Source organism: Nonomuraea sp. GTA35 (assembly GCF_041950525.1).
GTDB lineage: Bacteria > Actinomycetota > Actinomycetes > Streptosporangiales > Streptosporangiaceae > Nonomuraea.
On the sequence record NZ_JBGNUV010000003.1, the window covers coordinates 112395 to 168846 of the forward strand.

Below are 56452 nucleotides of genomic sequence, written 5' to 3' on the forward strand. Positions count from 1 at the left end.
GGCGAGCCGGACATGGACCGGCTGATCCGCGACGACATGGTGGCCGTCCACGGCGCCGCCACCGAGACCTCCGTCACCACGCTCACCTGGGTCTGGCCGGTGCTGGACGCGCATCCGGAGATCGCCGCCAACGTCTACGAGGAGATCGAACGGGTGGTCGGCCCCGGACCCGTCACCCTGGCCCACCTGCCCGAGCTCACTTACCTGCGGATGTTCCTGGACGAGCTGGTACGTCTCTATCCGCCCGGCTGGATCCTGCCCCGGACGGCGATCCACGCCGACACGATCGGCGGGGTGGAGATCCCCGCCGGGTCCACGGTGGTGCTGAGCCCGTTCCTGACGCAGCGGCTGCCCGAGTTCTGGGAACGGCCGCTGGAGTTCGACCCCGGGAGGTTCACGCCGGAGAACGGCCGCGGGCGGCACCGGTACGCCTACTTCCCCTTCTCGGCGGGGCCGCACTCGTGCCTGGGCCCGCGCCTGTTCACGATGGAGGCGCTGTTGCTGGTCGCCGGAATCCTGTGCAGGTACCGGCCGGTGCTGCACACCGACGGCCCGGTCCTCCCCCGGCTGGCCTCGACGTTACGGGCGGATGCCCGGCTTTCCATGACCCTCGTCCCCGTGGGGCGCGGATGAGCGGTCCGGCCATGGCGGCGGGCCTCGGCAGGGCCTGCGCGCTGGGCGTCGAGTGCGCCCGCGACCTGAGCCGCCACGCCGCCCGATATCCCGAGCTCTTCCCCGCCAGGCCCTTCGACCCCGGCTTCTTCCACTCGCTGGGCCTGGTCGGCGCGTTCGGCTCGCCCTGGGCCACCGCGGACGAGCTGCGGGCGGTCAACCGGGCGGCCCTGTGGGTGTTCGCCGCGGACCTGCTCATCGACCACGTCGCCACTTCGCGGGAGGAGGTGGCCGCGCTGGTCGGCGACTGCGTGGCCGTGGCCGCCGGCCGCAGGGAGCCGGACAGCCCGCTCACCCGCTTCCTCGCCGAGCTCCGCGACGATCTAGGCGGGGACTCTCGCTGGTGCGACCAGCTTGAGCGCATGCTCACCGCGATGCAGCGCGAGTGGAACTGGCGTGCGTCCGGGGCCGCCCTGGATCTGGACGAGTACCTCGCGAACGCGGACAGCTGCGGCTCCTCCTTCGTCAACCTCTCGCACTGGTTGTCCATCGGCGACCCCGGGAGCCCGTCCGGCCTCGACCGGGTTCGCGAAGCCGGTGACGAGGTGCAGCGTTACCTCCGGCTGCTGAACGATCTGACCACGTACGACAGGGAGAGCCGCTGGGGCGACGCCAACGCCCTGACACTGGGCGCCGAGCGTGACGAGGTGATCGAGCGCATGGCGCGGCACTCACGCATGGCGGCCGAGCTGATCGAGCCGCTGCGTGAGAGCTCGCCCAGGGCGGCGCTGTACCTGGAGCGGCAGCTGGGCTTCAACACCGGCTTCTACGGCATCACCGACTACTGGGGAGAGATGTGAACGTCACCCGCGAGGCCGGCGCGCTGGTGGCGACGCTGATGTCCACGCCGTGGGGGCAGGTGTCCGCGTCGGTCTACGAGACGGGGCGGCTGGTCACCCTGGCCCCGTGGCTGATCGGGCATCGTGAGCGGGTCCACTACCTGCTGCGCACGCAGCGTCCTGACGGCTCGTGGGGCGCACCCGACGGCTACGGCCTGGTGCCGACGCTCAGCGCCACGGAGGCCCTGCTCACCGTCGCGTCGGGGTCCGGCGAAGGGCTCTTTCCCGAGGACATGGAGCACGTGGCACTGGCGGCGCGCAGCGGCCTGGCCGCACTGCACGAGCGGCTGCCCCGGGTGGCCGGCGTGCCCGACATGCCAGCCGTCGATCTGATCGTCCCTGGGCTGGTCACGCTCATCAACGCCCACGGCGCGAGCGCGCCGCTCCCTCTGCCCCCCGGGCTCGACCACAGCCGGGTCGAGCAGGTCCGCCGGGTGGTGGAGTCCGGCGCGACCCTGCCGGAGAAACTGCTGCACGCCCTGGAGGCCACCGGCCTGTCGGGCGGCGCGCGCTCCGTCCGGCCCACGGTGATCGGCACGATCGGCGCATCGCCCGCCGCGACCGCCGCCTGGCTCTCCACCGGCGCCGAGCTCGAAGCCGACTTCGCACTGCGCCACCTGGAGGCCGTCGTCACCCGGTACGGAGGCCCGGTCCCCGTGGGGCTGCCGATCACGGTCTTCGAGCGCGGCTGGGTGCTCACCTGGCTCTCGCGGGCGGGTCTCAGCGTCCAGGTGCCGCCGGAGATGCTGGCCGACCTCAGGGCGTCGATCGGCCCGGCGGGCACCTCCGCGGGCCCCGGGCTTCCCGCGGACGCCGACACCACCTCGGTCGCGCTGCACGCCCTGGCGTTGCACGGCGTGGCCCTCGATCCCGGGAGCCTGCTGGCGTTCGACACGGGCACGCACTTCTGCACCTGGCAGGGCGAGGACGGCTTCTCCATCAGCGTCAACGCCCACGTGCTCGACGCGTTCGGCTCGTACGCCGCCACCGCCCCCGCGAGGGCGGGCGCGTACGCGGAGGTCAGGAGCCGGCTGGCCGACCTGCTGGCGGAGCGGCAGCACCCGGCGGGCAACTGGGAGGACCGCTGGCACGCGTCACCGCTGTACGCGACGCTGAGCTGCGTTCTCGCGCTCGGCGAGTACGGTGGCCGCGAGCACGCCGCGGCGGTGACCATGGCGCGGGAGTGGGTGCTCGACACCCAGCGTGCCGACGGGTCGTGGGGACGCTGGGAGGGCACGCTCGAGGAGACCGCGTACGCGATCCAGGCGTTGCTGCTCCCGGAGCGGGTGCGGGGCGGCGCCGTGGACGAGCGGTACGCTCATGCCGCCGCCCGAGGGCACGCATACTTGCAGCGTATGGGCGATATGTCGGACTATCCGTCACTTTGGCATGACAAGGACCTTTACACTCCCATCGCCATTGTCAGGGCGGCGATCCTGGCAGCCTTGCACCTGGGCGCTCCGGCATTAGAATCCCGGTAAATTCGGACTTTACGCCATGTACTAGGATTTTCCCTCCTTGAGTGGGCCTTGCGGCGTTGCTAGGGTGTCCCGGGTGCCGTTTGCAGAAATATCCACTAAAGTCTTGACATTCGGCTTGACGCCCCCCTCTGACCTGGACGGTTAATATGCGTTTGCGTAACTCAAGCGTGCGGGCCAAGGTGACAGCCTTGCTGGTGTCGCTCGTCGCGCTGTGGGGTTTCGCCGCCTGGGTCACCTTGCGTGAGGGCGTCAACCTGCTGGGTGCCACCACGGTCGACAGCGGCGCGGTGCAGCCTGCCGAGGTTCTCCTCGCGGAGCTCCAGCGCGAGCGCCGGATCACGATGGAGGCTCTGGGCAGCCCGAGACGGCTGCCCGACAAGTCGCTCCGCGATCAGCGAGCCAAGACCGACACGGCGCATCGCACGCTCGTCGAGTCCGCGACCAGTGCCAGCGTGCGGTTCGCCGCCGACGCCACCCTGACCCGCCGCATCGACGAGGCGCTCAAGATCACCGAGGGGATCAGCGCGACCCGGAAGACCATCGACAGCGGCCGGCTCGACCAGCCCCAGACCGCCGACGCCTACAACGACGTCATCGACTCCCTGTATCGCATGTTCGACGGCGTGGCCGCGCTGGACGACAAGGAGATCGCCAAGGACGCGCGGACCATGCTGACGATCAGCCAGTCCAGCGAGTACCTGGCCCGCGAGGACGCGCTCTTCGCCGGCGCGCTGGCCAGGGGCGGGTTCACCCAGGCGGAGCACACCGAGTTCGTGCGGCTGTCCGGCTTCTACCGGATCTCCCTGGACAAGGCCGCCGCCCAGCTCGGGCCCGCGGACGCGGCCGCGTACCAGATCTGGGCGAAGAGCCGTGCGGTGCAGCAGCTGCACATCCTGGAGCAGCGGATCGCCCAGTCCGACGCCGGGATCCCGCCTGCCGTGACCGCCCAGGAATGGCGCTCCGCCACCGAGCCCGCCCGCGCCGCGCTGGAGAAGTTCATCTCCGACGGGGGTGACCGGCTGGTCGAACGGGCCGTGCCCGGAGCCGTCGGCGTCATCGTCCGGCTCGTCCTCGCCGGTGGCCTCGGCCTGCTCGCCGTCGTCGCCTCCATCGTGCTGTCGATCACCACGACAAGACAGCTCCTCGCCCAGCTCAAGAAGCTGCGCGACGCCGCCCACGAGCTGTCCGACGAGCGCCTGCCCGGCATCGTCGAGCGCATCGGCCACGGCGAGGAGGTGGACGTCGCCAAGGAGGCCCCGGCGCTCGACTTCGGTGACGACGAGATCGGACAGGTGGGCCAGGCGTTCAACACCGTGCAGCGCACCGCCATCGCCGTCGCCGCCGAGCAGGCCGAGCTGCGCCGCAGCATCCGCGACATCCTGCTCAGCCTCGCGCGCAGGACGCAGGGCCTGGTGCACCGCCAGCTCACCGTGCTCGACGTGATGGAGCGCCGCGAGACCGACCCCGAGGAGCTGAAGGAGCTCTTCCGGCTCGACCACCTCGCCATCCGCATGCGGCGCAACGCGGAGAACCTCATCGTCCTGTCCGGCTCCTCCCCCGCGCGTACGTGGCGGCGCTCGGTGCCCATGGTCGACGTGGTCCGCGGCGCGCTGGCCGAGGTCGAGGACTACACGCGCGTCTCGCTCATGCCCATGGGCGAGGTGGTGCTCGTCGGCCGCGCCGTCGGTGACGTCATCCACCTGCTCGCCGAACTGATCGAGAACGCCGTGTCGTTCTCGCCCCCGTACACGAACGTGCAGGTCAGCGGCCAGCTCGTGGCCAACGGGTACGTGATCGAGATCGAGGACCGCGGCCTGGGCATGAAGCCCGAGGACCTGGAGGCGGCCAACGAACGCATCGCGGACCCGCCCGAGTTCCGCATCACCGGCACCGCCCGGCTGGGGCTCTACGTGGTCAGCCAGCTCGCCAAGCGCCACGACATCCAGGTGGTGCTCAAGGCGTCCCCGTACGGCGGCACGACGGTCGTGGTGCTGCTGCCGCAGGAGCTCGTCCAGCTCGACCCCACGCCCGAGCCGCCCGGCGGCGGCGAGCGGGAGCGGCTGCCGCGCAGGCAGCCGGCCGTGGCCACCGCCACCCGGCCCGCCACGGCGGAGAACGTGCGCACGCTCCCGTCGCGGCCCACCGCCGTCCCGGCCCCCGCACCCCCGCCCGCCCCTCGGCCCCGGCCGGAAGCCGTGCCGAGGCCCGAACCCGCGCCCGCCCCGGAACCACAAGCCGAAACGCCAGCCGAACCGGAGCAGCAGTCTGTGACCGAGTTCACACCAGGGGGGCTCCCCCTTCGGGTGCCCCAGGCCAACCTGGCGCCAGCGCTGCGTGACGACACGCCCACGCAGCCCGACTTTGAGGAGGACGATGACGAGCGCTCGCCGGAGGAGATCCGCGCGATGATGGGATCTCTGCAGTCAGGAACCCGTCGCGGCCGCTCGCAGGCGGCCAAGATGCTGGAGGAACAGCAAGGAGGTGACGCATGACCCCCACCGCGGGCACCGACCTCAACTGGCTGATGGACGACCTGGTCAACCGGGTCAAGGAGGCCGAGCACGCGATCGTGCTGTCGTCCGACGGGCTGCTGATGGCCTCCTCGGCCGCGCTGCAGCGGACCGACGGCGAGCACCTGTCCGCCGTCGCCTCCGGACTGCAGAGCCTGGCCAAGGGCGTCTCCGACCACATCTCCGCCGGTGCGGTACGGCAGACGGTCGTGGAGTGGAAGAACCAGTTCCTCATCGTCACCGCGGCCGGCGAGCGCGCCTGCCTGGCCGTCCTGTGCGCGCAGAACGCGGACATCGGGCTGGTGGCGTACGAGATGGCGATGATGGTCGCGCGGGTGGGCCAGTACCTCACCTCCGGCGCGCGCAACGCCCAGGCCATCGCCGGGAGCGACCGGTGAGAGGCGCGGACGAGCCCACGGACGAGCACTGGGTGGATCCGGAGATCATCCGGCCCTATGTCGTGACCCGTGGCCGTACCCAGCCTGCCCACGGCAGGTTCGACCTGATCTCCATGGCGCTGGCGATCGGTCCGCCGCCGGGGCCCGACGCCGGGCTGGACCCCGAGCACCTGCGCATACTCCAGCTCTGCCGTGAACCCAAGTCCGTAGCCGAGATAGCCGCATACCTGGACCTACCGGCCGGCACCATCCGCGTGCTGCTCGGCGACCTGTTCGACCGCGAACTCGTCTCTGCCCAGGAACCCCGATCCGAGGTGGACATGCACGACATGAAGATGTACAGGGCGGTGCTCGATGGTCTTCGCTCGCTCTGAGCGTCCGCGCCTGCCGACGGCGATCAAGATCCTGGTCGCCGGCGGGTTCGGCGCGGGCAAGACGACGATGGTGGGCGCGGTCTCCGAGACCCGGCCGCTGCGCACCGAAGAGGTGCTGACCGACCGCGGCATCGGCGTCGACGACCTGACCTCGGTGGAGGCCAAGCGCACCACCACCGTGGCGATGGACTTCGGCCGGATCACCCTCGGCAACGACTACGTCCTGTACCTGTTCGGCACGCCGGGGCAGGAGCGGTTCTGGTTCGTGTGGGACGAGCTGGCGGAAGGATCGCTGGGCGCGGTCATCCTCGCCGACACCCGGCGGCTGGCCGACTGCTTCCCCTCGGTCGACTACTTCGAGCGGCGCGGCACGCCGTTCGTGGTGGCGGTCAACTGCTTCGAGGGGGCGCCGACGTTCGAGCTCGACGAGGTGCGGCTGGCGCTGCAGCTCAACCCGTCGATCCCGATCATCATGTGCGACGCCCGCAAGCGGGACTCCAGCCGGGAGGTCCTGATCACGCTGGTCAAGCACTCGGCCCGGCTGCGCGCGGAGCCGGTAGGTAGCTGACCCCGGGCGAGAGGGCTCGCGAGCCCTCTCGCACTCTCCCCGCGCTGCCGGCAGGGGGCCGGCCATGAGGTGTCACGCCTGCCCGTCCAGGTACGCCTCCAGCGCCGCCGCGCCCCGCAACATCGCCCGCCCCCTGGCCGACAACCGTGCCTGCCAGTCGCGCAGCGCGCTTTCCAGGGGCGCGAGCCCGCCCGCCGTACGCACCTGCCGGATCAGTGGCGCGATCTGCTCCAGCAGGTAGCCGCCCCGCCGGAGCTGGTGCGCGAGCTGCGCGTCCCGGACGTCGGAGGCGCTGTAGACGCGGTAGCCGGTCGCCGGGTCGCGGCGCGGCACGACCAGCCCGGCCTGCTCCCACTTGCGCAACGTCGCGGGGCGGATCCCCAGCTTCCTGGCGAGCGGCCCGATGAAGGTGACACCGCCGGCGGGCTCCGGCTCGCGCGACGGCACCAGGGAGCGCAGCGCCTGCTCGACCGCCTGGAGGGTGCGCCGGTCCTCGAGGAGCTGGGCGTGGCTCTCGTCGATCAGCCGCAGCGCCTCCTCGGTGGCGCCCTCGTTCGCCGCCCGCATGATCGCCGTCGCGGTCGCGTGCCCGTGCGCGGGCACCAGGGCGAGGAACGCGCGCAGCGCCTGGGCGTGGCGGCCCGTGTAGGTACGGTAGCCGTGCTCGGTACGCGCGGCGGCCGGGAGGATCCCGGCCTCCTCGTAGTTGCGGACCGCCTGGGTGGACAGGCCGTGCTCGCGCGCCAGATCCACCGGCCGCAGCCGCCCTCGGGGCATGACGTACCTCACCGTGTTGAGGGTCCGGCAGCGGTGCCGCGGCGGAACCGGCGTCAAAGTCTCAACAGTCACTTCAACGATACCGTAGAAGGCACGTCCCCCGACAGAACAGGACCGTGTCATGAGTGCTGCCCCCTCGATCAGCGACGCCGCCCGGGACCTCGACGTCGAGGGCGTCGCGGCCGTCACCCGGCTCGTCCGCTCGCTGCCCGCCCGCCCCCGCCTGCTCGGGCTGGGCGAGGCCCTGCACGACGAGCGGCCGATCCACGAGCTGCGCAACGAGATCTTCCGCGAGCTGGTCGAGCAGGAGGGTTACCGCGCGATCGCCCTCGAGAGCGACTGCGTGGCGGGCCTGGTGGTGGACGAGTACGTCCGGACGGGCGCCGGCTCGCTGGACGACGTCATGCGGACCGGGTTCAGCCACGGCTTCTGGGACCGGGAGGCGACCCGCGACCTCCTGCGCTGGATGCGCGCGTACAACGAGGGCCGCCCCGCCGAGGACCGGCTGCGTTTCTTCGGCTTCGACGCGCCCCTGGAGATGATGAGCGCGGCCAGCCCTCGCCACGCGCTCGTCGCCCTCCACGACCACCTGGCGGCGGCCGGCGTCCCCCTCCCCTGCTCCCGCGACACCCTGGAGCGGCTGCTGGGCCCCGACGAGCGGTGGACGAACGAGGCCGCCGCCATGGACCCGTCCCAGTCGGTGGGCAACTCCCCCGACGTCGCCGAGCTGCGCCTGCTCGCCGACGACCTCGTGCCGCTGCTCACCGTGCACGCGCCGCACCTGATCCGCGCGACCTCGCGGGAGGAGCAGGAGCGGGCGCACCTGTACGCGCGCACCGCCACGGGGCTGCTCCGCTACCACGCGGCCATGGCCGAGCCGTCGCCGGCGCGCGTCGGGCGGATGCTGGGGCTGCGCGACGCGATGATGGCCGGCAACCTGGAGGCCATCGCCCAGCACGGCCCCGCGCTGGTCTTCGCCCACAACCGTCACCTCCAGCGGGAGAAGAGCCGGTGGCAGCTCGCGGACATGGCGCTGGAGTGGTGGAGCGCGGGCGCCATCGCCGGCGCACGCCTCGGCGCCGGGTACGCGTTCCTGGCCTCGGCCCTCGGCACCGTCCGCCATCAGGGGCTCGGCGTCCCTGATCCCGGCACGGTGGAGGGCGTGCTGGCCACGCTCCCCGGCGAACGGTACGTGGTCGACTCGCGCCTGCTGGTGGCGGCCATGGCGGGGACCGAGCCGGCCCAGCGCACGGACGTGGCGGACAACCACGGGTACTTCCCGCTCGACCCGGCCCACCTGGGCGAGACCGACGGGATCATCTTCGTCAAGGACGTGCGCGAGCGCTGACCCCCAGCAGGACACGGGCCGTGGCGAGCCACCCCTCGCGGGCGCTCGGATAGCGCGGGGCCCACCCTGTCGCCGCGCGGAAGCGGGCGTTGCCGACCCGGAGCGAGCGGGTGAGCGAGGTGAGCCGGTCGCCGAACACGTACGCCAGCCGCCCCGGCCCGCGCACCCACGCGGCCGCCCCGGCGGCGCGGGCGAGCGCGTCCGCGTACGCCCGCTTGGTCAGCGGCTCGTCGTCCACGACGTTGTACGTGCCCGCGGGCGCCTCCAGCGCGGCCACCACGGCGGAGGCGGCGTCGGCCAGGTGGATGGAGGAGACGTAGCCGCCCGGACGGCCGAGGATCATCCCGACGTGGCGGCGGGCCTGCGCGAACAGCTGCTCGCTGTGCTCGGCCCCCGGCCCCTGGAACCAGCCGAGCCGCAGCACCACCGCCACTCCCCCGCCGGACTCGGCGAAGCGGCGGGCGCTGGACTCGGCGGCGAAGTTTCCCCGGGTCAGCGGGTAGTGGTCGACCGGGGCGTCCTCGTCGAGCCAGCGGTCGCCCCCGTCGCGGTAGAGCATGCAGACCGACTCCTGCACGACGCGGCCGACCCCGGCGTCGAGCGCGGCGGCCACGACGGCGGCGGAGCCCTCCGCGCGTACGCGATGGCTGGCGCGCATGGCCGCGGCGCTCATGAAGCGGCTCATCGAGGGGATCGCGGTGGCCAGGTTGACCACCGCGTCGTGCCCCTCGAACGCCACCGCCAGCCCGGCCCGGTCGAACAGCGACACCCGCGCGGGCCTGGCCCCCTGCCGTTCGAGCGCGGCGGCCCTGTCAGGGGTGCGAGCCAGCGCGGTGACCTCGTGACCGGCCGCGACCAGCGCCGGGACGGCGTGGCCGCCGATCGCGCCGGTGCCGCCTGTGATGAAGACCCGCATAGTGAGAGAGTACTCTCTTACCATGGCGAGATCCACACCGGGCGTGACCCGGCAGCGCCTCATCGACGAGGCCGTCAGGTTGTTCTCCACCCGCGGCTACGCCGCCACCTCCGTGGCCGACATCCAGGCCGCCTGCGGGCTGACGACCGGCTCGGGCGCGCTCTACAAGCACTTCCCCTCCAAGCAGGCGCTCCTGGAGGCCGCGGTGCGGCGCAACCTGGATCGGATCGCCGAACGCGGCGGCGAGACGACCGGCGCGACCGGCGATCCGCGAGCTGATCTGGAGCGGATGGCCCGGGCCGTGTGGCAGGTGATCGAGGAGGACCGGGAGCTGATCCGGATCATGCTGCGGGAGTTCGACGGGTTCACCGAGCTGTTCGAGGGCATGTGGCAGGGCGTGCTGTCCGGCGTGTACGCCCAGGGCGCCAGCTGGATCGCGGCGCAGCGCGAGCTGGGCAACGTCGAGGCCGACGATCCGGAGGCCACCGCGGCCGTGCTGCTGGCCTCCCTCACGTACTACCCGCTGCTCCAGATCATGATCGGCCACACCCCCGGCGACCTCGATCCCGAGCGGTTCCTGGCGGCCTGGGTCCAGCACGCCGCCCTTACGCTCGGGCTGGCACCCCGCCCGGCCTGACCCCGTCCGGCCCGGCCCCGTCCGGCCCGGCCCCGTCCGGCACGACCCCGTCCGGCACGACCCCGTCCGGCACTGCCCCGTCCGGCCTCGCACCGCCGCGGGCGAGGACCTGCTCGCACGCCAGCAGCAGCACCCCCGCGCTCCAGGCGTGCGACAGCGTCAGGTACATGCCCTTGGGCTGGAAGCAGTCCGTCTGGTAGTAGCGCTCGGTGATCATGCCCCGGTACGCGTTGAGGTCGCCGTCGGCCGCTGGGAGGAGCTGGCGGAAGCAGTCCAGCGTCTCCTGCGCCCGTTCCGCGTAGTACGGGTCCCCGAGCGCCTCCGACAGCTCCATCAGCTCCGCCGTGCACACCAGCCCGTACGCGTGCAGGTGCTGGTTCGACGGCGAGGCCTGGTCGGCGCCGCGGGTGGCGAAGCCGTAGCGGCCGAGCGGGGTGCGCGGGCCGAAGCGCACGTTGTAGGTGTAGCGGAAGGTGAGCGTCCAGTCGGCGGCGCGGCGGGCCAGGTCGAGCCAGCGGGCGGCGCCGGTGCGGCGGTGCAGCGCCATGTACGCCATCACGGCCGCGTACCCGTCCTCCGAGGTCGGGGCCAGGTCCACGTCCTCGGGGGCGCCGTAGACGAACTCGTCCTCGACGAACGAGGCGTAGTACTCCCCGGCGCGCTCGGCCGCCCGCAGGTGATCGGGGTCGCCGGACTCGGCCAGCGCGGCCACCCAGGTCAGCCCGGAGGCGCCGGACCAGGACAGGACCTCCCCGGTGGCGGCGTGGTGCAGGGTGCCGAGGTTGCCGTCCTGGCGCTGGCGGGCGGCCATCACCCGCAGGTTGGAGCGGGCGGCCGCCTCCCAGGCCGGGCTGGGGCGCGAGCGCAGCGCGCGCAGCAGGAAGAGGGTCGCCTCCCCCAGGGTGCGCGCGTGCAGGGCGTCCTTGACGTGGCTCCAGCTCTGCGACCAGCCCGACTTCCGGTACCAGGTGCCCCAGAACGTGCCGGACGGCGACAGGTCGGCGCAGATGAAGTCGATGACCCGTTCGGCGGCGGCGACGTGCTCGGGCCGTCCCCTCCGCAGCCCGTGCTCCAGGAGCGCCGCCGCCCACGGGATCCCGCTCACCCAGCCGACGTGCATGGCCTGCCGGTCCACGCGCTCGCCGTTGGTGCCGCTCACCTCCCTGTCGAACCCGACCGTCTCCAGCAGCACGCCCGGGTCGGGGTCGTAGTGCCAGCGGTACAGGCCCTCGGCGGCGATGTCGGCGGCCTCCGCGACGTCCTCCCACGGCTCGACGGGGGCGGCGGGCAGGCGCAGGTCGCGGTCCTCGCGCAGCAGCGGCGCGTACGCGTGCCGGTCCGGGGACAGCGCGCCGGTCGCGAGCGTGAGGACGTGCGACTCGCCCGGCTGCCACACGTGCGTGGCGGCCCGGGGGGGCAGCGCCAGCGCGGAGCCGTAGTAGGTGACCGGGAACTCCCGGTACGGGAACAGCAGCGCGATCGTCGCCTGCCCTGCTTCGTGCTCGATGGCCAGGCCGGTCGGGCCGAGCGGCGACTCCTCGTCCGCGATCAGCGCGGTGCCGCCGGTGTCGCCCCAGACCAGGACGGCGGGGGTGGCGGCCCGGTCGGCGCGGAAGCCCCAGCGGGCCGAGACCATCTCCTCGGGGCGGTCGGCGCCCGCCTCGAAGCGGGGGAAGACGCGCTGGCAGTCCGCGGGCCGGTTCTCGCCGTAGAAGAGGCCGGGGATCAGCCACCACGGATCGCCGGCGGCCGTCACCGACCTGCTGACGCGGACGGTCGCGGCGGCGGGCGCGGCGCCGTCGTACCGGATGTTCAGGCTCAGCTCGCGGCGGCCCGTGGGGCGCCGCTCCCCCCACCGCCACTCCACGCCGAACGGCCCGGCCGCGTCCAGCAGCTCGACGAGCACCTCGCCGCCGTCGGGATCCGGGACGACCACGGGTGAGCCGGCCCTGGGCAGGTCCGCGACCGGGCCGCCCACCTCACCGACCTCACCGACACCGCCGATCACCAGGCCTCCACGGTGAACGCGCCCTTGCGGACGCCCAGCTCGACCAGGTCGGTCTCCATCGCGGAGAGCGGGTCGTCGAGCGGGATCCTGAACGTGCGGATCTCGCTCGGCCCGAAGTCGGCGATGAGCCTGATCCCGGCCATGGGGATGTTCAGCGTCGCCACCGCGGGCCGCCCGGTGCTCTCGACGGCGCGCACCACGAGGTCGCGCGGGGCGTCCTCGTGCAGCTTCACCGCCGTGACCATGACCTGCCCGTCCCCGTCGTCGAGGTAGCCGCGCGCGCTGGGCAGCGGGCCGTCGTGGAAGCTCTCCAGCATCGCCCGCACCGGGGAGCCGAGCAGCGCGGCCCGCCTGGTGAGCCCGGCGACCCGCCAGTCGCCCGCGTGCGGCACCAGCAGGTACGAGAACCGCTGCGTCCCCTGGTCCTGGAAGGAGTAGTAGCCGTCCGGGTCCAGCAGCCGGGGGTCGTGCCAGGAGTAGACCGGGCTGCGCACGGCGGTGATGCCGATGCTGTGGCTGCGCCCGGGGCTCGGCGGGGAGACGTCGTAGCCGTGCTTGGCGTTGTTCACCACGGCCAGGCCGGCCCGCGCGCCGTGCACGGCGCCCGACAGGTCCACCCACGACTGGGCCGGCTCCTCGGCTCCGTCGATGGGCCTGTTCAGGTGGGCGAAGGGGATCTCGTACGTGGCCACGGGGCTCTCCAGCCCGACGGGGAAGCGCAGCTTCATCAGGTGCGCCTGCTCCCGCCAGTCGAGCGTGACCCGCACCTCGACGGCGTCGTCGGCCCCCGCGCCCAGGATGAACTCCTCGGCCATGGTGGAGCGGCCCCACTCGCGCTCGACCCGGAGGCGGGCCCGCAGCGGGCCGTGCTCGCGCAGGACGATGTCGGTGGTGACCATCTCCTCGCCGGGCCAGTCGTAGGAGACGACCCGGTGTCCCCAGGTGTCGGTGGGGTCCTCGCAGACCTGCGTGTGCGGGCCGGAGGCCCCGGCCAGCAGGTCGACGCCGGTGCGCTTGTCGACCAGGCTGGACAGCCAGCCGGTGACGGGGTCGAGCTCCAGGCGGAGCACGTCGTTCTCCAGGTGGTGCTCGGAAGCGAGCAGGGTGCCGGCCGGGTGGGCGCCGGGGCCCTGGCGCAGCCGGTAGAGGCGGTAACCGAGCGCGGGCAGCTCGGCCTGGAACACGGTGGCGCCGCGCCCCTTGTCGTCGGTGGTGGCGACCGACTGGGTGCGCTGGCAGGGCACGTCGGCTCCGTCGGCGTCCACGACGTGCACGCCGTTCGGGGCCAGGCCGTACTGCATCTCGACCCGGGTCGTGACCGGCCACGGGTGCGGGTTGAACACCACGACCGGCTGGGTGCCGCTCTCCTCGGGCACGGCGATGTCGCGGGCGATCACGTTGTGCGCCCTGGCGATGATCCGCTTGGAGATCGCCACGGCCTCGCCGAGCTGGTCGCGGGCGTCGTCGTAGGCGGGCTCGATGGCCGAGCCGGGCAGCACGTCGTGGAACTGGTTGAACAGCACCTGCTTCCACGCCCGCTCCAGGTCGGCGCGGGCGTCGTGGCCGGCCACGGCGGCCCAGCGCTCGGCCGACAGCACCGCCGCCTGCGCCCTGCGCTGCCAGGCCTTGATCCCGGAGTGCGCGGAGTAGCAGCCGGCCGCGTGGTGCTGCAGGTCGTCGCGCCACACGGGCAGCTCCGCCAGGCCCTGCTCGCCCAGCCGCTTGCCGATCTCGTCGAAGTAGCGGCGCGGGGACGACATCGTCAGCTCCCCGAACGTGCCCATCCGGTCGTAGCGGTGGATGGACTCGATGTTGGCCTTGGTGGGGCCGCCGCCGTGGTTGCCCACCCCGTAGAAGATCATGAGGTCGCCGAGCGAGCGGTCGAGCTGGCCGAGCGCCTTCTCCGTCTGCCCGGCCACCTCGCCGGGCGGGCTGCAGTACTCGAACGGGATGCGGTAGGCCAGCACGCGGCTGCCGTCGGGCGCCTCCCACCAGAACATCGTGCCGGGCAGCTCGCTCTCGTGCGGCCCCGGGCGCAGGAAGCAGTAGGAGTCCATGCCCTGGCCGCGCAGGATGGCCGGCAGCATGGCGTTGTGGCCGAACGGGTCCACGTTCATGCCGACCGAGGCCGTGACGCCGAACTTCTCCTTCAGGTAACGCTGCCCGTACAGGCCCTGGCGGACGAACGACTCGCCCGACGGCATGTTGCAGTCGGGCTCCACCCACCAGCCGCCCGCCATGACCCAGCGGCCCTCGGCCACCTTCTCCCGGATCCTGGCGAACAGTTCGGGGTCCGACTCCTCCACCCACGACAGCAGCACGACCTGGTCGCAGGTGAAGACGAAGTCCGGGTACTCGTCCATGCGGTGGATCGCCGACCAGAACGTGGCCCGCGCCTCCTGGTACCCCTCCTGCCACGGCCACAGCCACACCGGGTCGAGGTGCGCGTTCCCGATCATGTGCAGGGTGCGGGCGGGGGACGCCGCGGGCCTGGGGGCTCTGGGAAGGTCGCGCGGCTGGCTGCCGGAGGGCGCGTTCGACATGGGCGCCACTCGCCGGGTCACGCGGCCGCCCATGCGTCGACCTTCTCGCTGATCATGTGCAGCATCAGTGTGTGGATCTCCTGGATGCGCGGGGTCTCTGAGCTGGGGGCGAGGAGGATGTGGTCGGCGTGCTTGGCGGCGGCGCCGCCGTCGCCACCGCCGAACAGCACCGTCACCGCGCCGTTGGTCTGTGCGGCCTCGAGCGCGCTGACCACGTTGGGCGAGTTGCCGCTCGTGGTGAACGCGGCCACGACGTCGCCCGGGCGGGCCAGCGCCCGGACCTGGCGGGCGAAGACGTCATCATAGGCGTAGTCGTTGGCTATGCACGTCATAACGGTCGCATCGGTGGTCAGCGTGACCGTGGGCAGCGGGCGGCGGTCGCGCTTGTAGTGGCCGATCAGCTCGCCGGTGAGGTGCTGGGCGTCGGCGGCGCTGCCGCCGTTGCCCATCGTGTAGAGGGTGCCGCCGCGGGTGAAGGTGTCGATGAGCAGGTCCGCGACCTGCTCGACGTCGGGCAGGAGCGCCGTCATGCCGCGCGCGGCGGCCAGGTGGCCCGCCAGGTGCTCGGCGAGGACGCCGGGGATCGGGGGCATCGGGGGAAGATCAGGCATGGGTCTTTCCTGAGGCGAGGTCGGACTCGGCTCTTGAGGCGAGGTCAGGACTTGGCGCCGGTGATGAGGTCGTGGGCGACGGCGCCGGCGCCGACCACGCAGACGCCGTCGCCGAGCTCGGCCAGCTCGAAGCGGGCGGCGCGGGCGGCGGGCGGCATGGCGTCCCTGGCGACGGCCGCGGCGACGGGGTCGAGGAGCCTGGCGCCCGATCGGGTGACGCCGCCGCCGAGGACGACGAGCTCCGGCTCGAACGCGTTCACCAGGTCGGTGAGCGCGGTGCCCAGGGCCCATGTGGTCTCGTCCCACACCTCGACCGCGAGCGGGTCGCCCGCCTCGGCGGCGCGCGAGACGTCCTGCGCCGTGGGGAGCGCGAGGGCGGACAGCGACGAGGGGCGGCCGGCGGCCAGGGCCTCGCGGGCGCGCTCGGCGATGGAGGTGCCGGACGCGTACGCCTCCAGGCAGCCCCGCCGCCCGCACGAGCACTTCCGCCCGCCCGGACGCACCATGACGTGCCCGAGCTCGCCGCCGTTGCCGGCCGCGCCACGGTGCAGGCGCCCGGCGATGACGGAGCCGCCGCCGACCCCCGTGGAGATCGTGAGGTAGAGCATGGTGCTGGTGCCGCGGCCCGCGCCGTACCGGAATTCGCCCAGCGCGGCGGCCGTGGCATCGTTCTCAAGGGCGGCGGGGACGCCGAACGCCTCCGTGGCCAGCGAGACGATCGGGACGTCGATCCATCCCGGCAGGTGCGGCGGGCACTCCAGGACGCCGGTCGTGGTGTCCAGCGGGCCGCCGCAGGAGATGCCGACGGCGGCCACCTCGGGCACGCCGGCCTCCGCGACCGCCTTCCTTCCGAGGTCGAACAGCCTGGTCAGGACGGGTCGCGGCCCCTCCTCCCTGCGGGTGGGGGTGACCTGCCAGCCGTGGATCAGGCCATCGCCTGTGACCACGCCCGCGGCGAGTTTGGTGCCGCCGATGTCGAGGGACAGGACGGCGGGAAGATCGTGCTCCATTGGGCCTCCGACGGGAACGACTGCCGCGTTGAGGCTGTGACATCGTTCCCACACGGGATCCTAGGGCGACCTTTCCCCGCGGGTCAACGCACCGGGTGGGAGAAATGTCAGACGGCGGGCGGCCGCGCGGTGGATTCGCGCTCGACGAGCCGCACGTTGAGCACGGTCGTGACCGAGTCGGACTCGGGGCGCTCGATGCGCTCGCCGAGCCTGCGTACGGCGGTCGCGCCCAGGTTGAAGGTGTCCTGCGAGACCGCGCTGACCGTGGGCGAGACCATGCTCATCCAGGGCGCGTCGTCGAAGGCGACGAGGCTGATGTCGCCGGGCACGCGCAGGCCCAGCTCGCCGATCGCCCGCCAGACGCCTTCGGCGAGCACGTTGTTGGCGGCGAACACGGCTGTGGGACGGTCGGGGCCGCGCAGCATGTCGAGCGCCCGGCGGCGCGAGTCGGCCACGTCCCAGCCCGAGGAGACGACCAGGCCGGGATCGACCTTGATGTCACCGGCGTTCAGCGCCTCCAGGTAGCCCTGGTAGCGCTCGTACCCGGTGGTCCAGTCGGTCTCGTCGATGAACAGCGCGATCCTGCGGTGGCCGAGCCCGACGAGGTGGGCGGTGGCGGTGCGGGCGCCGACGCGGTTGCCGACCACGACGCCGTCGGTCGAGCCGGCCGCGAACTGCCGGTCGACCTCGACCACCGGGATGCCGTGGGAGGCGAGGTAGGTGGACACGGCGGAGGAGTTGGGCGTCACGACCACCCCGGCCACCCGGAGCGCGACCAGCGCCTCCGCGGCCTCGGCCTCGGCCTGCGCCGACAGGCTCGTGTCGGCCAGCACCATGGTGTAGCCGCGCTCGCGGGCCTCCCTGCTGGCGCCGGCGGCCAGCTCGGCGTAGAACGGGTTGCGCAGGTCGCTCACCAGGACCCCGACCGACCGGCTGACCTGCTGCTTGAGCGTGCGTGCCATGACGTCGGGCACGTAACCCAGCTCGGCCGCGGCCCGCAGCACCCGCTCGCGCACGTCGCTGGCGGCGTAGCCGCGCCCGGTCAGCGCCCTGGAGACGGTGGAGCGGGAGACGCCGGCGGCCTCCGCCACGTCCTTGATCGTGGGGCGGCGGGAACGGCCGAGGGGGGCGCTGCGCCGTTCTACGGTCATCGAATCCCTTCCGCGACCACGTCGACCAGCGCCTCGGCGTGCTGCCCGAGACGCAGATCGCCGATGGTCAGATCGACTGCGAGACGAACGCGGCGCCGCGGCACGACGTCGGCGCCGAGACGGAGATGCACCTGCTCCATACCCCCTCCGGGCAACCTAAGCGTCAGGGATCCCTGCTCGCGCCGCCACCCGGGCGGCACCACCGGCTCGACGGTGGCCACGACCTTGTCCGGCCACGGGTTGCGCACGGTGGCCGTCAGCACGACCTCGCCGCCCGCGGGGACGCTCGTATAGTACGGCGTCAGGCGGCACAGCACGCCGTCAGCCCCGAGGTCGAGCCGGTCGAGCGGGAGCAGGTCGTGGTGCAGCGCGACCAGCTCCTCGCCTCGTTCGGTCATCATGTGCAGGTAGTCGTCGTCCACCCAGCGGGGCCGCCAGTGGCCGCTGACCATGAGATCGGGGCGCAGGCGCCGGTAGAGCGCGGCGCTCTTGCGGTAGTCCTCGATCTGGAACCTATTCTTGTACTGAAAATTCAGGATCTCCTGGCGTTCGTCCGGGATGCCCATCCCGTCCTGCTGGTCGCCGGTCACCAGCACCCGGTGCCCGTCCACCTCGAACTCGTAGGCCGCCGCGAACAGCGTGTGCCCCGGCAGGTCGTGCACCGTGATGTCGTACTCCCGCCAGCGCACCGTCTCCCCCAGCCCGAGCACCCGGTCGGCGGGGATCGGGTCGAACCACTGGCACGGCAGGTCGTGGTGGAGCGGCGCGGCCAGGATGGGGGCGATGTGGGAAGGTGCCCAGATCGCGGTGCCCTCGACGTCACGCAGCAGCGGCATGCCGGCCACGTGGTCGTCGTGGTAGTGGGTGGGCAGGGCGACCTCGACATCGGTGACGCCGTAGTGCTCGCGCAGCGCGGGCAGGGAGGCCAGCCAGGGGCGGCGCGCCTCGCGGGCGGTGCTCTTCACCAGACCCGTGGACATGTCGTAGCCGAAGTCGAACACCATGGCCGCGCCCGACTCCGACAGCAGCACGTAGCTGTAGGACTGGCTGCTCCTGTTCATCAGCAGGTGCGGCGTGACCTGCACGAACGGGTTGTTCAGCAGGCCGCGCACGTCCCAGGGGTGCGGGCGGCGGAAGTCCACGTAACGCTGCATGGCGGCCGACAGGCGGGCCAGGGCGTCCTTCGGGTCGGTCATCGGCTCGCCGTGCGAGGGCAGCAGCACGTCGAGCTCCTCCCGCTGGAGCAGCTCAGAGCTGAGCACGACCATGGCGGGGCCCTCGTTCTCGGTGTACGACCACTGGGTGGCGGCCAGCGACCACACCTTGCCGGGGGCGTAGATCAGGTCGCCGGTGAAGGCGACGCCGCCCCGGACGTAGGTGACGGAGCCGGGGGTGTGCCCCGGGGTGGGCAGGACGCGCACGTCCACCCCGCCGTATCGGGCCGTCCGATACTCCGGCACCACGCCCGTCACCGCGACCGGCTCCAGCAGCGAGAAGCGGTCGTCGCGCAGGTCGTAGTCGTTGAGCAGCTGCCGTCCCTCCCACATCTCGCCGACCTTCTCGAACAGGTCGCGCTCGACGGGCGGCACGTGGACGGCCACACCCGCCTCGACCGCCCGGTGCAGCCCCTGCACCTGGTCCCGGTGGTGGTGGGTGACCAGCACGTCGGTGATGCGGTCGAGGCCGAGCTCGTCGAGCAGGTCGAGCACCCGCCCGGAACCGAAGTCGACGGCGATCCCGGTGCGCTGCCCGCCCTGGAGGGCGGGAGCCTTGATGACGTAGACGTGGCAGGTGTCCTCGACGCGGAGCACCCCGGGCACGACTTCGGTAACTTCCTTGGCCACGAGGCCAGATCCTATCCGGTATCGTTCCCACAATGGATGTCCTGGAGTGGATTGTTCCCTGTCCGAAAAAGGCTACTTTCGGTGTTTCGCACGTGGAGCTCCGTGACGCTGGAGTCCAGGGCGACGCGGCTGCCGGAAGTGCCGTCGGCGAGCTGCGCCGGGCACTCCCGTCCACTCCGGACGCCCCGGCGGTGATCGAGGTGCGGGTCGACGCCGGCGCCGGGCTGCCGCCGGAGGGGTACACGCTGACGGCCGGCGACGGCCGGGTGACGATCGTGGGAGCCGACCCCGCCGGGGCGTTCTACGGGGCGCAGACCCTCGTCGCGCTGGCCGCGGCACCGTGCTCCGAGCACGCGGCGTGCGTGCCGGAGTCGGACGTCCGCGACTGGCCCGACCTGCCGCTCCGGGGCACGATCGAGGGCTTCTACGGCACCCCGTGGACCCACGCCGACCGCCTGGACCACCTGCGCTTCTCCGCCAGGCACAAGCTCAACGCCTACGTGTACGCCCCCAAGGACGACCCGTTCCACCGGGAGCGGTGGCGGGAGCCGTACCCGGAGGAGGAGCTGGCGCGGCTGGCCGAGCTGGTGGCGGAGGCGGCGGCGCGGCACGTGCGGTTCGTGTTCGCGCTCAGCCCCGGCCTGTCGATGGTCTACAGCGACCCGGCCGAGCGGGCGGCGCTGCGCGCCAAGGCCGAGCAGGTGTGGCAGGCGGGCGTCAGGGAGTACGCGCTGCTCTTCGACGACATCCCGCCCGAGCTGAGCCACCTGCCCGACCGGGAGGCGTACGGCACGGCGGAGGGGGCGAGCGCGAGCGCCCACGCGGCGGTCTGCCGCGACTTCGCCGAGCACTTCCTCGCGCCCCACGGCGCGGACCGGCCGCTGACCATGGTGCCCACCGACTACGCGGGCACCGCCCGCACGGCCTACCGCGACCGGCTGGCGGCCGAGCTGCCCGCCGACGTGCTGGTCTGGTGGACCGGTTCCGACGTGGTGGTGGGCGCGATCTCGGCCTACGACATGACGGCCGCGGCGGCCTCCTACGGCCACCGGGTGGCGCTGTGGGACAACTTCCCGGTCAACGACTTCGACTTCTCCAGGGTCTTCCTGGGGCCGCTGGTCGGGCGGGCCACGGACCTGGACGAGGTGCCGCTGGAGGGCATCACCGCCAACCCGATGGTGGAGGCGGCGGCCTCGCGGATCGCGCTGACGACGGTGGCCGACTACGCCTGGCACCTGGCGGCCTACGACCCGGCGCGCTCGCACCGGCGCGCGATCCGGCTGCTGCCGGGGGCCGCGGAGCTGCTGCCGCTGGTGGAGGCGTGCTCGGCGTGGCCGCCCGGCGACGACCAGAGCCCGGCGCTGACCGCCCTGTGCGCGGCCGCGCTGGAGGGCGGGCCCTACGAGCTGCTGCGAACCGAGCTGGCCCGGCTGGCGGAGCTGCCGACCGGCGTGCCGGGGCCGATCGCCAGGGAGTTGGCCCGGTGGGTGTCGGCGGCCAGGGACATGGGCACGGCCGGGCTGGCCGCGCTCGACCTGCTGACGGGTGCGGGCACGCTGGCGGCGGCCGAGGAGGCGCTGGCCCGCGCCGAGACGCACGAGGCGAACGTGCTGCGCAAGGTCATCCCGCCGTTCGCCCGCCAGGTGCTCGAACGCGTCACCGCCTGAGAACCCCGAGCGCGGGCGCCGGTCAGAGCGACAGCACCTGACCGGCCGCCCGCAGCTCCTCCTGCAGCGCCGTCACGTCCACGTCCTGCACCGCCTTCCCGCTCCCCGCGGCCTGGGCGGCGGCCAGCCCGGCGGCGTGCCCGAGCATCTGGTACTGCACCTCCATCCGGATGGAGGAGAACGCCACGTGCGAGGCCGACACGCACACCGGCACGACCAGGTTCGCGCACTCCTCCCGCCGCGGCACGATCGCCCCGTACGGGATCTGGTACGGCGCCACCCCCACCGACAGGTACCCCTCGGTCACCACCATGGGCACCGGGTCGGGATGCTCGTACACCTCCCGCCAGGTCCGCTGCACCTCACGGATGTCCAGGTGGTAGGACCCCATCGCGATCACGTCCGGCTGCGGCCGTCCCTGGAGGAGGTCGTGCTCGGTCAGGTGCGTCTCCCCCAGCATCCGCCGCGCCTCGCGCACGTAGAGCTGGTGCGGCAGGTGCCCGGTGTCGGCGAACTCGTCGGCCGGCAGTCCCCACCGCGACAGCTCGGCCCGCACGGCGGCGGGCACCTCGGGGTCGTGGGAGAGGAAGTACAGCAGGTCCTGGGCGTGGTGGAGGTGGTGCAGGCGGATGCGCTCGCGCCCGGCGGCGTCCGCGTCGGGGTAGGCCCAGGCCGAGCGGTCGAGCACGCTGAGCGAGAACGGCCCGAGCGAGTTGCCGTCGCACTTGCGCCGGGGCAGGTTCGGCTCCAGGCCGACCAGGCGTCCCGCGCGGGGCTCGACGCCCTGCTCGCGCCAGTGGCGGAAGAGCCGCCGCCCCAGCTCCCAGTGCTCCTCGTCGTAGCCGGGCCGCCGCTCGAACGGGATCCGGCCGGGCGCGGTGGTCATGCAGACGCGGTAGCCGTACGACATGACGCCGCCGTCGCCCGCGCCCACCTCGGCCATCGGCCCGTCGGCGACCTGCGGCAGCAGCGTGCCGTCGGCGCGGAACGGCGAGATCCAGGGCGGGAAGTTGTGCATGCCGGGCACCACCTCGCGCCGCCCGGCGAAGGTCTCACCGTGCAGCGAGCGGTCCTCGCGTCCGACGCGGTACGACACCCCCGCGGCGGCCAGCAGGTCGCCCTCGTAGCTGGCGTCCACGAACACCCCGGCCGCGTGATCCGCCACCGAGACGATCCGCTCCCCGGAGGTGACCACCGCGCGCAGCGGCGCGTCGAACACCACCTCCACGCCGGCCCGCTCCAGCCAGGACAGGAAGATCTCCTCGGCGACGTGCGGCTCGGGCCCGGCGTAGTGCCCGGGCGCGACCCCGTAGGCGCTTGCGACCGCCTGGCGGAACTCGGCGGCCATGCCGCCGAGCACGCGGGCGTCGCCGACGTCGGTGTAACCGAGCCCGCCCGAGGTCATGCCGCCGACGTGCCGGCCGGGTTCGAGCAGCACGGTGTCCAGGCCGCGCCGGGCGGCGGCCACGGCGGCGCACACGCCTGCCGAGGTCGCGCCGTACACGACCACCTCGGCCTGCCTCATCGCAGCCCCCACCACGCCGCCACCTGGTCGAGGTCCGCGCCGGTGATCGGCTCGCGGGTGTTGTCGATGGACTCGACGTAGTACAGGGCGGGCACGCCGAGCTCGGGCTGGGCCCGCGCGTAGGCGAGCCAGTCGGCCCGGCTCGGCATCGGCCACTGGTCGGTGTCGATCAGGTGGTGCGGCATGGCGTGCGTGGCCACCGCGTGCCGGTAGCGGAGCTGGTCCACGGCGGGCACGAGGTCGCCGCGGGCGTCGTACTCGAGCACGTCGTTGAGCCTGATCATGTCGGTGACGTCGGCGAAGGCCGGGTGCGGGGTGTGGGTGATCATGAGGGCGTCGGGTCTGACCTGCTTGGCGGCGTCGTACATGGTGGCGAGCAGCTCGTGCAGGAGGGCGATCCCCCAGGTGGAGCCGTACGCCTTCAGGTGCGAGCCGCTGGGGAACCACTGCGTGAAGTCGATCTTGAAGCCGTCGGCGCCGAGGTCGCCGAGGAGCCGCTCCATGATGGCCCGGATCCGCAGCCGGTAGGCGGGGTTCGACGGGTCGGCGGCCACGGGACGGCCGCCCGCGTCCGTCACGCACTCCTCCGTCGGCAGCCCGTCGGCCGACCAGGCGCGCCACCACAGCAGCACGCGCTGGCCGCGGGCGTGCCGGTCGGCGATCCACTCGCGCAGCGCCGGCCACTTGGCCTCGTCGGGCTCGCAGTCGCCGTACGTGAGCTGCCACCGGTCGTCGATGACGACGGTGCCGGGCACGATGCCGTGCTCCTCCAGCCTGGCCAGCCACTCGTCGTACAGGTCACGCCGCGACAGCTCCACCGGGGAGACGCCGTCGGCCCTGGCGCACTGCGCGCCCCAGCCGCAGAAGATCGGCCGGCTCCACCAGCCGGCCCGCTCGGGCACGCCCGACGGGGCCAGGCCGTGCCCGACGAGGTCGGCGCGGTGCTGGGTGATCGCCTCCCAGGGCGAGGACGCGGCGCGGAACACCACGGCGGGCGAGGTCCACGAGCCGCGCACCTCGGTGTGGCACTCGTAGTCGAAGCGCAGCAGCGCGCCGCCGTCCAGCGGCTCGTACGTCAGCTCGGTGAAGGTCAGATCGGCGATCCCGGCGCGGACCGACGCGCCCAGCCAGTCGCCGGCCGGTACGGCGGTGGCGCCGTCCGGCTCGTCCTTGCAGAAGGCCAGCACCAGGGGCGGCGGGGAGAAGACGGCGTGCAGCCGGCCGGGTGAGGCGTCGCCGACGACGGTCAGCGCGACCGGCGCGGACACCGGCCGCACCGCGCCCACGGGGTGCGCGGGTGTGGGGCTGAAGACGCCGCGCGCGTGGATGCCCGACCGGAACGTGCCGGCGGCGCGGGTGTTGAGCACGGCCCTGCCGCCCATCAGCGTCACGTCGCCGAGCACGCCGTCACCCTCGACCCGCACCTCCAGCTCGATCGTCTCGGGGGTGCAGGTCAGCCGGACGGTCTTGGCGTCCCACTCGGTGGTGCGCTGGGGAAAGTCGAAGATGGCCACGCCCTCGCGCTCGACGAGCACGGGGGGCAGCGTCTCGTACGTCTCGTCGCGCCCGCCCCTGGTGTTCACCGAGGCCAGCAGGTTGAGCGTCATCCAGCCCACCAGCTCGGCGCTGGGGTCGGTCCGCGAGACGGTCAGATGGTAGTGACCGCTGTCCAGGTGGTAGGCCGTGTCAGTGGTGGTGATCCGCATGGGTTAGCCGAAAGCCTCGATCCTGGGCAGGGCGGGGGCCGTGCCGCCCCCGGCGATGAGCCGGGCGTAGTAGCGCCCGGAGTCCTTGACGGTGCGGGCGCCGGTGGCGTAGTCGACGTGGACGAGCCCGAACCTGGGCCGGTAGCCCAGCGCCCACTCGAAGTTGTCCATGAGCGACCAGTGCAGGTAGCCGCGCACGTCGGCGCCCGCGTCGAGAGCGGCCTCGACGGCCGCCACGTGGTCGCGCAGGTAGGCGATCCTGCGGTTGTCGTGCACCCGGCCGTCGTGGGTGGGCGCGTCGCCGAAGACGCCGCCGTTCTCGGTGATCATCAGCGGCGTGCCGGGGAAGCGCCGGCTCAGCCCGACGAGCAGGTCGCGCAGCGCGCCCGGGTTGATCTCCCAGCCCTCGTCGGTCCTGGCCACGTCGCCGCTGGGCCCGACCACCCTCCAGGGGAACGGGTCCGGCGGCGCGGCGGCCATGACGCGCCGCGTGTAGTAGTTGATGCCGAGGAAGTCGCTGCGCCCGCCGATCGCGGCCTCGTCGCCGTCCTCGATGAAGTCCAGGCCGTGGCCGAGCGCCCGTTCCCAGTGCTCGCGCATGTCGGCGGGGTAGCCGTCGCCCAGCAGCGGGTCGAGGTACCAGCGGTTGACGTAGCCGTCGGAGCCCCGGGCCGCCGCCCGGTCGGCCTCGCTGTCGGTGGCGGGGTCGCAGGGGAACAGGCTCAGCGCGCAACCGGCCCTGGTCCCGGCGTGCGCGTGCAGCACGTCGGCCGCCGCGCCGTGGCCGAGCAGCACGTGGTGGCCCGCCTTGACGGCCGTGCCCAGGTCGGCGACGCCGGGGGCGTGCAGGCCGAGCTGGTAGCCGAGCAGGGCGATGATCCACGGCTCGTTCTGGGTGATCCACCAGGTCACGCGGTCGGCCAGCCGGTCGGCGACGGCCTGCGCGTAGCGGGTGAAAGCGTTTACGGACGAGCGCTCGGCCCACGTCAGGCTCGCCGGCATGTCCCAGTGGTTGAGCGTGAGCACCGGCTCGACGCCCGCCTCCAGCAGCGCGTCGGTGAAGCGCTCGTAGTGGTCGAGCGCCTTGGGGTCGGCGTGCGCGCCGTCCGGCATCACCCGGGACCAGCCGGTCGAGAAGCGGTAGGCACGCAGCCTCAGCTCCTTGATCAGCTCGATGTCCTCGCGCCAGCGCAGGAACGAGTCACAGGCCCGCGAGCCGTCGCCGCCGCCCTCGACCGCGCCGGGGCGGCGGCAGAACACCTCCCACACCGACTCCCCCCGGCCGTGGTGTCCCTCGATCTGGTACGCGGAGGTGCCGGCGCCCCACAGGAACCCGTCGGGGAAGCTCATCCCTTGCTCCCGGTCGTGGCGATGCCCTTGACGAAGTGCTTCTGGCCGAGGAAGAACAGGATGATCATCGGGATCGTGGTGATCACGCTGGCCGTCATGACGATCTCCCAGTGCCACTCGCCGCCGAACCCGAACTGGTCGAGCAGCGCCTTCAGCCCGCGCGGCACGGTGAACGTGCTGGAGTCACGCAGGTAGATGAGCGGCCGCATGAGGTCGGTCCACGCCGCCTGGAACTCGAACAGCAGCGTCACCACGACCGCCGGCCTGCACAGCGGCAGGGCCATCCTGGTGAAGATCTTCCAGTTGTTCGCCCCGTCGATCTTCGCCGCCTCGAACGGCTCGCGCGGCAGGCCCATGAAGAACTGCCGCAGCAGGAAGATGTAGAAGGCGCTGCCGAACAGGTTCTGCGCCCACAGCGGGGTCAGGGTGCCGACCATGCCGAGGGAGTTCCAGATGAGGAACACCGGGACCATGGTGACCGCGCCCGGCAGCATCATGGTGGCCAGCAGCAGGCCGAACAGCGCGTTCCTGCCGGGGAAGCGGAAGTAGGCGAAGCCCCACGCCACCATCGCGCTGGTGATCGTCACGGCCACCGCGGCCAGCACCGTCACCAGCAGCGTGTTGAACATCCACAGCGCCAGCGGCGCCTCCTGCCACACCTTGATGTAGTTGTCGAAGGTGAACGTCTCGGGCAGGATCCGGTGGTCGAACACCTCGCTGCGCGGCTTGAACGAGGCGCTGAGCAGCCAGATGAACGGGTAGATGAACGCGAGGGCGAACGCGCTCAGCGCGACCCACGTCAGGATCTTCGGCAGCCGCCTCACGGGTTCCCCCCTTCGTAGTGCACGAACCGCCTGGTCACGACGAACTGCACGCCGGTGATCGCCATGATCACGATGAACAGCAGCCAGGCCAGCGCGGAGGCGTAACCCATGTGCAGGAACTCGAAGGCCTGCTGGAACAGGTAGATCGCGTAGAACAGGGCGGCGTCGTTGCTGTAGGTCGTGTTGCCCGAGCCGAAGAAGGCGGTGTACGCCTCGGTGAACGACTGCAGGGCGTTGATGCTGTCCACGATGAACAGGAAGAACAGCGTGGGGCTGATCATCGGCACGGTGATCCGCAGCGTGCGCTTCCACCATCCGGCCCCGTCCACGAGGGCGGAGTCGTACAGCTCCTGGGGCACGCCGCGCAGCGCGGCCAGGATGATGACCACCGACGACCCGACGGTCCACAGGCTCATCAGCACCAGGCCCGGCTTGACCCAGGCGGGGTCGGTGGTCCAGGCGGGGCCGTCGATGCCGAAGACGCCGAGGAAGGCGTTGATCACGCCGTCCTGGCCGTTGAACAGCATCAGCAGCAGGATGCCGACCGCGACCGGCGGCGTCATCTTGGGCAGGAAGAAGGCCGTGCGGAAGAAGCCGGTGGCCTTGGTGGCGCTGTTGAGCAGCAGCGCCAGCCCGAGGGAGACGACGAGCTGCGTCGGCACGGACATCACGGTGAACAGGAACGTGTTGCGCAGCGCCAGCCCGACCTTCGGGTCCTCGAAGAGGGTCACGTAGTTGTCGAAGCCGATGAACGACGGGTCGTTGATGACGTCGTAGTCGGTCAGCGACAGGTAGGCGCTGTTGATCACGGGCCAGGCGGTGAAGATCAGGAAGCCGATGATCCAGGGGCTGATGAACAGCAGCGCCGCGCGGGTCTCGATGAACCGCATGGACCGCCAGCGCGGCGCCTTGGTGTGCGAGAGGGACATTGCCTTAGTTCGTTCGCTTCGTCCAGTCGGCCCATGCCTTGTCCAGGGCCGCCTGGGCGTCCTTCTGCGCCTTGTCGAGGGCGGCCTGCGGCTCGTCCTGGCCGTTGAGCACCCGGTTCACCGCACCCTGCCAGGCGTCCTTGAACTCCTTGTCGGCGGGGTTGGCCGGCAGGCTGAAGGTGTTCTGGTTGGCCTCGTAGACGGCCTTGACGCCGGAGTCCCAGGGCTCGCCGCCCGAGGTGACCATCTTCTGGATCTCCTCGTCGGCCTTGACGTTGCCGGTGAGGACGCCGGTGAACGGCTTGCCCTCGGCCTTGCGCTTGTCCACGCGAGCCTGGGCCGCGGCCTTCCACGACTCCACCAGCGTCATCGTCTTGGCGAAGCGGCAGGCGGCGCCGGGGTTCTTGGAGCCCTTCGGGATGGCCCACGACGAGCCGGAGGAGTAGGCCAGCGGCTTGCCCTCGGGGGTGCGGAAGGTGTCGAAGGCCATGGGCGCCTTGGGCGAGACGTCGTTGAGCACGTTGACGTACCACTGCTCCATCGGCATCGCGCCCAGCGCGTTCTCGGCGTACTGGTTGCCCTTGCCGAAGAAGTCGGCCGAGTCGCGCACGGCCTTGACCTTGGCGAAGCCGCCCTGCGCGTCGTAGATGGCGACCGCGAACTGCAGCGCCTTGACCACCTCGGGGGTGTTGAGCTGGGCGGTCCTGCCGTCGGCGGACAGCAGGTCGGCGCCGAGGGACTTGGCCCACAGCGGCAGGAACTCCGGCAGCTTGCTGTCGAAGCCGATCACCTGGAGCTTGCCGCCGGGCGCCTTGACCAGCTTCTTGGTCGCCGCGGTGACCTTGTCCCAGTTGGAGCCGTTGACGTCGGCGATCGTCAGGCCGGCCTTGCCGAGCAGGTCGGCGTTGGCCATGGTGATCTGGACCTGGTTGAACTCGGGGATCGCGTAGACCTCGCCGCCGAACGTCACCTGGCTGAGCGCGTTCTTGTTGTACATCGAGGTGTCGATCTGCTCCCCCTGGACGCACTGCGTGAGAGGGATGATCGCGCCGCGCGAGGCAAAGGTGCCGATCTGGTCGCGGTTGGCGTAGATGATGTCCGGCGGGTCGCCGGCCGCCACCGCCGACAGGAACTGCTGGATGTCGAGGTCGCCCTCGATCAGCTTCACGTCCGCGCCCTTGAGCGACTTCTTGGCCAGCTCGACGCGGGTCTCACCGATCTCGTCGGTCGCGCCGAAGCCCATGACCGAGATGGTGCCCTGGTAGGAGGCGCCGGGGTTGAACTGGCCTGCCGACGGAGCGGGCGCCGCGGCGCCACCGGTGCCCTTGGCACACGAGGTGAGCGCCAGCGCGAGCGACACCGAAAGGACGGACCAGCGGACGAGCGGGGATCTCATAGGGGTTTCGCCTCCACACTGAACAAGCGGGGCATCAGGCATGCTGATGACGGCCACGTGGCGCCAGGCCAGTGTGGCAACGTTCACACATCTGAGAACGTACCCATACCGCTGAAATCCCGTCAACCACTCACTTCACTGCGTTTCTGTCCTGTTAAGAAACTCCAGAGGCGTGGGACGCCCCACTGGGACGCCCGCACCTCCTTCCCCGCCGGGGATCCCGTACACGCGAGAGGGCCCGGCCGTTGGTCACGGCCGGGCCCTCCTTGGGCAAGGCGCCCCGGGGCAGGGGGGACGGGCGCCTCGCCAGGGGGTTGGCGTCAGTGTTCGGAGGCCTTCTCGGCGCCGACGCCGGTGAGCGAGCGGACCTCGATCTCGGCGTACTTGGCGGCGTTGTACTCCTTGCTGAGGATCGTGCCGAGCCAGCCGCACAGGAAGCCCAGCGGGATCGAGACGATGCCGGGGTTGCTCAGCGGGAACAGCACGAAGTCGGCCGTCTTGAACAGCGCCGTCTCGCCGCCGGAGACCACCGGCGAGAAGATCACCAGCAGCAGGGCAGAGACCAGGCCGCCGTAGATGGCGGACACCGCGCCGGCCGTGTTGAACCTCTTCCAGAACAGGCTGTAGAGGATCGCCGGCAGGTTGCCCGAGGCCGCCACCGCGAACGCCAGGGCCACCAGGAACGCCACGTTCTGGCCCTGGGCCAGGATGCCCAGGCCGATCGCGACGGCGCCGATGACCAGCGCGGACAGGCGGGCCACCACGACCTCCTGGCGCTCGCTGGCCTGGCCGCGCTTGAAGACGTGCGCGTACAGGTCGTGGGAGAAGCTGGAGGAGGAGGCGAGGGTCAGGCCCGCGACCACGGCCAGGATCGTGGCGAAGGCCACGGCGCCGATGAGCGCCAGCAGGAGCGTGCCGCCGACCGGGCCGAAGATGTCCTCGCCGATCTGCTGTGCCAGCAGCGGGGCCGCGGTGTTGCCCGCCTTGTCGCCCGCGACGATCGCGTCCTTGCCCACCAGGGCCGCCGCGCCGAAGCCGAGGACCAGGGTCAGCAGGTAGAAGACGCCGATGATGCCGATGCCCCACAGGACCGACTTGCGGGCGTCCTTGGCGGTGGGGACGGTGTAGAAGCGGATGAGGATGTGCGGCAGGCCCGCCGTGCCCAGCACCAGCGCCAGGCCCAGGCTGATCAGGTCGATCTTGCCGGCCAGGCCCTGCGCCTCGGTGCCGTACTTCAGGCCGGGGATCAGGAAGCTGCCGGGGTTGGCCGCGGGGCCGCTCTTGGTGGCGGCCTCGCCGAGCAGGGCCGACAGGTTGAAGCCGTACTTGCCCAGCACCAGCAGCGTCACCAGGGCGGCGCCGCCCATGAGCAGCACGGCCTTGACGATCTGCACCCAGGTGGTGCCCTTCATGCCGCCGAAGACGACGTACACGATCATCAGCGCGCCCACGCCGACGATCGTCCAGGCCTTGCCCGCCTCGCCGGTGATGCCGAGCAGCAGGCCGACCAGCGCGCCCGCGCCCACCATCTGGGCCAGCAGGTAGAAGATGCTCACCACGATCGTGGACACGCCCGCCGCCGTGCGGACCGGGCGCGGGCTCATCCTGAACGCCAGCACGTCGGCCATGGTGAACTTGCCGGAGTTCCGCATCAGCTCGGCCACCAGCAGCAGCGCCACCAGCCAGGCGACCAGGAAGCCGATCGAGTAGAGGAACCCGTCATAACCGGACAGCGCGATGATGCCCGCGATGCCGAGGAAGGAGGCGGCCGACATGTAGTCGCCGCCGATCGCCAGGCCGTTCTGCACGCCGCTGAACGACCGGCCGCCCGCGTAGTAGTCGGCGGCCGTCTTGGTCTGGCGGCTCGCCCAGAACGTGATCGCCAGGGTGGCGGCCACGAAGGTGAGGAAGAGGATCATCCCCAGGGTCGTCGAGCTCACTGAGTCTTCTCCTCCACCTCGTGGCGCAGCTTGTCGGCGATCGGGTCGAGCTTCCTCTCCGCGTGCCTGGCGTACGCCCACGCGATGAGGAAGGTGGACACGAACTGCAGCAGGCCGAGGACCAGCCCGACGTTGATCTCGCCGAGCAGCTTGATCCCCATGAAGCCGCGCGCCCATCCGGACAGCACCACGTAGAGCAGGTACCACGCGAGGAACGCCACGGTCATGGGGAACGTCCAGCGGCGGAAGGCTCTTTTCAGCTCCTGGAACTCACTGCTCTCCTGCACTTGTTCATAGACCGACGCGTCATGTTCTCTAGTCGTCACGAGACCTCCACTGTGATGCGGATCACGCCCAACGTAAGAGCGCAACCTACCCGTCGTGGAGATCCGTAGGAGGGTTGTTCGGTGAGGCGGTGCCGTCAGGCGATTAGTTGGGGATGGCCTGCGGTGAAAGGTCTGGTTCGCACGACGAGCGGTTGGGCACCCCTTTCACCCTTTTACGGCCCCCGCCGTCAGACCCTCCACGATGTAGCGGCGGATGGCGGCGAACAGGACGAGCGTCGGCAGCACCGAGACGACCGTGGCCGCCGCCATCGAGCCCCAGTCGATGTCGTACTGGGTGATGAAGGAGTTCATGGCGACCGGGACGGTCTTGGCGTCCTCGCTGTCGATGAACGTGATCGCCAGGAACAGCTCGTTCCAGCACTGCACGAACGCGAAGATGAAGGTGGCCGCGATCCCCGGCAGCATCACCGGGATCACCACCCGCACCATGGCCGCCAGCCGCGAGGCCCCGTCCACCTGCGCCGCCTCCTCCAGCGCCACCGGCACCCGCTCGTAGAAGCCGCGCATGATGATCGTCGAGAACGGCACCAGCATCGCCACGTACACCAGCATCAGCCCCGCCAGCCGGTTGAGCAGGTCGAGGTCGGACATCAGCAGGTAGAGCGGGCCGAGCGCGATGAACAGGGGGATCATCTGGGTGACCAGGAAGGCCAGCACGAGCGCGCCGCGGCCGGGGAAGGCGAAGCGGGCCAGGGTGTAGCCGCCCAGCACGCCGATGGCGGTCACGACGGCCGCCGCCACGAGGGAGACCAGGAGCGAGTTCAGCAGGTACGTCCCGAAGTCGGCGAACTCGAACAGCTCGGCGTAGTGCTCGAAGGTGACGTTCACCGGCCAGTAGCGCAGCGGCACCGAGAAGATCTCGGGTTTGGGCTTGAGCGAGGTGACGACGATCCAGTACAGCGGGAACAGGGTGATCAGCAGCCAGGCGCCCAGCACGGCGGCCTTGGCCACGGTGCCGACGCGGCTCATCGGGCCTTCTCGAATCGGGTGGCGTTCAGGTAGAAGATGCTGAAGGAGAGCAGGAGGGCGAGGACGAGCAGGCCGACCGCGCCCGCCCGGCCGTAGTCACCGCCGATGACCTGCTGGATGAGGAACGTGGTGATGATGTCGGTGCTGCCTGCCGGGCCGCCGCCGGTCATCGCGTAGATGAGGTCGGGGAAGTTCAGGATCCAGATGATCCGCAGCAGCACGATCAGCGCCAGCGTGGGCCGGATGTGCGGCAGCGTGACGTGCCAGAACCGGCGCAGCCGGGACGCCCCGTCCACGGCCGCCGCCTCGTACAGCTCCCTGGGCACCGACTGCAGCGCGGCCATGATCATGATGGCGAAGAACGTGACGCCGTACCAGATGTTCGCCACGATGACGGAGGTCATCGCCCACCCCGGCGAGGCCAGGAAGCCGATGCGCTCCTCGATGAGGCCCGCCTTCAGCAGCAGGTCGTTGACCACCCCGAACTGACCGTTGAACATCCACCGCCACAGCAGCCCGATCAGGAACCCCGACATGGCCCACGGGAAGAACACCCACGCCTGGTAGAGCCCCCGCCCCCGGAAGTGCCCGCGTAGCAGCAGCGCCAGCCCGAAGCCGAGGACGAACTGGAAGAACAGCGAGACGGCCACCCACGTGCCGGTGTTGCGCAGCGCCGTCCAGAAGCGGTCCTCGGCCAGCACGGCGCGGAAGTTCTCCAGGCCGGCGAACGGGGTGGAGGTCACGTCGAACAGGTTGTAACGCTGGAAGGCGATCACCGCGCCGCGGACCATCGGGTAGTACGTGAACAGCGCCACGAACACCACGCCCGGCAGCAGGCACAGCGCGATGAACCGGGCCCTGCGGACGGTGAACGTCCTCACGAGACCTTCTTGGCCTGGTCCACCCAGAAGGCGTCCCACGCCTTGAGCACCTCGGCGGTGGTCTTCTTGCCGGTGATCAGCGCCTGGACGTCACGGTCGGAGTCCACCAGGAACTGGCTCCAGCCCGGATAGTCCACCGGCCTGATCGTGATCACCTGCTTCGGGTCCTGCTGGGCCTGCAGGTACGCCTTCCACGCGCCCTGGGAGAACTGCGGGTCGTTCTGGGCCTGCCTCGAGATCGGGATGAGCGAGTTGCCCTTGGCGAAGGCGATGCTCTGCTTGGCCTCCGACAGGAACTGCACCAGCTTGACCGCCTCCTGCGGGTGCTCGCTGAAGGAGGTCACGCCCCAGCCGGCGTAGCCGACGGGCTGGTAGGCGTACCCGGTGGGGCCCTTGGGGATCGGTGCGGTGGACCAGGCCGTGACGCCGCTCTCCTCGACCGTCTTGATCACCTCGGGGTCCTGGATGAGCATGCCGGTGACGCCCGAGGTGAAGCCCTGGACCATCTCGGGGTAGCCCCAGGACACGGAGTCGGGCGGCGACGCCTCCTTGAAGATCTTGACGAAGAGGTCGAGGGCCTGCGCCGCCTCGGGGGTGGAGAAGATCGTCCGCTTGTCCTTCAGGTAGAAGGACTTCTCCGGGTTCAGCGCGTCGCCGTTGTAGGCGCTGATCATCATCACCGCGTAGTCCGCGCCGCCCTTGCCGCCCCTGAAGGAGTAGCCGTACCGGTCGCCGGTGGTCATCCGCTTGCCGGACTCGTACAGCTCCTGCCAGGTGGCCGGGGGCTCGGTCATGCCGAAGTCCGTACGGTAGAACAGCGTGCGCTGGTAGAACCCGTACGGGATGAGATACGCCTTGCCCCCGACCTCCACCGCCTTCTTCTGGGCCAGCTCGGTCAGCTCAGGCCAGCCGGGCCAGTCCGTGGTGGGCAGCTCGGCCAGCCAGCCGTTGTTGGAGAAGGACTTGGCCGTGTGGTCGCGCACCTCCAGCACGTCCAGGCCCTTCTTCGTCTGCAGGATCTGGGTGATCTTCTGGTCGGCGCTGTCGAGCGGCGGGGAGATGAGCTCGACGGTGACGCCCGGGGTGGCCCGCTCGAAGTCGGCGATGAGGGACTTGATGAGCTTCGTACGCTCGGGTCCGGTCAGGCTCTCGATCATCCGCAGCCGGATCTCCCCCGGCGAACCGGAGGAGCCGGAGCCGCAGCCCGCGAGTGCCAACGTGACGACGGCGGCCGTGGCCACCAGGACGGGGTTTCTCATGACGAGCCTCCCGCGAGGTCAGACAGCGCTGTCAGTCACGTTAGGCGGACATTCCCTCCAGGGCCAGACCGAGATCCTTGATCAGGAGTTCCGCGGGCTCCAGGCCGACCGAGAGCCGGACGAGACCGACCGGGATGCCCATGGTGGCCCGCACGCTCTCCTCGGTGGACAGCGCGGGCGCGTTCACCAGGCTCTCGAACCCGCCCCACGACACCCCGATCCGGAAATGTCGCAACCTGGAGAGGAACGCCCCGACCTCCGGGCGGGACTCCGTGTCGAGCTCCAGGCTGAACAGGCTGGAGAAGCCGGACATCTGCCGCAGCGCGATCGCATGCCCCGGATGCGACGGCAGCCCCGGATGGTTCACCGACCGCACGGCCGGATGGTCCCGCAGGAACGCCGCCACCGCCAGGCCGCGCTCCTGGTGCGCCGCCATCCGCACCGGCAGCGTCCGCAGCCCCTTGATCACCTTGGCCGCGTCGTGCGGCGACATGGCGGCCCCGTAGAGCTGGAACTCGGTCAGCGCCAGCGGCCTGATCAGCCGCGCCGGCCCCACCACCACCCCGCCGACCAGGTCGCTGTGCCCGCCGATGTACTTCGACAGCGAGTGCACCACCAGGTCCACCCCCATCGTCAGCGGCTTCTGGAACAGCGGCGTGGACCACGTGTTGTCCATCACCGTCACCAGCCCCCGCTCCTTCGCCCACCCCGTCACCTCGGCGATGTCCACCACCGCGTAGGCCATGTAGGACGGCGACTCGAAGTAGAGTAGGCGGGTGCTCGCCTTGATAGCGCTGTCACCCTCCTCGAGGTCCTTGACGTGGGTATGCGTCACCCCGAACTTCTCCAGGTAACGCAGGAACTGCGTGGTCGGCCCGTAGACCGCGCCGAGCACCAGCACGTGATCGCCGGCCGACACGAGCGAGGAGATGGTCGCCGAGATCGCGCCCATGCCCGACCCGAAACACTTGGCCCGCTCTCCCCGCTCCAGCGCGGCGAGCTTACGCTGGGCGAGATCCACCGTCGGGTTGGTCCCCCGCCAGTAGACGTAGCGCTCGTCCTCGTTCCTGACGGCCTCGCCGAGCTCCTCCGCCGTCGCGAACGTGAACACCGAGTTCTCGAACACCGGCGGGTTGACCGCGCCCAGCATCCAAGGCTCGTCCTCACCCAACCGGCCACAGATCCATTCATCATTCATGGGGGCACACTATGACAACGCGCAAGCCGACCATGGCGGACGTCGCCCGGCAAGCGGGTGTGAGCCTCAAGACCGTCTCCCGGGTCGTCAACCAGGAGCCCCACGTGCGGGCGTCGCTGCAGCAGCGGGTGCAGGCCGCGATCAGCGCCCTCGGCTACCGCCGCAACGAGGCCGCCGCCCGGCTGGCCAGGGGCGCGACCATGCTGACGCTCGGGCTGGTGATGGAGAACATCTCCAACGAGTTCTACTCGCGCCTGGCCGCCGCCGTCGAGGCCGCCGCGGCCGGTCACGAGGCGCTGGTGGTGTTCGGCTCGTACGAGGAGAGCGCCGACAAGGAGCGCATGCTGATCGAGTCCATGTACGCCAGGGGCGTGGACTCCCTGATCGTCGTGCCCTCGGCGGCCGACCACTCCTGGCTGGCCGAGCATGCCGGTCTCACCACCGTGTTCGTGGACCGGGTGCCGCCTGGCCTGGACGGGGCCGACGTGGTGCTGCTCGACGACGTGTGGGGCGGCCGCATCGCCACCGAGCACCTGCTCGCCCGCGGCCACCGCCGGATCGCGCTGATCTCCGACGACGACGGGATCAGCTCGGTGCACGACCGCGCGACCGGCTACCGCGCCGCGCTGGCCGGCGCGGGGGTGCCGGCCGACGAGGAGCTGGTGGTGCGCGAGCTGTACGACCCCGGCCAGGTGTCGGGCGAGGTCACCAGGCTGCTCGACCTGCCCTCGCCGCCCACGGCGTTCTTCGCCACGAACAACCGCGCGGCCATCGGCATCCTGCAGGCCCTGCGCGAGCGGCCCGAACGACCCGCGTACGTGGGGTTCGACGACTTCGCGCTGGCGAACGTGTTCAACCCCGGCGTGACCGTGGTCCGCTACGACACCGCCCGCCTGGCGCGCGCCGCCGTGGACCTCCTGCTGAACCCGTCGCCGGCGGCCCGCCGCATCAAGGTGCCGGTGGAGCTGGTGCCGCGCGGCTCCGGCGAGCTTCCGCCCGCCTGACCGCCGTCTCAAGACGTGGTCACGTCTCCCCATGTCAGGGGCAGAGCCGTCGCCGGGTGGGTAACCACTCGGCTGGGGGGTGGGCCATGTCCGAGAGCGCGGGGGATTCGAGCGAGGCCATCGATCCGGACGTCTACCTCGACGTGCCCGTGGTCCTGGTGGACGAGATCAGCCTCGACGTGCAGGACCTGCGGGCGAAGGTGTCGCTGCAGGCCGAGGTGCTCGATCTGCTCAAGCTGAGCGTGGGCGCCGACGTGTTCCTCGGCTCCGTCAACCTCACGATCAAGGGCGTGGAGGCGCAGGCGCTGCTGAAGGTGCGGCTGGACAACGTGGCGCGCATCATCGACCGGGTGCTGCAGACCATCGACGACAACCCGCAGATCCTGGAGAACCTCACCCGGAACCTCGGCACGGCCGTGCGGGACATCGGGAGCGGCGCCGGGTACGCGGTGCGGGATGTGGGGGCGGGTGCCGGTGATGCCGTCCGCGACGTCGGGGCCGGCGCAGGCGGCGCCGTGCGCGACGTGGGGACGGGAGCCGGTGACGCCGTCCGCGACGTCGGGGCCGGGGCAGGCGGCGCCGTGCGCGACGTCGGGGCCGGGGCAGGCGGCGCCGTGCGCGACGTCGGAGCGGGAACCGGCGAGGTCGTGCGTGACGTGGGAGCCGGAGCCGGTGAAGTCGTGCAGGACGTGGGAACCGGCACCGGAGAGGTCGTACCGGACGCCGGGGCCACGGCCGGTGGCGCGGACAGCGGCGGCAAGTCCCAGCACCGTCACCACCGCTACCTCTTCAAGCGCCGCCACCACCGGAAGTGATCAGCACCATGCCGAAACCCGAGCACCCGCGCACCCCGGACGTCGAGATCAGCGCCTCCGCCACGGCCAGGGAGCTCCGCTTCCACGAGCGACCGGAGGTGTCGGTGCACGCGGAGGCGGAGCCCGGCGGCGAGTGCGCCTGGGGCAGCGACCGCACCAACCTGCCCGACCAGGTGGAGCCGAACGTCACCTACCGCGACATCCGCATCGACTTCCGCGTGGCAGCCGCACTGGCCACCCCCGCCACCCCCGCCGACCCTGCCGTCCCCGAACAGGACACCGACCCCGAGCAGGGCACCGGTCCCGGGCAGGGCACTGGCCCCGCCGAGGAGCCGCCGTCGCCCTGCTAGCCGTCGCGTCCGGTCTGGAAGGCCTCGCGCAGGACCGTGGCCAGCTCGTCGGCCAGCTCCGGAGTGGCGGCCACGACGCCGCTCCACCGCCTGGTCAGGTCGGTGTCCAGCTCGACGGCCCGCCCGAACACGTCCCTGACCGCCCCGCCCGCCGCCTCGGCCAGCACGACGGAGGCGGCGAGGTCCACCAGCCGGTGCGTGTCGGTGGCGGCGTCGGCGAAGGCGTCGGTCGCGCCCTGGGCCACGAGGGCGCCCTCCAGGCAGCTCGTGCTGAGGATCCGCACACGGGCCGCCCGCCGCGCCACCTCCCACCAGGCCGCTGCGGCCCCCGGATTGGCGGGATGGGGCCGCAGGAGGGAGACCGCGGCGCCCGCGAGCGCCTTGCGGCCGCTCGTACGCAGCGAGGACGGCTCGCCCGCCCGGGCCCACCAGCTCCGCCCGGTGTCCAGCCACACCGTCAGCGCCTCGGTGAAGACCCCGTCCTCGGCCACGGCCGCCGAGAAGGCCGACAGGGGGACGCCGGCGGCGGCGTTGGCCGAGCCGTCCACCGGGTCCATGACGAGGGTCAGCGCCGAGCCGTTGTCCACCCAGCCCGTCTCCTCGGAGAGGACGTTGACCGGGTGCCCGGCCAGGGCTCTCAGGATCGCGTCCTCGACGAGCACGTCGATGCGCATGGTCGGGGTGCCGTCCGCCCCGTCCGCCACGACGGCGGCCAGGGTGGCGCGGTCGTGCTCGGCGGTGGCGGTGGTGTACGCGTCCAGCGCCGCCGAGGCCGCCGCGGCGAGGGCCGGATGCGCCTCCACGGGCACCCCGGCACCCCACCCACGCACGTTCGGCCCCCCGGACCCAGGCCCGGCCCCGCGCCCAGCCCCAGGCTCAGCTCTGGGCTCAGCCCCGCGCCCGCCCGGCGCAGCGGCCGCCGCCGGTTCGCGCCCACCCGGCGCGGCCGACCGCGTCCCATGCCCTTCCACGCCGGCCATCGGCGTCCCCTCTCCTCACGGCACTCGCGTCACTGTCCTACCCCCGCCGGCAGCGCGGAGTCACCGGCCGTAACGGTGGTCCGCACCGTCGGCCACCCCCGTTCCACGGTCACGACGGCCAAGTCCCCGCGCTGCCCCGCCACCGCGGCCTGCCCCACGAGCAGGCCGGCGCCGACCGCCTCAACGAGCGCTGGGCCTGAGCCATCGAGCGGGTGACGCGCTAGGACGAGCGGGGACGCCAGTCGCCGCGGTCGAGGTCGAGGTCCTCCGGCGTGTGCAGCCTGACCATGGTCCTGGCCACGCCGGGCGGCACCCGGTGCGGGGTCAGGAAGGACACGGCCGCCATCACCGTGAACGCGATCGGCACCGTCCACGCCGCCGGCTGGGCCAGCAGCGCCCCCGCCAGCCCCCGCTGCGGCCCCGCGACGATCGTGACGAGCACGGCGGCGCAGGCCAGCCCGCCCCCCACGAACAGTCCCGCCAGCGCCCCCGTCGTGGACAGCCGCCGCCACCAGATGCCCAGCACCAGCAGCGGGCAGAACGACGAGGCCGCCACGGCGAACGCCAGCCCCACCACGTCCGCCACCGGCAGCGCCCGCGCCCACAGCGCCAGGGCCAGCGGCACCGCCACCGCCATCAGCGTGGCGATCCTGAACGAGCGCACCCCGCCCTTGAGCAGGTCCTGGGCGATCACCCCGGCGACGGACACGGTCAGGCCCGAGGAGGTGGACAGGAACGCGGCGAACGCGCCCGCCGTGACCAGCGCGGTCAGCAGGTCGCCGAGGGTGCCGCCGATCATGCGGGAGGGCAGCGTCAGCACGACGGTGTCCGTGCGGACGAGCTCGGGCGTGTACATGCGGCCCAGCCATCCGTACACGGCGGGCAGCAGGTAGAAGGCGCCGAGCAGCGACAGCACCACGAGCGTCGTGCGGCGGGCGGCCCGCCCGTCGGGGTTGGTGTAGAAGCGGACGAGCACGTGCGGCAGCCCCATCGTGCCCAGGAACGTGGCCAGGATCAGCGAGTACGTCGAGTACAGCCCGTACTCCTTGCCCCCGGCCAGCGGCACCTGCCAGGTGGCCGCGTCCGCCGCGCTGACGTTGGGCGCCCCGTCGGCCTGCCAGGCCATCAGCAGGAACACCAGCGGCACCGCCAGCGCCGTCAGCTTGAGCCAGTACTGGAACGCCTGCACGAACGTGATCGACCGCATCCCGCCCGACAGCACGTTCACCGCCACGACGACCGCGACCAGCAGGCCACCCACCCACACGGGCGCGCCGGTGATCGTGCGCAGCACCAGGCCCGCGCTCTGGAACTGCGGCATGAGGTAGAGCCAGCCGATCAGCACGACCAGCACGCTCGCGGTGCGGCGCACGGTCATCGACTCCAGCCTGGCCTCGGCGAAGTCGGGCAGCGTGTACGCCCCGGACCGGCGCAGCGGCGCCGAGACCAGCACCAGCAGCACCAGGTACCCGCCGGTCCAGCCGACGGGCAGCCACAACATGTCCACGCCGAAGGACAGGATCAGCCCGGCGACCCCCAGGAAGGAGGCCGCCGACAGGTACTCGCCGCCGATGGCCGAGGCGTTCCAGAGCGGGCTGACCGTGCGGGAGGCCACGTAGAAGTCGGAGGTGGTGCGCGAGAACCTGATCCCGAACGCTCCGATGAGCACGGCCGCCACCACCACGACCAGCACCGCCGTCAGGCTCATGCGGCCGGCTCCGCGCCACGCCGTGCCCGGTGCCCGTTCACCGGCGCTCGACCAGCTCGGCGAAGTGCCGCTCGTTGCGCTCGGCCTGGCGGACGTAGAGCCAGGCGCCGATGACGAACGCCGGGTAGATGAGGCCGGCGAGCACCGCCCACGGGAGCGGCAGGCCGAGCACGTCCACCTCGCGCAGCTCGGGGATGAGCAGGAACAGCAGCGGCAGCCCGCCCACCACGCACGCCAGCACCGTGCAGACGAACAGGGCCAGCCGGAACTGGGTGCGCAGCAGGGAGTGCATGTAGACCTCGCCGAGCCGGGTCTGCTCGTCGATCTCCCGGGTGGCGGGGTAGCGGGGGCGCCTGGCGGCGGCGGTGCGCGGGCTGGTGACGACGACCCGGCGCGGGACATCGGCCCTGCCCCGGGAGAGGTCCGCCCGGCGGCCGGGACGCGGCTCGGGGCTCATTCCTGCCTGCCCTTCCTGGCCCGCCGCACCAGCAGGTCGCGCAGCTCGCGCGTGTGCCGCCGGCTGACCGGGATCTCGGTGTTCCCGACCCGTACGGTGCACTTGCCGGAGTCGATGTGCAGCTCCTCGATGTGCTTGACCGCCACCAGGTGGCTGCGGTGCACCCGGACGAACCCGGACGACGCCCACCGCTCCTCCAGCGTGGCCAGCGGGATGCGCACCAGGTGGGTGCCCGCGGCGGTGTGCAGGCGAGCGTAGTCGCCGTGCGCCTCCACGTACATGACGTCGGCGCTGGAGACGAACCGGGTCACCCCGCCCAGCTCGACGGGGATCGTGTCGCTCTCACCGCCCTCCACCGGCACGTCGGCGGAGATGGCGACCCGCCTGATCGCCTCCGCCAGCCGCTCGGGGCGGACGGGCTTGAGCAGGTAGTCCTCGGCCTTGATCTCGAACGCGTCCACCGCGTGCTCCTCGTACGCGGTCACGAACACCACCCTCGGCGGGTTCGCGAACTGCGACAGCAGCCGCCCGAGCACCACGCCGTCCAGCCCGCGCATCCTGATGTCGAGGAACACGGCGTCGATCGGCCGCCCGTCGGCGATGGCGCGGTCGAGCAGCCGCAGGGCCGCCGCGCCGTCCCTGGCGGTGACCACCTCGCCGATGCGGGGATCGGCGCGCAGCAGGTACGACAGGTCTTCGAGGGCGGGCAGCTCGTCATCTACCGCGAGTACCCGGAGTTGTGCCATAGACAGTGATGAAACCGACAACAAAGATCGAGGTCAACGGGCAGAGACGCCTGGGTGATATTTCGGCAATCTGATGTTGACCTTGGTGCCCGCGCCGCTGGCCGTTTCGACGACGAGGCCGTACTCGTCGCCGTACACCTGGCGCAGCCGCTCGTCCACGTTCGCCAGCCCGACGCCGCCCGCGGGGGTGATCTCACCTGCGAGGATGCGGCGCAGCCTGTCGGGGTCCATGCCGAGGCCGTCGTCCTCGACGCTGATGCGGCACTCGGCGCCGGCGTCCTCGGCGATGATCGTGATGCGGCCGATACCGTTCTTGCTCTCCAGGCCGTGCCGTACGGCGTTCTCGACCAGCGGCTGCAGGCACAGGAACGGCACCGCGACCGGCAGCACCTCGGGCGCGATGCGCAGCGTCACCTGGAGCTGGTCGCCGAACCTGGCCCGCTCCAGGATCAGGTAGCGGTCGATCGAGCGCAGCTCCTCGGCCAGCGTGGTGAACTCGCCGTGCCGCCGGAAGGAGTAGCGGGTGAAGTCGGCGAACTCCAGCAGCAGCTCCCTGGCCCGCTCGGGGTCGGTGCGGACGAAGGAGGCGATGGTGGTGAGCGAGTTGTAGATGAAGTGCGGGGAGATCTGCGCGCGCAGCGCCCGCACCTCGGCCTCCATGAGCAGCGTGCGCGAGCGGTCCAGCTCGGCCAGCTCCAGTTGCGAGTCGACCCAGCCGGCCACCTCCTGCGCGGCCCTGACCAGCCCGGCCGAGGCGTTCTGCCCGTAGGCGGCCAGCGCGCCCACGACGCGGTCGTCGGTGGTCAGCGGCACCACCACGGCGTGCCTGACGGGGCATTCGAGCAGGTCGCAGTCGATGGTCAGCACCTGCGTGCGGCCGTCCTTCAAGGTGGCGGCCGCGTGCTCGAACGCCTGCTCGGCGTGGTGGTCGTCGCCCTCGCCGTCGTACACGAGCAGGCGCTCGACGTCGGTGATCGCCAGCGCGGCCGAGCCGAGCAGCGCGCGCAGGTGCCGCGAGGCGCGCTCGGCGCCGTCGGCGGTCAGGCCGGCCCGCAGCGGCGGCCCGGCGAGCGAGGCGGTGTGCAGGGTCTCGAACGTGGCCCGCTCCGCGGGGCTGGTGCCCAGCTCGCGCCGGCCCCGCATGACCCGCCACAGCACGATCGAGGGCACGCCGACGAGCACCGCGACGACGGCCACGCCGACCAGGTACTCCACGCGGCCAGAGCCTAGCCGGTCAGCGGGCCTTGGCGATGAGGTCGGCGTACGCCTGGGCCTCCTCGGCGGAGTCGTACGTCGTGCGCGGCCAGAAGAACCCGCGCAGCCCGTCCTTCTTGTTGCGCGGCACGACGTGCACGTGCAGGTGGGCGACGCTCTGGCTGATGCGGTTGTTCATGGCCACGAACGTGCCGCCCGCCTGCAGCCCCTGCTCCACCGCCCGCGCCATGGCCTGCACCCGCTCGAAGAACGGCCCGACGTCGCCGAGGTCGGTCAGCGTCTCCACGTGCGCGCGCGGCACGACCAGCACGTGGCCCTTGAAGACCGGCCGGGTGTCGAGGAAGGAGATCGCCACCTCGTCGGAGCCCACCACGTACGCGGGCCGCTCCCCGGCGATGATCTCGCAGAACAGGTCGGTGCTCACCGCCCGACCCTATCCGCGAACGCCGTCCAGCTCGTCATGTTGGGCGCCGACCACTCCTGCGGCGCGTGCAGGAAGTGCTCACCCACGCGCTCGCGCAGCCGCTCGGGCACCTGTTCGACCTTGGCGCCCCGGCAGTGGTAGACCAGCCCGCCCCCGCGCTGCCCCATGGCCATCCACGGCAGCCACGGCGAGACCCGGCACCAGGAGAACACGCACGGCACGTCCGCCATCCCCGACTCCACGTCGGCCGCCGAGGCGAAGAACTGGAACAGCTCCAGCGCCCGGTAGGTGTCACCGGCCGAGTTGTCGGGGAAGTCGGCCACCTTGAGCGGCGACGGGTAGGCCAGCCGCACGTCCACGTTGTAGACGACCTGACCGCCGAGCCGCGTCTCCGGCACCGGGTAGGCGCCCAGCCGCTGGTTGACCGGGTCGTTGAAGACGTGCTGCACCTCGACCTCGCGGCCGGTGAACGGGTTGGGCCAGGAGTCGAGCACCTCCCGGCTGCCGGGGTCGAGGTAGAGCGCGGCCTCCCTGGTCAGGAGCTGCCAGCCGGCCTCGGTCTCGACGGCCCTGGCCACGTTCAGCCCCTCGAACCCGAACAGGTGGTGCGGCCCGTCGTCGTCCTGCCAGCCGTAGACGTCACCGGTCCAGTACGAGATCGTCTCGGTGCCGTCGGACGAGGCACGCACCCGGAGGAAGTCCATGATCGCCAGCCTAACGCGGGACGACGGTCACGGCGAAGATCGCTTCTCCGGACCGCTGCCTGCTCTCCTCCGTGGCGGGCGTCCTCGCCTGCCCGCATCGCCAGCAGTCGAACAGCCTGATCTCGGTCGTGCCCGGCAGCTTGCCGTTGAACACGAAGTAGGTCGTGCGCCCGGATCCCGGCCCGCCGCCCTGGCTCTCGTGCTCCTCGCTGATGAACGAGGCCACCTTCGCGTCGGGCAACTCCACCAGGTCCCAGCTGTCGCCCACCGAGGGATTGTCGGTGACGGCCAGCGAGAACCGCTGCCCGGAGCGCACCTCGACCTGCACGGTCGCGCCCTTCGAGCCCTTGACCACCTTGCCGTAGTCGCTCACCGCGGACCCGGCGCCGCACCCTGCCACCAGGAGGGCGAGCAGGGCTGCGGCAGATGTCCGGCGTATCACTCCGGCAGGTTATCGGGCTCGGGCGGATCCCTCGGCACCGCGTACGGCTCCCGCTCGGCCGGCTGCCCCTCGGCGATCTTGCGCTGCCTGACCAGCTCGGCGTCCAGCTCGGCGCCGAGCAGCAGCACCATGTTGGACAACCACAACCAGACGAGGAACACCACGACCGCCGCGAGCGTCCCGTACGTCCGGTCGTAGGAGGCGAAGGAGGCCGCGTACAGGGCGAAGCCACCCGAGACGAGCACCCACAGCACCACCGCCAGCAGCCCGCCCGGCGTGAGCCAGCGCATGCCGGGCTGGCGGACGTTGGGCGCCGCCCAGTACAGGACCATGATCATGCCTGCGGCGACCAGGGCCAGCACCGGCCATTTGACCACGTTCCACGCCGTCACCATCGCGTCGTCCACGCCCAGCGCCGCGCCCACGGCCTCGGCCAGCTGCCCGGTCAGCGTGACGGCGATCGCTCCCACCGCGAGCAGCACGGTGGTCAGCACCGTCAGGGCGAGCCGAAGCGGGGTGAGCTTCCAGAACGGTCGCCCCTCCTCGATGTCGTAGATCACGTTGCCGGCCCTGATGAAGGCGCCGATGTAGCCCGAGGCGGACCACAGGGCGATCAGCAGCCCGGCCGCGGCCACGACACTCGCCGCGTAGTCCGTGCCCTCGACCGCCCGCACGCCCTGGTCGATCACGCTGCGCACCTCGGCGGGCGCCACCGCCAGCAGGCTGCCCACGACCGCCGCCGCGTCCTGCCTGCCCAGCAGGCGGAACAGGGACACCAGCACGATCAGCGCGGGGAAGATCGACAGCACGGCGTAGTACGTCAGCCCCGCCGCCAGGTCCTGGAGACGATCGTCGCGGAATTCGGCGATCGTCCGCCGTAACACGTGCCACCACGCCCTGCGCGGCAGCTCGGCAGGATGGTCGGGGACAGCCTGGGGGGAGGGCATGTCCTACTTGGCCGCCCTGCGGCGCCTCATCATGCGGCGCAGCACGAACGCGGTCACCGCGCCGATGGCCGCGATCAGCACCACGGGCCGCTTCTTCGCTCCGGCGGCGGCGTCCTTGACCTGGTCGGGCGTGTGGTCGCGGACCTTGCCCGCCACCTCGGAGGCCTTGCCCCTGACGGTCTCGGCCGCGTCGGCGGCCCGATCCTTGGCCACCTCCGCCGCGTGCCCGGCCCGGTCCTTGGCCACTTCGGCCGCGTGCCCCGCCCGGCCCTTCACATCGGCCTTGGCCGCGAGCTGGCTGACGGTCTCGCCCATCTCTCTTCGGGTCTCCTCGATGTTCTTGCGCACGTCGTCCTCATCCTCCTCGTCGTCCTCCCCATGCGCCCCACGCATGGACTCCTCCTCGGTCCGCAGGTGCTCGACCGCTTCTGACCGCTCGTCCGGGATGGGGGCTTCGGGGATGAAGGTCTCGTGTTCCTGTCTGGCCACCTCGGCCTCTCGCGCGTTCTCCGCCGCGCCCGGCCTGGTGGGAGGGACATTGATGGATTCGCGCTCGGTCGGAGTGCCCACGGTCGCTCTGCGGGCGCCGACGTCACCGGCGTGCTGCTCGCTGTATCCGGGGTCGGTCTCGCTCATCGCCGCGCCCTCTCCTTGACCATGTCGATGTCGGCCTTGACGCTCGCGATGGCCTCCTCGGGGACCGGCGGCGTGGCCCGTTTGACCTCGTTCTTGCCGAACAGCCCGAGCAGGGCGGAGACGATGAACAGCGCTCCCGCCACGATGGCGGCGGCCGCCCACCCGGGCAGTACCAGAGCGAGGAGCATGACGACGGCTGCCACCAGCGTGGCACCGCCGAAGAACGCGACCATCCCGGCCGCGCCGAACAGGCCCGCGCCGAATCCGGCGCGCTTGCCCTTCTCCGTGAGCTCCATCCTGGCCAGGCGAAGCTCATCCTTCACGAGCCTGGTGACCTGCTCGGAGAGATCGTTGACCAGTTTGTGGGTGTCGTTCACGATGTTCGCCTCCTCCGCTGAGGAAGGCGACTACCCAGACAAAAGGCCTTCTATCACGCGCAAAAAGCGCTCAGCGGCGCTTCTTCGCCGCCGTCTTCAGCAGGAAACCGAGCACGGAAACCACCGGGTCCTTCTGGACCTCGCACCAGTTGTCGGGCTGCTTCGGCTTGCTCCATGGGGACGGGAGCTCGCACGAGGGAGCCTGCGGCTTCGGCCGCTCACACCACGATCCTGGACGCTCCATACTTCGATCCTACGTCCTCGGGCACCGGCGTGACAGACGAGATATGTCGTCCCTACACCTTCGGGCACCGGCCGGACAGACGGGATGCGCCGTGCCTGGGCCTGCGGGATGCGCCGCCCCTTGGCCTGCGGGATGCGCCGTCCCTCGGCCTTCAGACACCGGCCGGACAGGCGAGACACGTCATCCCGGCCCCTTCAGGCGCCGGCCTGGCAGATGAGATGCGTCAGGGCGGCCACCGCCCGGTAAGGGTCGGTACGCCCCGCCCGCTCCTCGGCCGCCAGCAGGCCGTCGAGATCCCCGGGGACGGGCGCGCCGTCGGGCGCCACGTCCGTGAACACGCGCACGCCGTACCACTGCCGCACCTTGAGCCCCTGTTCGGCCAGCCGCCGCGTCAGCTCGGCGAGCCGGTCGGCCCTGGCCGTGACGCCGACCCTGTTGGGGTAGTACGGCTCGTCGAAGGCCCGCAGCGCCCCCGCCCAGTCGCCCAGCAGCGCGGGCCGCATGGCCAGCGCGTCGCCGTTGCGCACGAGCAGCGACAGCACGCCGCCGGGAGCCAGCATGCCCGCCAGACCGGCCAGGAGCGGGCCGGGGTCGTCGAAGTACATCAGCACCCCGTGACAGAGAACCGCGTCGAAACCCCCCGGCTCGAACAGCTCCGCCAGCCGCTCGGCCTCGGCCTGCACGGTCCTGACGCGCATGCCCGGCTGGATCCCGGCCTCCAGGATGCCGAGCAGCTCGCGGGAGGCGTCGAGCGCGGTCACGTGGTGACCTCTGGACGCCATCCTGAGGGCCTGCGTGCCCTGGCCGGAGCCGACGTCGAGGATGCGGCAGGGGGTCGCGGGGAGGTGCGCGGTGAGCTGGCGGGTGACGAGCTCCTGGCGTACGACGTCGCGCAGCGTGCCGAGCCCTTCACGCCACCTGCCCTCGGCCCCCGAGAACCTCATGCTCTCGACCTTAACCGCCGGTTGTCCACAGGCTCCAGACGGCCTGCCCCGATCTTCCGCCGGTCCGGGTAACCTGCCGGGGTGCTGGTACACGGGGTTTGGACGACGGACGGGCTCGCCTTCTGGGCCGAGACCACCACCACCGCCGCGACCGAGTCCACCCCCACCACCGCCGACCTCGCCCCCTACACCGGTACCTCTGTTCGCCCCGTCACCTCAGCGGGAGCCGGCTCCCGCGCCCCGGCTGCTTCTCGGCGGGGCGCCGCTTCAGGGCGTGCGCGTCCGGCCGGCGCCCCGCACCCCCATCCGTTCGCCGCCCCCGCCGCCGACATCGCCGCCGCTCTCGGCCTCAACACCCCGCCGACGGGCGAGGCGGGCTCCCCATCGCCCGCGCCCGGATTCGGCGAGGAGCCGCCCGCGCCCGGGCGCGGCACCGAGCCGCCCCTGATCGAGCCGCCAGCCCCCGGGAGTGCCACGAAGCCACGCGTGCTCGGGCGCGGTGCCGGGCCGCGCGTGCCCAAGCCCGGCGCCGGGCCACACGTGCTGGAGCTGCTTCTGCCCGGCTCGGCCCGGGAGCCGCTGCCCTCGCCCGAGACCGGGCGCATGGCCGAGGTCGCGCGGCCGAAGCTGCGGTTGTGGCAGGTGCCGGCCGTCGTCCCGCCCACGGCCGACGCCCTGCGTGTCCTCGCCGAACACACCGGCACCGCCACCACGCGCCACTGGGCCGCCGTCGCCGCCTTCGCCCACGACCTGGTACGACGGGGCCGCGTGATCCCGCAGCTCGTGCCGCTCACCACCGCAGGCCGCGAGCACGCCGCGAGCGGCCCGGGCGACGCCGCCATGGCCATACCGGCGATCTCCCGAGACGCCGCCATGGCCGCGCCGTCGACCTCCCGAGACGACATCAGTGCCACGCCGTCGGGCTCCGAAGACGACCCCATGGTCAAGTGGGCAGCCCCCGAGGACAACGCCAGGGCCGTGTGGCGGCCGGTCCTCACGGGGGCCGACGCCGCCTACTTCCGTGACCTGGCCCTGGCCATGCCGCCCGCCTGCCGTACGTCCTCGGTCGAACGCCACTCCACGGACGTCCAGCGCGAGGCCCTGGAGGCGTTCACCGACGCCATCGTCCGCCACACGCTCACCGAGCCCCTGCTCGCCAGGCCGCCCAGGACCCTCCAGGAGCGCTGGCTGGCCGCGCTCACCGGCGACGGCCCGACGTGCCCCGACGTGCCGGAACTCCGCCGCGAGCTGGAGAGGTGGCACGAGGCGGTGACGACGTCCGAGGGCGCGACGCGGGTGTGCTTCCGCCTCCTGGAGCCCACCAACGCCGTGGGCGCCACCGCCACGACCACAGCAATCGACACAGACGCCGACACCGACACCGACACCGACACCAGCGATATCAAGGACACCCCTGGCACCGACGACTGGCGGGTGGAGCTGGCGCTGCAGGCTGTCGACGACCCCAGCCTCTATGTCCCGGCCTCGCAGGTCTGGGGCGGAGTGACAGGGCTGCCGGGCAAGCCGGAGCGGGAGCTGCTCGCCGGCCTCGGGCGGGCGGTGCGGCTCTACCCGGAGCTGGACCGCGCGCTGCGCGTGCCGGAGCCGAGCGAGCTGACGCTGGACACAGCCGGGGCGTTCGGGTTCCTGCGGCAGGCCGCGCCGCTGCTGCAGGCGGCCGGGTTCGGAGTGCAGCTCCCGCGCTGGGCGGGTCGTACGCGGCTGGGCCTGAAGCTGACCACCCGCACCAGGAAGCAGCAGTCGGCGGCGGCGGGCCAGGGCTTCGGCATGCGGGAGCTGGTCGACTTCCGGGTGGACCTGGCGGTGGGTGACGAGACGATCAGCGAGGCGGAGCTGGCCGAGCTGGCCAGACTCAAGGTGCCGCTGGTCAGGGTGCGCGGCCAGTGGGTGGAGCTGGACGACAGGCAGCTCAAGGCCGCGCTCAGGGCGGTGGAGGGCAGCCGTACGGGCGAGGCCAGCGCGGCCGAGATCCTGCGGCAGGTCGTGCAGAGCGACGACGAGGAGCTGCCGCTGCTGGAGATCGACGCCGACGGGGTGCTGGGCGACCTGCTGTCCGGGCAGGCCGAACGGCGGCTCACCCCGCTGGCCACCCCGCCGGGCCTGGACGCCACGCTGCGGCCGTACCAGGAGCGGGGGCTGGCGTGGCTGAGCTTCCTGTCGGAGCTGGGGCTGGGCGGGGTGCTGGCCGACGACATGGGGCTCGGCAAGACGATCACCACGCTGGCGCTGCTCGTGCACGAGCGCGCCCCCGGCCCGACGCCCGCGCACGAGGGCACCCCCGTCCCAACGGGCCTGGACGAGCGCGTCACCGCCCCGACGCTGCTGGTGTGCCCGATGTCGCTGATCGGCAACTGGCAGCGTGAGGCGGCCAGGTTCGCGCCGGGCCTGCGGGTGTACGTGCACCACGGCAGCGGGCGCGACGCGGCCGGGATCGAGCACGCCGACCTGGTGATCACCACCTACGGCACCGCCCACCGGGACCTGGAGACCCTCAAGCGGTACACATGGCGCCGGGTCGTGTGCGACGAGGCTCAGGCGATCAAGAACAGCGGCACGCTGCAGGCCCAGGCCGTGCGGGCCATCCCCACGGGCACCCGGCTGGCGCTGACGGGCACCCCGGTGGAGAACCACCTGGCCGAGCTCTGGTCGATCATGGAGTTCGCCAACCCGGGCCTGCTGGGACCGCGTTCGCGATTCAGGACCCGCTTCCAGGAACCGATCGAGGCCCGCCAGGACGAGCAGGCGGCCACGGCGCTCAAACGGGCGACGGGCCCCTTCATCCTGCGCCGCCTCAAGACCGACAAGTCGATCATCTCGGACCTGCCGGAGAAGATGGAGGTCAAGGAGTGGTGCCCGCTCACGACCGAGCAGGCCACGCTCTACCAGGCGGTCGTGGACGACATGCTGGCCAAGATCGACAGCAGTGAGGGCATCGAGCGGCGCGGCCTGGTGCTGTCAGCCATGGCCAAGCTCAAGCAGGTCTGCAACCACCCCGCCCATCTGCTGAAGGACGGCTCCCGCCTGGCCGGCAGGTCGGGCAAGCTGGCCCGCCTGGAGCAGCTCGCGGAGGAGATCCTGGCGGAGGGCGAGAAGGCCCTGCTGTTCACGCAGTACGCCGAGTTCGGCACCATGCTGCAGCCCTATCTCGCCCAGCGCCTCGACCGTCCGGTGCTCTGGCTGCACGGCGGCCTGCCGAAGAAGACCCGCGACCGCCTGGTGGACCGCTTCCAGCACGACCCCGAGCCGACGCTGTTCGTGCTCTCGCTCAAGGCCGCCGGGGTCGGGCTCAACCTGACCGCCGCCAACCACGTCGTCCACGTGGACCGCTGGTGGAACCCGGCCGTCGAGGACCAGGCCACCGACCGCGCGTTCCGGATCGGCCAGCGCAAGAACGTGCAGGTGCGCAAGCTCATCTGCGCCGGCACCCTGGAGGAGCGGGTGGACCAGATGATCGAGCGCAAGAAGGCGCTGGCCGAGCGGGTCGTCGGCACGGGCGAGGACTGGCTGACCGACCTGTCCACCGAAGAGCTGCGCGAGGTGTTCCGCCTGACGGCCGAGGGGGTGGGCTGATGGCCTGGTTCGAGGCCGGCAGGCCGATCAGGGTCGAGGGTGGGATCAAGGCGCGGTCGCAGCGCGGCAGCATCGGCTCAGCCTGGTGGTCGCGGCGGTTCATCGACATCCTGGAGCGCATCTGCGACAAGGGCCGGCTCTCGCGTGGCCGGGCCTACGCCCGCCGGGGCCAGGTGCTGTCCATCGACCTGTCCGCCGGTGAGGTCACGGCCGCCGTGCAGGGGTCGCGGCCCGATCCCTACGAGGTCGTGATCCGGATCGAGGCGTACGGCGAGGCGCGCTGGACCGCCATCGAGGAGTCGATCGCGGCGCAGGCCGTCTACCGGGCCAGGCTGCTGGCGGGCGAGATGCCGACGGAGATCGAGGAGCTGTTCGCCGCGATGGGCGTCGACCTGTTCCCGCGCGACCTGGACATGGAGTGCTCGTGCCCCGACTGGGGTTTCCCCTGCAAGCACCTGTCGGCGGTGCTCTACCTGCTGGCCGAGTCGTTCGACGACGACCCGTTCCTGGTGCTGGCCTGGCGCGGGCGCACCAGGGAGCAGTTGCTCGGCTCGCTGGCGGACGAGCCGGTGGCGGACCCGCTGCGGGTGGCGGACGTGCCGTTCGCGGACCGGCTGGCCGACTTCTACGCGCCGGGGGCCACGGCGCACCGGCCCGAGCGCCGTCCCGCTGCGGCCGCCCCCGACCTGCTCCTGCGGGTCTTCCCGCCGCCCGGCGACCTGGAGCGGGCGCTCGCCCCGGCGTACAAGGGGCTCGCGGAGCCCCCAACGCGCGACGGCCTCACGGAGCCCCATACGCAAGAGGGGCTCCCGGAGCCCTGACGTACGAAGGGCTCGCGGAGCTCTGAGCGCACGAAGGCTCGCAGCTCCGGACGCACGCCCCCTTCGCACTCTCCCAGCCCGTGACGTACAGCGATTGCTCGATTACTTTAAGTAGAAGAAGCCGCAACCTAGGGAAAGGGCGAAAACATGGGATTTTCCTGGACCTGAGCCGCTGACTCAGCGGTCCTCGAAGGCGGCGGGCACCATGACGCGCACTCCGTTCGGGACCACGCGGAGCCTGATCGGAGTGCGCAGCCGCACCTCGCCGTCCACGTCGGCGGCCATCGGCGGGTCGGTCTCCAGCAGCATCTCCCTGCCCACCACGAACGGCCCGCCCGCCAGGCTGCGCCAGCGGCCCGTCGTGGCCCGCAGCAGGGTCTCGCCGAGCAGGCGCAGCTTCTTGCCGGAGCCGAGCTGGTAGGCCACCAGCATGCCGTTGTCGATGCTGATGTCCCTGGCCACCTGCCAGCCGCCGTGGAAGCGGCCGTTGGCGATGTTGAGCTGGTGGGTGAGCAGCTCGTGCCGCTGCCCCTCCACCGTGATGTACGCGCGGAACGCCTGGTGGTTCGGCAGGATCGTCAGGGCGGTGAGCGGGTAGGCCGGGCGGCCCACGATGCGCTTGAGCCACGGCTTGACCTTGCCGGCCACCTCGACGGAGACGCCGAAGCTGGCCAGGTTCGCGAACGGCCGGTCGTCGGCCATGCCCAGGTCGATGTCGGCCACCTTGCCGGTGGCGAACACCCTGATCGCCCCCGCCAGGTCGAGCGGCAGGCCGAGGCTGCGCGCGAAGTTGTTGGTGGTGCCCAGCGGCAGCACGCCGAGCGCCACGTCGCGGTGGGCGACGTGGCGCACGGCCGTGGACAGGGTGCCGTCGCCACCGCCGACGATGAGCAGGTCGGGGTCGGTGGCCAGGGCGGTGTCGAGCAGGTCGCGCAGCTTCTTGGTGTTGTAGACGGACAGCTCCGCCAGCGGCTCGAACCCGAGGTTGTGGATCTGCTCGATCACCTCGAAGTAGTGGCGGCGGCCGCGGCGCGAGCGAGTGTTCACCACCACCGCCACCCGGCGATCCCGCCGGATCGCCTCGGTGTGCTCATCTTTGGTGCGCAGTTCGCTCATGGTCATTAATCGTAGGGGCCGCCGGAGTTACCGGCGGCCCTCTGAATGATTACTTCTTCGGGGGAACCACGTGAACGATCGCGCCCAGGTTCCCGGGCAGCGGGCTCACCAGCTTGAACTGCACGCCCAGCGCCTTGCCCTCGTCACCGGGGTTGCCGGTGCCGAGGACGGAACCGGCGGCCACCTGGCCGTACAGCTCGGTGGCGGGGGTGCCGTCCTGGTGCACCACGCGGGTGGTGTACGCCTGGTCGCCCTTCGACGGCACGACCACCGAGGCGTCGGCGTCCCGGAAGTACAGGCCGCCGTCGATCGCCTCGAGGCCCGGGTACCAGGTCTTGGCGTCGGTGAAGGCGGAGACGCCCTTCTGCGCGGGGAAGTCCGTGCAGTACTCGCTGAACGGCTCGTCCGGCGCCTCCAGGCACTCCTTGAACGGGTACGTCTTGCCGAACCCGAACGCGGCGTTGGAGGTCTGCACCCGTCCCTGGAGGTTCTTCTGCAGCGTCGGGTCCTTCTCGGCCGCGACGCCGGTGCGGCGCAGCGGCTCGAAGTGGGAGTCCACGACGAGCAGGCTGCCCTTGGGGCCGAGGCTGGGCGGCTGCCTGAGGGTGTCGTTGATGTTGTTGTTGATGTACGTCGAGTCGCGGTACCACACGAGCAGACCGGGCGCGTTGTACTTCACCTTCTGCACCTTCCACGCCCCGTCACGGAGGTAGTCGGTGTCGTAGGTGTACTGCAGGCCCTTGTCGAAGCCGTCGAAGTTGCGCCACTCGGCGAGGTAGAAGCGCTGGATCTCGCGCTCGCCGTTGTTGCGGGTCCAGCCCGTGCCGCTGGTGTTGGTGAACGTGCCGTGCAGGGGCTTCCAGCCCGTGTCGGTCTCGACGTCGTCGCTCCACACGGCGGTGCCGCCGTTGGTGAGCTCGAAGTCGTCCACGTGCCAGCCGCGCATCTGGTAGGCGGCGTCGGTGTTGTACGTCAGCCGCAGCTTGATCGCCTGCCCGGCGAACGGCGTCAGGTTCACGTAGTCGTGCCGCCAGGCGCCGCCGGTGTCACCGGTGAGGCCGTACTTCTTGTTGCCGAAGGTCTTGAGGTTCTTGTACGGGTCCGGGTAGTCGTCCGGCGTGGTGACCTCGTTGCCGGCCTCGTCGTAGACCTTCTGCTGGGTCCACGTCTCGCCGCCGTCGGTCGAGACCTCGACGAAGCCGAAGTCCCAGTCCTGCTCGATCTCGTAGTTGTTCCACATCCACAGCTTGAGATCGGTGCCTGCGGGGACGGGCAGGTCGCGCTGCAGGCTGAGGTTGGCCCAGTCCTGGTCGAGGCCGCTCCACCAGGCGTTCGAGCCGCTGTGCACGTCGATCATCTTCAGCGGCGTGGAGGCCAGGTTGACCCGGACGCCGTCCTGGGTGAGCTTGGGCGTGCGCGACGTCTGCCCGACGGTGACGAGCCTGGCGGCGTCACCGGGGTTGAACGTCTTCGGGTTCGCCCAGCCGAGCACCCACTTGTCCCACAGGCCCATGTGCGTCGGCATGGACTGGAAGATCGGGCCGGAGTGGGAGCCGCTGGACATCAGGTCCCAGAAGTCCACGGCGGAGCTGGCCGCGCCCGAGGTGTCGTACAGGTCGGGCAGGCCCAGGTCGTGGCCGTACTCGTGGGCGAAGACGCCGACGCCGGAGTCCTCGGGCTGCACGATGTAGTTGGAGATCTTCTTGTCCGTACCGGGGATCTTGTAGCCGCCGGCCACCGCGCTGGAGTGGGCCCAGATCGCGTACGTGCCCTGGGCGCCGCCGTCGGAGGACTTGTCCTTGCCGGCGTGCACGAGCACGAGGTGGTCGATCACGCCGTCGGGCTCGGCGAAGTTGCCGTCACCGTCGGCGTCGGAGATGTCCTCGACGTCGTAGTCCGCCCACGGGAAGTCCGGCTGGGCCTGGGCCAGCGCGTTCACCGTGTCGATCGGGAGCTGCTGGGCGCCGAGCGGGTTGTCGGGGTGGCCCGACATGTCCTGGGGCGGGTTGCCGCAGGCGGCGGCGCCGTACCACGCCTCGGAGTGCGGGACCTTGATCCAGCCGACGGCCGAGCCGGTGACGGAGTAGGCGCCCTTGGACATCTCCTCGTACATCTTCTTCATCGTGAAGCCGGAGATGTCGATGCCGGGCTTGCCGTCGCGCGGGTCCTTCAGGTCCGGGCGCACGCGCTCGGTGATGCCCTTGTCGGTGTAGAGCATCTTGTTGAAGTGCTCGGTGCTGAAGTCCTTGACCCAGAAGGAGTTGTTGTCCTTGTGCGGCAGCGTGGCCGGGTCGGGGATCTGGTTGTGCAGCGGGCCGTTCAGGAGCGTGCCCGGCGGCTCGACGACGCAGTCGTCCGGCTCGCTCTGGGTGCTGCGCAGCCGGTTGTAGCCGGAGAAGTCGTCGTTGGCCTGCTCGTTGAATTCGACGAGGACCGTCAGGAGCTTGGCCGTGCGGGTCTGCTTGGTGTTCTTGAAGATCCATTCAGCGGGGTTGCGGCCCGTCTTGATGGCCTGGTCCTCGCGGGCGGCGAGAATGCGGCCGGTCGCCGGGTTTCCGCTGTTGAACTTCCTGTCGAACTTCTGCGCGGGAGTGAGCGAGCGGGACCTCGCGTCGTTGAGCGTCGGCTCCTTCGTGTCCTCGGGGACCGCCGGAGGAGCGTAGTTGATGTAGTAGTCCGCGGCCGTGGGCTGGTAGTTCGCGACGGACGTCGCGGCTGCCGGCGGCGTGGACAGGGCGGCGCCAAGGAGGGCGACCGCCGGGATCGTTGCTAACAGGCGCTTAGAACGTGGCACCAGGAACCCTCTCTGCCCGGGGTCGCCGGGCGCATGGCCATAGGGTGTGCAATGCCGGACGCTAAGGGGTACGTCAACCGAACGTAAAGTACGTTGTTGAAACGTGATCAAACTACGACATTTCAGAACATCAACAGCACCGCGGCGGCCCCGCCCGCAATAGCCCCGCCGTAACAAATCACTGCCACCAGCAGGTCGAACCTGGCGATGCCGAGCAGTTCCTCACTGGTGTGACGGATGCGGTGCGCGGCGTGGAAGAGACACAGCACGACCACCACGACCAGCGCCAGCCGTACGAGCACGCCGTCCAGCAGCCCGCGCAGGTGCTCGGCGGTGGGCCAGTCCACGATCCCGAGCGGCATGAGCACCCCGAACAGCAGCACGAGCACCGGCACCACCAGCGCCGCCACCACTCCCCCGCCGCTGAACAGCAGCCACAGGTACGGCTCCAGCGTCCGC

Annotated in this window: 51 protein-coding genes (2 of these 51 only partly in view); 15 read left to right on the forward strand and 36 right to left on the reverse strand. The window is 71.6% G+C overall.

The genetic code is table 11. The features are described from left to right. The 7 genes from ACBJ32_RS13765 to ACBJ32_RS13795 form a co-directional block, all read left to right on the forward strand. Nucleotides 1-633 carry the end of a cytochrome P450 gene (locus ACBJ32_RS13765; RefSeq protein ID WP_375127031.1) on the forward strand. 714 nt of this gene lie to the left of the window's left edge, so 633 of the gene's 1347 nt are visible here — the last part of the coding sequence; the start codon falls outside the window, past its left edge; its stop codon occupies nucleotides 631-633. Beyond that, complete coding sequence (locus ACBJ32_RS13770) at nucleotides 630-1472, forward strand: terpene synthase family protein (RefSeq protein ID WP_375127032.1); 843 nt, start codon at nucleotides 630-632, stop codon at nucleotides 1470-1472. Before ACBJ32_RS13765 ends, ACBJ32_RS13770 begins: the two co-directional genes overlap by 4 nt. Continuing rightward, nucleotides 1469-2992, forward strand: a complete 1524-nt coding sequence (locus ACBJ32_RS13775; protein ID WP_375127033.1) for a prenyltransferase/squalene oxidase repeat-containing protein — start codon at nucleotides 1469-1471, stop codon at nucleotides 2990-2992. The genes ACBJ32_RS13770 and ACBJ32_RS13775 overlap by 4 nt, the downstream gene beginning before the upstream one ends. A gap of 194 nt (nucleotides 2993-3186) precedes the next feature. Next, nucleotides 3187-5484, forward strand: coding sequence for a nitrate- and nitrite sensing domain-containing protein (locus ACBJ32_RS13780; RefSeq protein ID WP_375127751.1), 2298 nt, complete (start codon nucleotides 3187-3189; stop codon nucleotides 5482-5484). Further along, a complete protein-coding gene (locus tag ACBJ32_RS13785) occupies nucleotides 5481-5900 on the forward strand; it encodes a roadblock/LC7 domain-containing protein (protein ID WP_375127034.1) in 420 nt (139 codons plus the stop codon). Before ACBJ32_RS13780 ends, ACBJ32_RS13785 begins: the two co-directional genes overlap by 4 nt. Next, complete coding sequence (locus ACBJ32_RS13790; RefSeq protein WP_375127035.1) at nucleotides 5897-6274, forward strand: DUF742 domain-containing protein; 378 nt, start codon at nucleotides 5897-5899, stop codon at nucleotides 6272-6274. Before ACBJ32_RS13785 ends, ACBJ32_RS13790 begins: the two co-directional genes overlap by 4 nt. Next, the gene (locus ACBJ32_RS13795) at nucleotides 6255-6842 is read left to right on the forward strand and encodes an ATP/GTP-binding protein (protein ID WP_080036634.1); all 588 of its coding nucleotides are present in this window, start codon (nucleotides 6255-6257) and stop codon (nucleotides 6840-6842) included. Before ACBJ32_RS13790 ends, ACBJ32_RS13795 begins: the two co-directional genes overlap by 20 nt. A 72-nt stretch (nucleotides 6843-6914) precedes the next feature. On the opposite strand, the gene ACBJ32_RS13800 is transcribed toward ACBJ32_RS13795, so the two are convergent. Then, nucleotides 6915-7619, reverse strand: a complete 705-nt coding sequence (locus ACBJ32_RS13800; RefSeq protein ID WP_375127752.1) for a TioE family transcriptional regulator — start codon at nucleotides 7617-7619, stop codon at nucleotides 6915-6917. Nucleotides 7620-7740: 121 nt separating this feature from the next. Between ACBJ32_RS13800 and ACBJ32_RS13805 the strand changes: the two genes are divergently transcribed. Continuing rightward, entirely contained in the window at nucleotides 7741-8967 is a 1227-nt protein-coding gene (locus tag ACBJ32_RS13805) for an erythromycin esterase family protein (RefSeq protein ID WP_375127036.1), read from the forward strand. Here ACBJ32_RS13805 and ACBJ32_RS13810 read toward each other — a convergent pair. Further along, nucleotides 8945-9883, reverse strand: a complete 939-nt coding sequence (locus ACBJ32_RS13810) for an NAD-dependent epimerase/dehydratase family protein (RefSeq protein ID WP_375127037.1) — start codon at nucleotides 9881-9883, stop codon at nucleotides 8945-8947. The genes ACBJ32_RS13805 and ACBJ32_RS13810 overlap by 23 nt on opposite strands. A 22-nt stretch (nucleotides 9884-9905) precedes the next feature. On the opposite strand from ACBJ32_RS13810, the gene ACBJ32_RS13815 reads away from it, so the two are divergent. Next, nucleotides 9906-10520 (forward strand): TetR/AcrR family transcriptional regulator, encoded by a 615-nt coding sequence (locus tag ACBJ32_RS13815; RefSeq protein WP_375127038.1) that lies wholly within the window; start codon nucleotides 9906-9908, stop codon nucleotides 10518-10520. Here the strand turns inward: ACBJ32_RS13815 and ACBJ32_RS13820 are convergent. The 6 genes from ACBJ32_RS13820 to ACBJ32_RS13845 all read right to left on the reverse strand — a co-directional run bounded on the left by ACBJ32_RS13820 (nucleotide 10489) and on the right by ACBJ32_RS13845 (nucleotide 19687). Continuing rightward, nucleotides 10489-12528, reverse strand: coding sequence for a hypothetical protein (locus ACBJ32_RS13820; RefSeq protein ID WP_375127039.1), 2040 nt, complete (start codon nucleotides 12526-12528; stop codon nucleotides 10489-10491). The two genes, ACBJ32_RS13815 and ACBJ32_RS13820, sit on opposite strands and share 32 nt — an antisense overlap. Then, a complete protein-coding gene (locus ACBJ32_RS13825) occupies nucleotides 12525-15104 on the reverse strand; it encodes an alpha-mannosidase (RefSeq protein ID WP_375127040.1) in 2580 nt (859 codons plus the stop codon). Before ACBJ32_RS13825 ends, ACBJ32_RS13820 begins: the two co-directional genes overlap by 4 nt. After that, complete coding sequence (locus tag ACBJ32_RS13830) at nucleotides 15089-15682, reverse strand: SIS domain-containing protein (protein WP_375127041.1); 594 nt, start codon at nucleotides 15680-15682, stop codon at nucleotides 15089-15091. The genes ACBJ32_RS13825 and ACBJ32_RS13830 overlap by 16 nt, the downstream gene beginning before the upstream one ends. A gap of 44 nt (nucleotides 15683-15726) precedes the next feature. After that, on the reverse strand, nucleotides 15727-16692 hold the full coding sequence (locus ACBJ32_RS13835; protein WP_357869423.1) for an ROK family protein: 966 nt from the start codon (nucleotides 16690-16692) through the stop codon (nucleotides 15727-15729). 107 nt (nucleotides 16693-16799) lie between these two features. After that, nucleotides 16800-17843, reverse strand: a complete 1044-nt coding sequence (locus ACBJ32_RS13840) for a LacI family DNA-binding transcriptional regulator (protein WP_375127042.1) — start codon at nucleotides 17841-17843, stop codon at nucleotides 16800-16802. Further along, on the reverse strand, nucleotides 17840-19687 hold the full coding sequence (locus ACBJ32_RS13845) for an MBL fold metallo-hydrolase (RefSeq protein ID WP_375127043.1): 1848 nt from the start codon (nucleotides 19685-19687) through the stop codon (nucleotides 17840-17842). The genes ACBJ32_RS13840 and ACBJ32_RS13845 overlap by 4 nt, the downstream gene beginning before the upstream one ends. Nucleotides 19688-19779: 92 nt before the next feature. Here ACBJ32_RS13845 and ACBJ32_RS13850 point away from each other — a divergent pair, with 92 nt between their 5' ends. Continuing rightward, a complete protein-coding gene (locus tag ACBJ32_RS13850; RefSeq protein ID WP_375127044.1) occupies nucleotides 19780-21354 on the forward strand; it encodes a beta-N-acetylglucosaminidase domain-containing protein in 1575 nt (524 codons plus the stop codon). A gap of 22 nt (nucleotides 21355-21376) precedes the next feature. Here ACBJ32_RS13850 and ACBJ32_RS13855 read toward each other — a convergent pair whose 3' ends face one another. The 12 genes from ACBJ32_RS13855 to ACBJ32_RS13910 form a co-directional block, all read right to left on the reverse strand. After that, the gene (locus ACBJ32_RS13855) at nucleotides 21377-22879 is read right to left on the reverse strand and encodes an FAD-dependent oxidoreductase (RefSeq protein WP_375127045.1); all 1503 of its coding nucleotides are present in this window, start codon (nucleotides 22877-22879) and stop codon (nucleotides 21377-21379) included. Next, nucleotides 22876-24585, reverse strand: a complete 1710-nt coding sequence (locus tag ACBJ32_RS13860; RefSeq protein WP_375127046.1) for a hypothetical protein — start codon at nucleotides 24583-24585, stop codon at nucleotides 22876-22878. The genes ACBJ32_RS13855 and ACBJ32_RS13860 overlap by 4 nt, the downstream gene beginning before the upstream one ends. 3 nt (nucleotides 24586-24588) lie before the next feature. Further along, nucleotides 24589-25935, reverse strand: a complete 1347-nt coding sequence (locus tag ACBJ32_RS13865; RefSeq protein WP_375127047.1) for a GH1 family beta-glucosidase — start codon at nucleotides 25933-25935, stop codon at nucleotides 24589-24591. Then, complete coding sequence (locus ACBJ32_RS13870) at nucleotides 25932-26759, reverse strand: carbohydrate ABC transporter permease (protein WP_375127048.1); 828 nt, start codon at nucleotides 26757-26759, stop codon at nucleotides 25932-25934. Before ACBJ32_RS13870 ends, ACBJ32_RS13865 begins: the two co-directional genes overlap by 4 nt. Further along, nucleotides 26756-27688 (reverse strand): carbohydrate ABC transporter permease, encoded by a 933-nt coding sequence (locus ACBJ32_RS13875; RefSeq protein WP_375127049.1) that lies wholly within the window; start codon nucleotides 27686-27688, stop codon nucleotides 26756-26758. The genes ACBJ32_RS13870 and ACBJ32_RS13875 overlap by 4 nt, the downstream gene beginning before the upstream one ends. A 4-nt stretch (nucleotides 27689-27692) precedes the next feature. Further along, nucleotides 27693-29084 (reverse strand): ABC transporter substrate-binding protein, encoded by a 1392-nt coding sequence (locus tag ACBJ32_RS13880; RefSeq protein ID WP_375127050.1) that lies wholly within the window; start codon nucleotides 29082-29084, stop codon nucleotides 27693-27695. Nucleotides 29085-29404: 320 nt separating this feature from the next. Further along, nucleotides 29405-31003, reverse strand: a complete 1599-nt coding sequence (locus ACBJ32_RS13885) for a cation acetate symporter (protein ID WP_357869688.1) — start codon at nucleotides 31001-31003, stop codon at nucleotides 29405-29407. A gap of 17 nt (nucleotides 31004-31020) precedes the next feature. Then, on the reverse strand, nucleotides 31021-31350 hold the full coding sequence (locus ACBJ32_RS13890; protein ID WP_375127051.1) for a DUF485 domain-containing protein: 330 nt from the start codon (nucleotides 31348-31350) through the stop codon (nucleotides 31021-31023). Between the two features lie 165 nt (nucleotides 31351-31515). After that, nucleotides 31516-32340, reverse strand: a complete 825-nt coding sequence (locus ACBJ32_RS13895) for a carbohydrate ABC transporter permease (RefSeq protein ID WP_375127052.1) — start codon at nucleotides 32338-32340, stop codon at nucleotides 31516-31518. Then, entirely contained in the window at nucleotides 32337-33221 is an 885-nt protein-coding gene (locus tag ACBJ32_RS13900) for a carbohydrate ABC transporter permease (protein ID WP_375127053.1), read from the reverse strand. Before ACBJ32_RS13900 ends, ACBJ32_RS13895 begins: the two co-directional genes overlap by 4 nt. Then, the gene (locus ACBJ32_RS13905; RefSeq protein WP_375127054.1) at nucleotides 33218-34480 is read right to left on the reverse strand and encodes an ABC transporter substrate-binding protein; all 1263 of its coding nucleotides are present in this window, start codon (nucleotides 34478-34480) and stop codon (nucleotides 33218-33220) included. The genes ACBJ32_RS13900 and ACBJ32_RS13905 overlap by 4 nt, the downstream gene beginning before the upstream one ends. Before the next feature lie 40 nt (nucleotides 34481-34520). Further along, nucleotides 34521-35678: a PLP-dependent aspartate aminotransferase family protein gene (locus ACBJ32_RS13910; protein WP_357869384.1), complete on the reverse strand. Its 1158-nt coding sequence runs from the start codon at nucleotides 35676-35678 to the stop codon at nucleotides 34521-34523. An 11-nt stretch (nucleotides 35679-35689) separates the two neighbouring features. Between ACBJ32_RS13910 and ACBJ32_RS13915 the strand changes: the two genes are divergently transcribed. The 3 genes from ACBJ32_RS13915 (at nucleotide 35690) to ACBJ32_RS13925 (ending at nucleotide 37847) form a co-directional block, all read left to right on the forward strand. After that, a complete protein-coding gene (locus ACBJ32_RS13915; protein ID WP_357869382.1) occupies nucleotides 35690-36682 on the forward strand; it encodes a LacI family DNA-binding transcriptional regulator in 993 nt (330 codons plus the stop codon). 86 nt (nucleotides 36683-36768) lie between these two features. Next, nucleotides 36769-37497, forward strand: a complete 729-nt coding sequence (locus ACBJ32_RS13920; RefSeq protein ID WP_375127055.1) for a hypothetical protein — start codon at nucleotides 36769-36771, stop codon at nucleotides 37495-37497. Between the two features lie 8 nt (nucleotides 37498-37505). Then, entirely contained in the window at nucleotides 37506-37847 is a 342-nt protein-coding gene (locus ACBJ32_RS13925; protein WP_375127056.1) for a hypothetical protein, read from the forward strand. Here the strand turns inward: ACBJ32_RS13925 and ACBJ32_RS13930 are convergent. From ACBJ32_RS13930 to ACBJ32_RS13990, 13 genes are all read right to left on the reverse strand, one after another. Further along, a complete protein-coding gene (locus tag ACBJ32_RS13930; RefSeq protein WP_375127057.1) occupies nucleotides 37844-38677 on the reverse strand; it encodes an inositol monophosphatase family protein in 834 nt (277 codons plus the stop codon). The genes ACBJ32_RS13925 and ACBJ32_RS13930 overlap by 4 nt on opposite strands. A gap of 370 nt (nucleotides 38678-39047) precedes the next feature. Then, on the reverse strand, nucleotides 39048-40535 hold the full coding sequence (locus ACBJ32_RS13935; RefSeq protein WP_375127058.1) for a cation acetate symporter: 1488 nt from the start codon (nucleotides 40533-40535) through the stop codon (nucleotides 39048-39050). A gap of 37 nt (nucleotides 40536-40572) precedes the next feature. Beyond that, a complete protein-coding gene (locus ACBJ32_RS13940; RefSeq protein ID WP_357869368.1) occupies nucleotides 40573-40992 on the reverse strand; it encodes a hypothetical protein in 420 nt (139 codons plus the stop codon). Next, nucleotides 40989-41738 carry a LytTR family DNA-binding domain-containing protein gene (locus tag ACBJ32_RS13945; RefSeq protein ID WP_357869365.1) on the reverse strand — a complete coding sequence of 250 codons (750 nt, stop codon included), beginning with the start codon at nucleotides 41736-41738 and terminating at the stop codon, nucleotides 40989-40991. Before ACBJ32_RS13945 ends, ACBJ32_RS13940 begins: the two co-directional genes overlap by 4 nt. Nucleotides 41739-41771: 33 nt before the next feature. After that, on the reverse strand, nucleotides 41772-42953 hold the full coding sequence (locus tag ACBJ32_RS13950) for a sensor histidine kinase (protein WP_375127059.1): 1182 nt from the start codon (nucleotides 42951-42953) through the stop codon (nucleotides 41772-41774). Between the two features lie 19 nt (nucleotides 42954-42972). Next, the gene (locus ACBJ32_RS13955) at nucleotides 42973-43377 is read right to left on the reverse strand and encodes an HIT family protein (protein WP_357869359.1); all 405 of its coding nucleotides are present in this window, start codon (nucleotides 43375-43377) and stop codon (nucleotides 42973-42975) included. After that, entirely contained in the window at nucleotides 43374-44081 is a 708-nt protein-coding gene (locus ACBJ32_RS13960; RefSeq protein WP_375127060.1) for a DUF1838 family protein, read from the reverse strand. The genes ACBJ32_RS13955 and ACBJ32_RS13960 overlap by 4 nt, the downstream gene beginning before the upstream one ends. A gap of 10 nt (nucleotides 44082-44091) precedes the next feature. Further along, complete coding sequence (locus ACBJ32_RS13965) at nucleotides 44092-44523, reverse strand: protease inhibitor I42 family protein (RefSeq protein WP_357869354.1); 432 nt, start codon at nucleotides 44521-44523, stop codon at nucleotides 44092-44094. After that, a complete protein-coding gene (locus ACBJ32_RS13970) occupies nucleotides 44520-45470 on the reverse strand; it encodes a YihY/virulence factor BrkB family protein (RefSeq protein ID WP_357869351.1) in 951 nt (316 codons plus the stop codon). Before ACBJ32_RS13970 ends, ACBJ32_RS13965 begins: the two co-directional genes overlap by 4 nt. A 3-nt stretch (nucleotides 45471-45473) precedes the next feature. Then, on the reverse strand, nucleotides 45474-46106 hold the full coding sequence (locus ACBJ32_RS13975; RefSeq protein WP_375127061.1) for a DUF3618 domain-containing protein: 633 nt from the start codon (nucleotides 46104-46106) through the stop codon (nucleotides 45474-45476). Next, nucleotides 46103-46483 (reverse strand): phage holin family protein, encoded by a 381-nt coding sequence (locus ACBJ32_RS13980; protein WP_375127062.1) that lies wholly within the window; start codon nucleotides 46481-46483, stop codon nucleotides 46103-46105. The genes ACBJ32_RS13975 and ACBJ32_RS13980 overlap by 4 nt, the downstream gene beginning before the upstream one ends. A 70-nt stretch (nucleotides 46484-46553) precedes the next feature. Then, entirely contained in the window at nucleotides 46554-46727 is a 174-nt protein-coding gene (locus tag ACBJ32_RS13985; protein ID WP_185102853.1) for a hypothetical protein, read from the reverse strand. A gap of 194 nt (nucleotides 46728-46921) precedes the next feature. Continuing rightward, nucleotides 46922-47671 (reverse strand): class I SAM-dependent methyltransferase, encoded by a 750-nt coding sequence (locus ACBJ32_RS13990; RefSeq protein ID WP_375127063.1) that lies wholly within the window; start codon nucleotides 47669-47671, stop codon nucleotides 46922-46924. A gap of 81 nt (nucleotides 47672-47752) precedes the next feature. Here ACBJ32_RS13990 and ACBJ32_RS13995 point away from each other — a divergent pair, with 81 nt between their 5' ends. Together ACBJ32_RS13995 and ACBJ32_RS14000 are read left to right on the forward strand one after the other, a co-directional pair. Beyond that, the gene (locus ACBJ32_RS13995; RefSeq protein WP_375127064.1) at nucleotides 47753-51262 is read left to right on the forward strand and encodes an SNF2-related protein; all 3510 of its coding nucleotides are present in this window, start codon (nucleotides 47753-47755) and stop codon (nucleotides 51260-51262) included. Further along, on the forward strand, nucleotides 51262-52083 hold the full coding sequence (locus ACBJ32_RS14000) for an SWIM zinc finger family protein (RefSeq protein WP_375127065.1): 822 nt from the start codon (nucleotides 51262-51264) through the stop codon (nucleotides 52081-52083). Before ACBJ32_RS13995 ends, ACBJ32_RS14000 begins: the two co-directional genes overlap by 1 nt. A 177-nt stretch (nucleotides 52084-52260) precedes the next feature. Here ACBJ32_RS14000 and ACBJ32_RS14005 read toward each other — a convergent pair whose 3' ends face one another. The 3 genes from ACBJ32_RS14005 to frdD all read right to left on the reverse strand — a co-directional run. After that, a complete protein-coding gene (locus ACBJ32_RS14005) occupies nucleotides 52261-53199 on the reverse strand; it encodes a diacylglycerol kinase family protein (protein ID WP_357869335.1) in 939 nt (312 codons plus the stop codon). Between the two features lie 49 nt (nucleotides 53200-53248). After that, nucleotides 53249-55993: an immune inhibitor A domain-containing protein gene (locus ACBJ32_RS14010; protein WP_375127066.1), complete on the reverse strand. Its 2745-nt coding sequence runs from the start codon at nucleotides 55991-55993 to the stop codon at nucleotides 53249-53251. A 122-nt stretch (nucleotides 55994-56115) separates the two neighbouring features. Further along, a protein-coding gene (frdD, locus tag ACBJ32_RS14015; RefSeq protein WP_357869330.1) for a fumarate reductase subunit FrdD crosses the window boundary here: on the reverse strand, nucleotides 56116-56452 show its 3' portion. Its footprint extends 5 nt past the window's final position; the window shows 337 of its 342 coding nt (coding positions 6-342); its start codon lies beyond the right edge, outside the window; the stop codon is at nucleotides 56116-56118.

Bases quoted from the DNA above. Each gene is read 5' to 3' on its own strand.
- ACBJ32_RS13945 (WP_357869365.1), bottom strand. From the start codon at position 41,738: ATGGCACAACTCCGGGTACTCGCGGTAGATGACGAGCTGCCCGCCCTC.
- ACBJ32_RS13895 (WP_375127052.1), bottom strand. From the start codon at position 32,340: ATGAGCCGCGTCGGCACCGTGGCCAAGGCCGCCGTGCTGGGCGCCTGG.
- ACBJ32_RS13770 (WP_375127032.1), top strand. From the start codon at position 630: ATGAGCGGTCCGGCCATGGCGGCGGGCCTCGGCAGGGCCTGCGCGCTG.
- ACBJ32_RS13990 (WP_375127063.1), bottom strand. From the start codon at position 47,671: ATGAGGTTCTCGGGGGCCGAGGGCAGGTGGCGTGAAGGGCTCGGCACG.
- ACBJ32_RS13815 (WP_375127038.1), top strand. From the start codon at position 9,906: ATGGCGAGATCCACACCGGGCGTGACCCGGCAGCGCCTCATCGACGAG.
- ACBJ32_RS13795 (WP_080036634.1), top strand. From the start codon at position 6,255: ATGGTCTTCGCTCGCTCTGAGCGTCCGCGCCTGCCGACGGCGATCAAG.
- ACBJ32_RS13860 (WP_375127046.1), bottom strand. From the start codon at position 24,585: ATGCGGATCACCACCACTGACACGGCCTACCACCTGGACAGCGGTCAC.
- ACBJ32_RS13830 (WP_375127041.1), bottom strand. From the start codon at position 15,682: ATGCCTGATCTTCCCCCGATGCCCCCGATCCCCGGCGTCCTCGCCGAG.
- ACBJ32_RS13825 (WP_375127040.1), bottom strand. From the start codon at position 15,104: ATGGGCGGCCGCGTGACCCGGCGAGTGGCGCCCATGTCGAACGCGCCC.
- ACBJ32_RS13960 (WP_375127060.1), bottom strand. From the start codon at position 44,081: ATGGACTTCCTCCGGGTGCGTGCCTCGTCCGACGGCACCGAGACGATC.
- ACBJ32_RS13975 (WP_375127061.1), bottom strand. From the start codon at position 46,106: ATGAGCGAGACCGACCCCGGATACAGCGAGCAGCACGCCGGTGACGTC.
- ACBJ32_RS13985 (WP_185102853.1), bottom strand. From the start codon at position 46,727: ATGGAGCGTCCAGGATCGTGGTGTGAGCGGCCGAAGCCGCAGGCTCCC.
- ACBJ32_RS13935 (WP_375127058.1), bottom strand. From the start codon at position 40,535: ATGAGCCTGACGGCGGTGCTGGTCGTGGTGGTGGCGGCCGTGCTCATC.
- ACBJ32_RS14005 (WP_357869335.1), bottom strand. From the start codon at position 53,199: ATGAGCGAACTGCGCACCAAAGATGAGCACACCGAGGCGATCCGGCGG.
- ACBJ32_RS13910 (WP_357869384.1), bottom strand. From the start codon at position 35,678: ATGAATGATGAATGGATCTGTGGCCGGTTGGGTGAGGACGAGCCTTGG.
- ACBJ32_RS13925 (WP_375127056.1), top strand. From the start codon at position 37,506: ATGCCGAAACCCGAGCACCCGCGCACCCCGGACGTCGAGATCAGCGCC.
- ACBJ32_RS13855 (WP_375127045.1), bottom strand. From the start codon at position 22,879: ATGAGGCAGGCCGAGGTGGTCGTGTACGGCGCGACCTCGGCAGGCGTG.
- ACBJ32_RS13875 (WP_375127049.1), bottom strand. From the start codon at position 27,688: ATGTCCCTCTCGCACACCAAGGCGCCGCGCTGGCGGTCCATGCGGTTC.
- ACBJ32_RS13885 (WP_357869688.1), bottom strand. From the start codon at position 31,003: ATGATCCTCTTCCTCACCTTCGTGGCCGCCACCCTGGCGATCACGTTC.
- ACBJ32_RS13810 (WP_375127037.1), bottom strand. From the start codon at position 9,883: ATGCGGGTCTTCATCACAGGCGGCACCGGCGCGATCGGCGGCCACGCC.
- ACBJ32_RS13940 (WP_357869368.1), bottom strand. From the start codon at position 40,992: ATGAGCCCCGAGCCGCGTCCCGGCCGCCGGGCGGACCTCTCCCGGGGC.
- ACBJ32_RS14000 (WP_375127065.1), top strand. From the start codon at position 51,262: ATGGCCTGGTTCGAGGCCGGCAGGCCGATCAGGGTCGAGGGTGGGATC.
- ACBJ32_RS13835 (WP_357869423.1), bottom strand. From the start codon at position 16,692: ATGGAGCACGATCTTCCCGCCGTCCTGTCCCTCGACATCGGCGGCACC.
- ACBJ32_RS13970 (WP_357869351.1), bottom strand. From the start codon at position 45,470: ATGCCCTCCCCCCAGGCTGTCCCCGACCATCCTGCCGAGCTGCCGCGC.
- ACBJ32_RS13880 (WP_375127050.1), bottom strand. From the start codon at position 29,084: ATGAGATCCCCGCTCGTCCGCTGGTCCGTCCTTTCGGTGTCGCTCGCG.
- ACBJ32_RS13915 (WP_357869382.1), top strand. From the start codon at position 35,690: ATGACAACGCGCAAGCCGACCATGGCGGACGTCGCCCGGCAAGCGGGT.
- ACBJ32_RS13905 (WP_375127054.1), bottom strand. From the start codon at position 34,480: ATGAGAAACCCCGTCCTGGTGGCCACGGCCGCCGTCGTCACGTTGGCA.
- ACBJ32_RS13800 (WP_375127752.1), bottom strand. From the start codon at position 7,619: ATGCCCCGAGGGCGGCTGCGGCCGGTGGATCTGGCGCGCGAGCACGGC.
- ACBJ32_RS13805 (WP_375127036.1), top strand. From the start codon at position 7,741: ATGAGTGCTGCCCCCTCGATCAGCGACGCCGCCCGGGACCTCGACGTC.
- ACBJ32_RS13865 (WP_375127047.1), bottom strand. From the start codon at position 25,935: ATGAGCTTCCCCGACGGGTTCCTGTGGGGCGCCGGCACCTCCGCGTAC.
- ACBJ32_RS13920 (WP_375127055.1), top strand. From the start codon at position 36,769: ATGTCCGAGAGCGCGGGGGATTCGAGCGAGGCCATCGATCCGGACGTC.
- ACBJ32_RS13785 (WP_375127034.1), top strand. From the start codon at position 5,481: ATGACCCCCACCGCGGGCACCGACCTCAACTGGCTGATGGACGACCTG.
- ACBJ32_RS13840 (WP_375127042.1), bottom strand. From the start codon at position 17,843: ATGACCGTAGAACGGCGCAGCGCCCCCCTCGGCCGTTCCCGCCGCCCC.